We start from the raw sequence: 57,344 nt of genomic DNA on the forward strand, positions 1-57,344 counted from the left end.
CATGTCAGGGGATTGGGAAACCATGGCGCATTATCTGGGGTCTGTCGAAGCAAAATGAAAGAGGCACGCCACGTTCCGTCGCTGTCGGACGACGGCTGCGTAGTCCCATCCGGGCTACAGATCAGACTACTTCACCGCGTCAAAGCACCAGGCCAAAATGCCCTTCTGCGCATGCAGGCGGTTTTCGGCCTCGTCGAACACGACCGATTGCGGGCCGTCGATCACCTCATCCGTGACCTCCTCGCCGCGATGGGCGGGCAGGCAGTGCATGAACAGCGCGTCGGGCTTGGCGAGCGACATCAGCTTGGAATTGACCTGGTAGGGCTTGAGCACATTGTGACGGTGCTCGCCTTCCTTGTCGCCCATCGACACCCAGGTGTCGGTGACGACACAATCGGCGCCCTTCACGGCGGCCTCGGGATCGGTGCCGAGCACGATCGGCGCGCCCGTGGCCTTGATGAAGTCGCGCATCACCTTCTTCGGGGCAAGCTCCGGCGGGGTTGCGACATTGAGGTTGAACTTGAAGCGCTCGGCGGCATGGGCCCACGACGCCAGCACGTTATTGTCGTCGCCGGTCCAGGCCACGGTGCGACCTTCGATCGGGCCGCGATGCTCTTCGTAAGTCAGGAGATCGGCCATGACCTGGCACGGATGCGAGCGCCGCGTCAGGCCGTTGATCACGGGCACGGTCGCATTCGCCGCGAGCTCCAGCAGCGCCTCGTGATTGAGGATGCGGATCATGATGGCGTCGACATAGCGCGACAGCACGCGCGCGGTGTCGGCAATGGTCTCGCCGCGGCCGAGCTGCATCTCGGCGCCGGTGAGCATGATGGGCTCGCCGCCGAGCTGGCGCATGGCGACATCGAACGACACGCGCGTGCGGGTCGACGGACGCTCGAAGATCATCGCCAGCGTCTTGCCTTCGAGCGGCTTGACCGGCTGATGCGCCTTCTGCTTCGCCTTCATGGCGGAGGAGGCGGCGAGCATGCTCTTGAGCTCCGACAGCGGCAGCTCGTTGATGTCGAGGAAGTGCTTTGGCGTCTTGCTCATCAGCTTGCCGCCCGCTTGTTGCCGGACAGCGCAGTGCAGGCGCGTTCGAGCCGTCCGACGCTGTCCTCGATCTCGGCTTCGGCGACGATCAAGGGCGGCAGGAAGCGCACGACATTGTCGCCGGCGCCGACAGTGAGCAGTTTTTCATTGCGCAGCGCTGCGACCAGATCGCCGGAGGGCACCACGGCCTTGATGCCGATCAGGAGCCCCTCGCCGCGGACTTCGCTGACGACATCGGGGTGACGGTCGATCACCGAGGCGAGCTTTTGCTTGAGCAGCAGCGACATCTTCTGCACGTGGTCGAAGAAGCCGGGCTTGAGCATGACGTCGAGCACGGCGTTCGCGGCCGAGATCGCCAGCGGATTGCCGCCGAAGGTCGAGCCGTGCGAGCCGGGCCCCATGCCGGAGGCCGCATCCGCGGTCGCCAGCACCGCGCCGATCGGAAAGCCGCCGCCGAGCGCCTTGGCCAGCGACATCACGTCGGGCGTGACGCCGGTGCGGCGATGAGCGAAGAGATCGCCGGTGCGGCCCATGCCGGTCTGCACCTCGTCGAAGGCGAGCAGCAGGCCCTTCTCGTCGCAGAGCTGGCGCAACGCTCTCAGGAAAGAAGGCGCCGCCGAACGCACACCGCCCTCGCCCTGGATCGGCTCGATCAGGATGCCGGCGGTCTGCGGACCGATCGCTTTCTTCACCGCCTCGATGTCGCCATGCGGGACCTGGTCGAAGCCGTCCATCGGCGGACCGAAACCTTCGAGATATTTTGCCGAGCCGGTCGCAGCCAGCGTCGCCAGCGTGCGGCCGTGGAAGGCGCCCTCGAAGGTGATGATGCGGTAGCGCTCCGGATGTCCATTGGAGAAGTGATGATGGCGGACCAGCTTGATCAGACCCTCCAGCGCTTCGGCGCCGGAATTGCAGAAGAACACGAAGTCCGCAAAACTCTCGTTGCAGAGACGCGCGGCGAGCTTCTCGCCGTCCGGGCTCTGAAACAGGTTCGACATGTGCCAGAGCTTTGTGGCCTGCTCCTGCAGCGCCTTGACCAGCGCGGGATGGGCATGGCCGAGCGCATTCACCGCCACGCCCGAGGTGAAGTCGAGATAGCGATCGCCATTGGTTGCGATCAACCAGACGCCTTCACCGCGCTCAAAACCGATGTCGGTCCTGGCGAAAACGGGGAGCAAGTGCGGCGCTGCGCTGTTAGCCATGATGGTCTCTTTGGATGTTTCGGACGGCCTGAACGTGCGTTGCGCAGCGCATCATTGGTCCGGAAAACGAAACGTGCCGCCTTTTAAGGGCGGCACGCGTCACTATCTTATGCTTGGCACCATTGGTGTCAATGCCGACCGGAAAGCCCCACGAAATCCTGATTCCGTAGTCTTGCGGTGCCGAATTTGCGGGATTTTGGCCACGGAACATGTGGAAGCGAGTCGGCGGACTCTTGCGCGTGAGTCACGCCATATTGTAGCGTCTGGCTTGTCAGATACGACATCTCGTGCAGCGGTTCTGATCCCAAAAGTCCTCATGTACCGGCGTAAACGTTCGGGCGTCTCATTGCGCCCGGCGAGCCTTAAGGGATTCTGGCGGCACGGGTTTTTCGAGGCTTAGGCATTCGTTGTGCGGTCCCAGTATGGCGGGCGCGCGGCGAAGGAAAGGGTGCAATGACGGTTTTGACCTGGTCCGACGATCGCGTCGAACAGCTGAAAAAGCTCTGGGAGGCCGGACTTTCGGCCAGCCAGATCGCCGCTGAGCTTGGGAATGTCACCCGCAACGCCGTGATCGGCAAGGTTCACCGGCTCGGCCTGTCGGGCCGCGCCAAGAGCCCGTCTTCGGCAGCTCCGCGGCCGCGCAAGGCGCGTCCAGCGCAGCACATGATGCGGGCGAGCAGGCCGATCGCGCGCGGCAATACCGCGCTGGCGCAGGCCTTCGAGGTCGAAGTCGAGGCTGAACCGGTCACCTACGACAACGTGGTACCGATGAGCCAGCGGCTGTCGCTGCTCGAATTGAACGAGGCGACCTGCCACTGGCCGGTCGGCGATCCCTCGAGCGCGGACTTCTTCTTCTGCGGCGGCAAGGCGCTCTCCGGCCTGCCCTATTGCGCCCAGCACTCGCGGGTCGCGTATCAGCCGGCAGCGGATCGCCGGCGGGCGCCGGCGAAGCCGCCGCGGTAAGTATTGTCTCAGTCAAATTTAGGAGCCGTCGCAATGACGGCTCAACAAACTCCGTTGTCGCCGGGACGACAGTTACAATTGTTGACGCAGCTGTGGCTTACGCCTGCTCGGCCTTCGCGAACCGGTCGTCGAGCGCATAGCCCGCGCCGCGCACGGTACGGATCGGGTCCTGCTCGCGACCGAGATTGAGCAACTTGCGCAGGCGGCCGATATGCACGTCGACGGTACGCTCATCGATGTAGATGTCGCGACCCCAGACGCTGTCGAGCAGCTGCTCGCGCGAGAATACGCGGCCGGGATGCTCCAGGAAGAACTCCAGCAGGCGATACTCGGTCGGACCGAGGTCGATCGGCCGGCCCGAGCGCGCCACGCGGCGCTTGTCGCGGTCGAGCTCGATGTCGCCGAATGCCAGCACGGTGGCGAGCCGCTCCGGACTTGCGCGCCGGAGCAGACCTTTGACGCGCGCCAGGAGCTCAGGCACCGAGAACGGCTTGACGATGTAATCGTCGGCGCCGGTCGCAAGGCCCCGGACCCGCTCGCTCTCCTCGCCACGCGCGGTGAGCATGATGATCGGCAGCTGCTTGGTGTCGGACCGCGCGCGCAACCGCCGGCACAGCTCGATGCCTGATAGCCCCGGCAGCATCCAGTCGAGCACGATCAGATCGGGGATGTGCTCCTTGAGACGGGTGTCGGCGTCGTCGCCGCGCATCACCGTCTCGACGTCATAGCCGTCGCCTTCGAGGTTGTAGCGGAGCAGCTCGGTCAGAGCTTCCTCGTCCTCAACCACCATAATGCGTGCGCCCATCGCTCGTCGCTCCTTGCGTAATCAGGCGTTCGGGACCGTGGTGGCGAAAGTCGTCATATCGCCCTTCGGCCGCTTGTCGGTGATCGCCTGGCCCTCGATCATGTAGAACACGGTCTCGGCGATGTTGGTGGCGTGGTCGCCGATCCGCTCGATGTTCTTCGCGCAGAACATCAGATGGATGCAGAACGAGATGTTGCGCGGATCCTCCATCATGTAGGTGAGGAGCTCGCGGAACAACGAGGTGCAGATGGCGTCGACTTCCTCGTCGCCCTTCCACACGGCCATCGCCGCCGGCAGATCGTGCGCGGCATAGGCGTCCAGCACCGACTTGACCTGCTGCTGCACGAGATCGGTCATGTGCTCGAGGCCGCGGAACAGCTTGAGCGGATGGAAATCCGTCTCCAGCGCGGCCACGCGCTTGCCCATGTTCTTGGCGAGGTCGCCGATACGCTCGAGATCGGTTGCAACGCGCATGGCGCCGACGATCTCGCGCAGATCGACCGCCATCGGCTGGCGGCGCGCGATCGTGAGCACGGCGCGCTCCTCGATCTTCCTCTGCAGCGTGTCGAGCTCGGCATCGATGGTGACGACGCGCTGGCCGAGCGCGACGTCGCGTCGGATCAGCGCGTCGACAGAATCGACGATCATGCGCTCGGCGATGCCGCCCATCTCGGCGACCAGGCGCGTGAGCTCCTGGAGGTCGGTGTCGAAGGCCTTTGCGGTATGTTCGGAACCCATGTGCCGTCTCCTCAGCCGAACCGGCCGGTGATGTAATCCTGCGTGCGCCGGTCGGTCGGCGACGTGAAGATCTTGCTGGTGTCGTCGAACTCGATCAGCTCGCCGAGATACATGAAGGCGGTCTTGTCGGAAACGCGGGCCGCTTGCTGCATGTTGTGGGTCACGATCGCGATCGTATAGCTTTCGGACAGCTCCTGGATCAGCTCCTCGACCTTGGCGGTCGAGATCGGGTCGAGTGCCGAGCAGGGCTCGTCGAACAGGATCACCTCGGGCCGTACCGCAACCGTGCGGGCGATGCAGAGGCGCTGCTGCTGGCCGCCGGAGAGCGACAGGCCGGAGGCGTTGAGCTTGTCCTTGACCTCGTTCCACAGCGCGCCGCCGCGCAGCGCCTTCTCGACGCGGTCGTCCATCTCGGATTTCGAGATCTTCTCATAGAGACGGATGCCGAAGGCGATGTTCTCATAGATCGTCATCGGGAACGGCGTCGGCTTCTGGAACACCATGCCGACGCGGGCGCGCAGCAGATTGAGGTCGAGCCTGGGGTCGAGGATGTTGGTCTGGTCGAGCATCAGCTGACCGGTGACGCGCTGGCCCGGATAGAGGTCGTACATCCTGTTGAAGATACGCAGCAGGGTCGACTTGCCGCAGCCGGACGGGCCGATGAAGGCCGTGACGCGGTTGGTGCCGAGCGCCAGATTGATGTTCTTCAGCGCGTGATGCTCGCCATAATAGAAGTTGAGGTTGCGCACCGTCACCTTGGCCGGTGCTTCGGGCAGCATCGGCGCCTGGGGCAGGCCGCCGGCCGCGCTCATCGATACGGAAAGATCGGTCATTTCGCGGTCCTCTCGGCGCCAAGAATGCGCGCGCCAATATTCAGGGCAAGAACGGTCAGGGTAATGAGCAGTGCGCCGCTCCAGGCGAGCTGCTTCCAATAGGCGTAGGGGCTCTGGACGAAATTGTTGATGGTGACTGGCAGGTTCGCCATCGTCTTGTTCAAGCCGAGGCTGAAGAACTGGTTCGACAGCGCGGTGAACAGCAGCGGCGCGGTTTCGCCGGCAACGCGGGCGGTGGCGAGCAGCACGCCGGTGATGAGACCCGAGCGGGCAGCACGATAGGCGATCCGCTTGATCACCAGCGAGCGCGGCAGGCCAAGCGCAGAGGCCGCCTCGCGCAGCGCGTTCGGCACCAGGAGCAGCATGTCCTCGGTCGTGCGAAGCACCACCGGGATCACGATGACGGCGAGCGCGAGCGAGCCTGCGATCGCCGAGAAGCCGCGCATCGGCACCACTACGGCGCCGTAGATGAACAGGCCGATGATGATCGAGGGCGCCGAGAGCAGGATGTCATTGATGAAGCGGATCACGGAGGTCAGCTTGTCGTTGCGGCCGTACTCGGCGAGATAGGTGCCGGCAAACAGGCCGAGCGGCGCGCCGATGCCGACGCCGATCACGGTCATGATCAGGGAGCCGACGATGGCGTTGCGCAGCCCGCCTTCGTTCGAGCCCGGAGGCGGCGTGTCCGAGACGAACAGATCGAGGTTGAGGCCGGCCACACCGTTATAGAGCAGCGTGATCAGGATCAGCGCGAGCCAGGTGACGCCGAAGGCGGCAGCGGCAATGCAGAGGCCGCGGATCACCATGTCCTTGCGGCGGCGGCGTGAATAGATCGGGTTCATGTTAGTTCCCCGCCTTCTTTTCCAGCCGCATCAGCATCAGCCGCGCCGCTGCGAGCACGAAGAACGTCAGCACGAACAGCAGCAAGCCGAGCAGGATCAGGCCGGATTGGTGCAGGCCGTCGCTTTCGGCGAATTCGGATGCGATCGCCGCCGAGATCGTGGTGCCCGGTGCGAAGATCGATGACGAGATGCGGAACGAGTTGCCGATGATGAAGGTCACCGCCATGGTCTCGCCGAGCGCGCGTCCGAGCGCCAGCATGACGCCGCCGATGACGCCGACGCGGGTATAGGGAATCACCACGCTGCGCACGACTTCCCAGGTGGTGCAGCCGACGCCGTAAGCAGCCTCCTTCAGCACCGGGGGCACCGTCTTGAACACGTCGACCGAGATCGAGGTGATGAAGGGCAGCACCATGATAGCGAGGATCAGCGCGGCGTTGAACAGGCTGAGATAGGACGGGGGGCCCGCGAAGATCGCCCCCAGCACGGGGACGCCGTCAAAGATCCTGATCATGAAGGGCTGAAACGTGTTGGCCAGGAACGGACCCAACACGAAGAAGCCCCACATGCCGTAGATGATCGAGGGGATGCCGGCGAGCAATTCGATGGCCATGCCGATCGGGCGGCGCAGCCATTGCGGGCAAAGCTCGGTCAAGAAGATCGCGATGCCGAGACCGACCGGAATGGCGATCAGCATCGCGATGAACGAGGTGACGAGCGTGCCATACATCGGTCCGAGCGCGCCGAGCACAGGCGGATCGGCCGACGGCGCCCAACGCTGGGTCCACAGGAACGCGAAGCCGTATTCCTTCATCGCCGGGAAGGCGCCGACGATGAGCGACAGGATGATGCCGCCGAGAATGAGAAGCACCGAGATCGCGCTGAGCCGCGTGATCCAGTAGAAGGTGACGTCGCCGAGCTTGAACGCGCTCAAGGCCTTGGCGCGATCATATGGTCCGGCGTCGTCGATTACATCGCTCTGAACGGCCATTTCTGCCACGCCGATCCCCTGTACCAAGAATATACGCTTTTTGTTGGTCTCGAACCCCGGATGCGGCGCTCGCTGCGAAGCGTTGCGACGCTGATCCGGGGCCTCGTTCTTGTGGGTCCCGGCTCAGCGCAGCAGCGTTCCACGCTGCCGCGCGTCCGGGACACGAGAGAGAGAGCTTAGCTCTTGATCTCGGCAGCCCAGGTCTTCTCGATCAGCTGGACGACGCTGTCGGGCATCGGGATGTAGTCGAGCTCTTCAGCCGCCTTGCCGCCGTTCTTGAACGCCCAGCGGAAGAACTTGATGGCTTCCTGTGAGGCCGCCTTATCGGTGGCGTCCTTGTGCATGAGGATGAAGGTCGCAGCCGTGATCGGCCAGGACTTGTCGCCGGGCTGGTCTGTCAGGATGACGTAGTAGCCGGGAGCCTTGGCCCAGTCGGCGTTGGAGGCGGCCGCCTGGAAGGCTTCGACGGTCGGCTGCACCGGCTTGCCAGCCTTGTTGACGAGGCCGGTGTAGGTCAGCTTGTTCTGCTTGGCATAGGCGTACTCGACATAGCCGATCGAGTTCTTGGTCTGGCTGATGTTGCCCGACACGCCTTCATTGCCCTTGGCGCCGACGCCAACCGGCCACTCGACGGCGGTGCCTTCACCGACCTTGCTCTTCCACTCGGCGCTGGCCTTGGAGAGATAGTTGGTGAAGTTGAAGGTGGTGCCCGAACCGTCGGAGCGGCGGACCACGGTGATCGCGTCCGACGGCAGCTTCACGTTCGGATTGAGCTTCTTGATCGCGGCATCGTCCCACTTGGTAATCTTGCCGAGATAGATATTGGCGAGGGTCTCGCCGTCGAACACCAGCTCGCCGGGCTTGACGCCCTCGAGGTTGACGACGGGAACGATGGCACCCATCACCATCGGCCACTGGGCAAGGCCGTCCTTCTCAAGCTGCTCGGCTTTGAGCGGCGCGTCGCTCGCGCCGAAGGTCACGGTCTTGGCCTGGATCTGCTTGATGCCGCCGCCGGAGCCAATCGACTGGTAATTCAGGCCGTTGCCGGTCTCCTTCTTGTAGGCATCAGCCCACTTCGAATAGATCGGGAACGGGAACGTCGCGCCTGCGCCGGTGATATCGGCAGCGAAAGCCGCCGTCGTCGTTGCGGCGACCAAGCCGGCGGCGACGATCGTTTTGATGAAATTCATGCTGGTCTCCATACAGGGGAACGAAGCGCCATCCGCGCCCGATCGCGCTCCCCGCGCCGCCCCTTTAAGAGCGGTCGGCTGTGCTTTTACGAAGGTTTGGTGACAGTCGGATGACACCTCAAGCACTTGAAATCGCTTGAGTTCAGCTCGCAGCCGGAGTCTTGGCCTGGGGAAAACAGGCGGTGAACGTGGCGCCCTGCTTGGGCACGCTTTCGATCAAAAGACGGCCGCGGTGGCGGTTAAGGATATGTTTCACCAGCGATAATCCGAGCCCAGTCCCGCCCTGCGAGCGGCTGTCGCCGACGTCCACCCGGTAGAATCGCTCGGTCAGCCGCGGCAGATGCTCGGGCGCGATGCCGGGGCCGAAATCGCGCACCATGACCCGGATTTCCTGAGCTCCTTCAGTCGCCGGGGTCGCGGTCAGCGACACGATGACGCGTCCGCCGGAGGCGCCGTATTTGAGCGCATTCTCGATCAGATTCTCGAACAGGCGCAGCAGCTCCTCGCGATCGCCCGCGATCACGGCCGGGGTCTCCGGCAGATGCGTCTCGACCTCGACCTGGCGTTCGCGGGCCAGCGGTTCGAGCCCGTCGGCGACCTGGAAGATGATCGGCAGCAGGTCAACCAGCGTATCCGGCCGCACATGCGCCGACAGTTCCACCCGCGACAGCGACAGCAGATCGTCGATCAGGCGCGCCATCCGCGTGGCCTGATTGTGCATGATGCCGAGGAAGCGCTCGCGTGCCTTGGGATCATCCTTGGCCTGGCCCTGCAGCGTGTCGATGAAGCCGGAGAGTGCGGCCAGGGGCGTGCGCAATTCGTGGCTGGCATTGGCGACAAAGTCGGCGCGCATCTCCTCGACCCGGCGCAGTGGCGTCTGGTCGTGGAAGGTCATCAGCATGCATTTGTCGGCGCCGCCGAAATTGGTCGGCACCGGTACCGGAGTGATGGTCAGCTCCATCCAGCGATCGACCGGGACATGGTCGAGATAGGTCGCGCGCCGCGGCTCGGTGGTCGCAATGGACTCGCGCAGCGCCGTGATGATCTCCGGCGAGCGCAGCGCGAAGTGGGCGAGTTCGTTTTTGCGCAGCGCCGGCGCGAGCTGGGCGGCGGCGCTATTGAGATGGATGACGCGGCCGGCGCGGTCGAGCAGCACGGCGGGATCCGGCATGCCGGCGACGACGGCGGCCACCGCCGCGCTCTCGACCGGATTGACGCGGCGGGTATCTTCGCGCGACGCTGCGGTATCATGCAGCCGCCAGGGGATCAGCGCGGCGGCGGCGATGCAGAGGAACACCGTCGCCGCCCGCACCACCGACAATTCGCCGAGCGAGACCACGACCGATAGCGCCAGCGCGGCGGCGATCAGGATGATGGTCGAGTGCCGCAGCCGGTCGGACCAGGGCTGCACCGCGGGAGACGAGGGAGCGTCGATCGCCATCGGGGCGGGCTTCTCCTTGTTGCCTTTTGTGCCGGTCAGGCGCCGCTGTCGCTGCGCTTTCTCACATAAGCGGCTTCAGGTGGTGGGCCTGGATCGAGCTTGAGCGCCGCCTGTTGCAGCCGCTTGGATCGGGCGCCGATGATAACCTCGCGAAACGTCAGCACGATTACAGAGATGACGAAGGGCGACAGATAATAGAGGACCCGGAACAGCAGCATGCCGCCGAGCAGCTCCTCGCGGTCCATCTGCCAGAGGCCGACCAGCATGGCGGCGTCGAACACCCCGAGCCCGCCGGGCGAATGGCTCGCAAAGCCGAGCAGCGTCGCCGAGACGAAGATGACAGCGACAACGACGAAGCCGAGATTGGGCTCGTCGGGGACCAGCACGTACATCGCGAGCGCGCAGAAGCCGAGATCGATGATGCCGATGGCGATCTGCAGCAGCGTCAGCGGACCGCCCGGCAGCACCACGGTCCAGGGGCCGCGTCCGACCACCCGCGGCTGGGTCCAGACCCAGACCACATATCCGACCAGCGCTGCGAGGATCATCATCGCAAACGTCCGGTTCAGCCACGGCGGCAGCTGGTCGATCGCGGCGGCGGCCTCCGGATGATAGGAGATACCGAGACCGAGCACGGCGGCATTGCCGAGCCAGAAGGTGAGGCCGGCGAGAAAGCAGATTTTTGCGACGTCGATCGCGTTGAGACCGTAGGCCGAATAGATGCGGTAGCGCACCGCGCCGCCGGTGAAGACGCTGGCGCCGACATTGTGGCCGATCGAATAGCTGGTGAAGGCCGCGAGCGCGTTGATGCGATAGGGCACGTGGGCATGGCCGATCGCGCGCACCGCGAACATGTCGTAGAAGGTCAGCGTGAAATAGCCCGCGGCAACGAACAGCGCCGCCATCGCAATCTGGCGCGGCTCGGTGCTCTTGATCGCCTCGATCACCTCGTTGGTGTCGATGCCGCGCAGCATGTGGTAGAGCACATAGCAAGCGATGCCGATGACCGCGACGCTGATCACAACTCCAAGCTTATGCAGGACTTGCTTCTGGCGCAGAAACGTCATCGCCCTGCGTATGGCTTCCAGCATCTAGACCTCGAATAACGCTTCAGCGGCCAGGGTGGCCGGAGAACAGGCGGACGACGCGCAGGCACTCAACGAACAAGCACTCGACAAACCCTTGCTGCCGGCTCCGGCCTCGCGCATGCCCCCCGCCCCTCCACTAGCGCGTTTCGAGGCGGAGTGGAATTCGCCAATGTGAACAAAATCACGTGGCTTCAATATTTTAGGCAGGTTTGCGGGCTCAAGGTGCACGGTTTGGCGCTTTCGGCGGCAGGTTCGACGGCGGGGCTGACGCGAATCTCCATGGCAATCCTGCGCAGGGGCCGTGAAGTTTTGATGATTCCGACCGGACAATGTTCCGTCACGCCTTAAGTCGAAATCAATCTATGGGCCGCATCCGCCTGTTGAAAGAGGGGGCGACCCGCGCCCGCCAGCTGCAGCGCAAATAACCGCGCGACGGATCGCGCGGCTGAGACCTGGTCCTGACAATCGGTTGCACCGCGACATCACGCAAGCAGGCGCTGTCGCGGCGGTCCGCCCGAACGGGGCCGGAAAGCACGCTATTCGGAGGAGCTGCCTGCTTAGGCTGCGAGTTGCGGACGCACCGCTTCGATGCCGGCGATCCAGCCGGTGACGGAGCGGCCGATCGCCTCGGGGTGGTCCTCCTGAAGGAAGTGCAATCCGGCACCGAGGCGAACATGAGCGCAATGCTTCAACGACGCCGCAAACCTCTGCGAATTCCGGCGCCACGAGCGCGCCGGGTTCGCCCGAGAACAGCAGCTTTGGATAGGTCGATGCGGCCAGTGCAGCATGCGCTGATTGGAGCGCCTCATAGACATCGGCGGGCTCGCCTGCGATCGGCAATTCGCGCGGAAAGGTGAGAACGGGACGGCGGCTCTCCGGTGTCGGGAACGGCGCGCGATAGGGCGCCATCTCGTCGTCGCTGAGCTTGCGGACGATGCCGCCCGGCAGCACGCGTTCGACGAACGCATTCGCCTCGAGGATCATGGCTTCGCCCTCACCCGGCGTCCTGAATTTTCGAAATGCCGCTCTCGCCGCCTCGGCATGACCCTGCTCCTCCGCGACATCGGTGTGGTGGAAATCCTGCCAGGTCGGCATCGGCCGGATGAACTCCATGAAGGCAAGACCGCGCACGAGATCCGGCCGGCGCGCGGCGAGATGAAATGCGAGCGCCGTGCCCCAGTCCTGCGCGACGAGATAGGCCGACTTGATGCCGCGCCGCTCGATGAAGGCATCGAGATAGCGCACGTGGTCGAAGAAGCGATAGGCGATATCAGGCTTGTCGGATTGGCCGAAGCCGATGAGGTCGGGCGCGATGCAATGCGCGACCGGCGACACCAGCGGCAAAATATTGCGCCAGATGTGTGAAGAGGTCGGATTGCCATGCAGGAACAGCGCGACCGGCGCACCTTCCGCGCCTGTTTCGCAATAGGCCATGCTGCTTCCGAGGACGGACGCTTTACGAATCTCGATTTCGTTTCGCTGGGTCATGACGTCTCCTTGAACACGGTTTGGAATGCGATGGTCTTGAAACGCTCGAGCGCCTTGGGATTGCGGTCGACCTTCATGCGCAGGATTGCGCCTTGCCAAGACGCGAGCAGGAAGTCGGCAAGCTCGTCAGGCTCGAAATCGGATTTGATCTCGCCGCTGGTCTGGGCATCCCTGATGCAGGCCGCGAACGGTGCGCGCCATTCGGCGAAGATTGCCGCGAGGCGCGCGCGCAACAACTCGCTGCTGCCAGATGCCTCCAGGCTGAGGTCGCCGATCAGGCAGCCGCGAGCGTAGCCATCGGCCTCGAGTCGGCCGGTGATGATGTCGAGATAGCTCCTGAGCCGCGCCCGCGGCGTTAGCGAGACGTCATCGAGAGCCTCGGCGACCAACCCCTGGTGACCTCGAAATATCGATCGAGCACCTCTGAGGCGAAAGCCTCCTTGGAGCGGAAATGGTTGGTGAAGGACCCTTGGGGCGCGCCAGCCGCGGCGGTGACGTCGCGCACGCTGGTGCCGTGATAGCCGGTCCGGAACATGACCTTCAGGCCGGCGTCGAGGATGGCGTCTTTGAGCGAGGGCTTTGGCATGGGGGTATAATACGCACGTACGTATTATTGTCAAGCGTCGACTTGCACCCGCGGCGATCTTCTTGCCGATTGATCAGATATCCGGATTTGAGACGATCGATCGCCCGGCAGCGGATCGTGGTTCAGGCCGCAGGCTGGCTCCGCGAGACCACCCAATAGCGCAGCCACGCGCCTATTGTGCAGCCGACCAGATAGCAGGCGAACAGGACCAGACCGAGGTCGAGCCAGTAGCCGAAGCGGCCCGGCACCACATGTGCGAACGAGGCCGCGACCAGTCCCGCGACCAGTGCGGCGAGCCAGCGCGCAGTCACTTTGGATGTACCGTTGCCGCGCTGGACCACCGAGATCCAGCCCATGCAGAAGCCCAGCAGCACCGAACCGATCAGCCAGCCCATATGGAACGAGACGAGATAGGGCATCGTCACCTCACCAGAAATTCGATGCGGCGGTTTTGCGCCTTGCCGTCGTCGCTGTCGTTGCCGGCGACCGGCTGCGTGCTGCCGTAACCAATCGCGGTGAAGCGGTCCGCCGGCAGGCCGGCTTTGACCAGATAGTCGATCACCGCCTGTGCGCGTTTCTCGGAGAGCGCCTGGTTGAAGGCGTCCTCGCCGTCCGAATCGGTGTGGCCCGCGACCTCGATATTCGTGGTCGGGCAGCGCAGCGCCGTCTCGATCAGATGATCGAGAATGCCGGCGGAGTCAGGATCGATGTCGGCACGCTTGGCTGCAAAGCGGATCTTGCCCTTGGCCAGCAGTTCCGAGAACAATTGCTGGCAGACGGTGCCGTCGACCGGCCCCGCCGCGGGCTTCACCGTGATTTCAGGCTTGTATTGCCAGGTTTTTGGAAAGTCCTTGCCGAGGCCGGCGCGGATGTCGTTGGCCGCACCTTCATACAGCGCATCGCCCGACAGCTTCACCTCGCGATCCGACACCACCAGCGTGCCGGTCGACAGCCGCGACAGCGCGCCGAGCGCTGCCACCACCGCGGTGTTGAAGGAGGCGGGCGCACCGACGCTGGCCTTGAGATTGTCGACGACCTTCTCGGCGAAAAACTTTCGCGACGCGCCGGTCGCGACGGCGGCGTGCACATTGTTGTCGGGCACGTAGCCGGTCAGCGTCAGGGTGGCGGCGACCGGGTCCTTGTAGGCCTGGAAGATATAAGGCGGTGCCTTGATCTCGTTGGCGGCGATCGAAAAACCTTCGGGCAGGTTCTTCAGTGCTGCCGCGATCGCTTCGCGGCCGCCGAGGTCGCGCGCCATGCCCGACAAATTGACCTTGGTGTCGGAGATCGTGATCTTGCCGTCCTTCAGCTTCCCGATCTGGTCGAGCAGCAGCATCGCGGCCGCTTCGAACCGCGCCGGCGCGCCGCGGGCCAGGCCCATCTGATCGGCGACCTCGGTCCCATTGACCTCCTTGCGGGCGGCTTCCGTCAGGCGCGCCTTCATCGACGGCAGCGGCGCGGAGCCCGACAGCGTCACCCGCACCACGTCACGCTCGGCACTCCAGACGAAAGGCTTTGCTTCGGCAACAAGGCGGGTCTGATCATCGACCAGCCGCACGCCGGGAACCATCTCGACCGTCGTCACCGCGTCACGGCGCCCCTCCTCGGAGAAGGCATCCGCGGCCAGACTGACGTCACGGCCGTCCACCGCGATGCGGGTCTTGTCCAGGACGGTGTCCTTGAGCGCGGCCGAACTGCGGGCCGAGAGGTCGGCCTCGACCGGCAAGGTGTTATTCCAGGCCGCAAATCCCCACATGACGGCCAGGGGAATCAGCCCCGGCCACCATTTGCTGGCCCACCTGAAAAGCATTTGCATTCGACGACCCGAACTCTGGAACCGGAGACAAAACAAACCCTTGGCAGGCTGTCAAACCGGAATGGGGCCCTTTCCGGGGCTGCGCGTGGACAATTGGAATAACTTTTTCTTCAATGGTCCCACCCTAAGTTGCGGGCGGAATGCCCAGGGGCGGCCAGCCGGTCATGAAACAACTCCGTAACAACGTCATTCGCGCCGGGCTGGGAGCACTCTATTTCAGCGGGGCGCACCATCTGCTGCGCCCGCTGCTGTCGGGCGTCGGGGCCATTTTCATGCTGCACCATGTGCGGCCGGCCCGTGAGCGCGCGTTCCAGCCGAACCGGCATCTCGAGGTCACCCCCGACTTCCTGCGTGCGACGCTGCGCCATTTGCGCGCGCGCGAGATCGAGATCGTCAGCATGGACGAGTTGCATGAACGGCTGGTGCAAGGCCGCTTCGACCGCCGCATCGCCGCCTTCACGCTCGACGACGGCTATCGCGACAATTGGGAGCACGCCCTTCCGGTGCTGCGCGAATTTGACGCGCCGGCGACGATCTATGTTGCAAGCGACTTCGCCGAGGGCACCGGACGGCTGTGGTGGGCCGCGCTCGAAGCCGTCATCGCCAAGGCCGAGCAGGTCGACGTGCAGATCGGCCATTCGGCGTTGCGGCTCGATGCGCGCACGCCTGCCGCGAAGCAGGCGGCCTTCGACCGCCTGCATGACTGGCTCCGCACTCTTCCGGGCGAGCACGATCTCAAGCGCGAGATCGAGGCGCTGTGCGCGGCGCATGCTGTCGACATCGAAGCGCTGTGCCGCAGCCTCTGCTTGTCTTGGGACGAGGTGAGACGGCTCGCGGCCGATCCGCTGGTCACGATAGGCGCCCACACCATCAGCCATTGCAATCTCGCCAAGCAGAGCGAGGAGATCGCCGCGCAGGAGATGGCCGTCAGCCGGATGCGGATCGAGACCACGCTGGAGCGTCCGGTGCAGCATCTCGCCTATCCCTATGGCGACCGCGAGGCAGCTGGGATGCGCGAATTCGCGCTGGCCGCCTCCGCCGGCTTCAAGACCGCGGTGACGACACGGCCCGGCATGCTGTTCGCAGAGAATGCCGGCCAAATGACCGCACTGCCGCGCGTTTCGCTCAACGGCAACTACCAGGACGCACGCATTCTGCCGGTGCTGACCTCGGGCGCCGCGACCGCGATGTGGAACGGGTTTCGCCGGTTTGCTGCGGCGTGACTGTTATCCCCGCCTTCGCCGGGACAACAGCGAGTTGACTCCCCTCCCCGCGGCGCTCAAAACGGCGCCAACCCAAGGGAGGCACCATGTCCAACGATCTGTTTTCGCTCAAAGGCCGCATCGCACTCGTGACCGGCGGCTCGCGCGGCATCGGCAAGATGATCGCGGCCGGATTCCTCGGCGCAGGAGCGGCGAAGGTCTACATCACCGCGCGCAAGGCCGGTCCGTGCGAAGCCACCGCGAAAGAGCTCTCTGCGCAACATGACGGCGAGTGCATCGCGCTGCCGATCGACATCTCGACTGTCGAAGGCTGCAACAAGCTGGCCAGCGAAATCATCAAGCTCGAGCCGAAGCTCGACATCCTCGTCAACAACGCCGGTGCGGCCTGGGGCGCGGAATTCGACGAATTCCCGGAAAACGGCTGGGACAAGGTGATGGACCTCAACGTCAAATCGCTGTTCTTCCTGACGAAGGCCTTGGCAAAGCCGCTGCGCGCGGCGGCATCGCACGAGCGGCCCGCCAAGGTCATCAACATCGCCTCCGTCGACGGCATCTTCGTCAATCCGGGCGAGACCTATTCCTACGCCGCGAGCAAGGCTGCCGTAATCCATCTGACGCGGCGCATGGCGACGAAACTGATCAAGGACAACATCAACGTCACCGCGATCGCGCCGGGCGCCTTCAAGTCCGACATGAACCGCGCCGCGCGCGACCATTCGGACGACGTCGCCAAGCGCATCCCGGCCCGGCGCATCGGCACCGACGAGGACATGGCCGGCGTTGCGATCTATCTCGCCTCGCGCGCGGGCGACTACGTCGTCGGCAACACCATCGCGGTCGATGGCGGCGTGGTGTACGCGAATGCGGGGCTGGAGATCGCGGGGTAGGCGGTGGCTTAGGGAGAAGCCGCACCCCACACTCCGCTGTCATGCTCCGCGAAGGCGGGGAATCCAGTACGCTGCGGCTTCTCGGCTGAAGCACAGCCGTCTCTGGAATAATGGATCACCCGCTCCAGTGCGCAAGTGCGCACAAGGCGGGTGATGACACCATTTGCGTGACGCGAGCGTACGCCCCTAACGCTTATGACTCGATCTTCACGTACTCGAAATCACCCGGCTTGTTGTCGATGCCGACCTTCGGCGGCGAAATCCACGACGCGAACACGCCGGTCTCGGTGACGGGCTTCATCAGTGAGGTGATGAAATCGCCGTCGGCGGTCGAGGGCAGCCACTCATCCTTGCGCTTCGCCCAGGTGGCGTCGTCGATCAAGAGACCATCCGGCGTGGCGTGCACGTCCTTGAACTCACCGATATGGCGATGGAAGGCGACATTGGGCAGCGTCAGCTTGAAGTCGTAGCCCGCGGTCGAGATCACCTTGTTCCAGCGCAGCATGCCCTTGACGCAATCCTGGCTGTAATCGTCGCGCAGCCGCATATTGAGTGCGGTCAGCGCCGGCTCGTCGACCAGCTTGATCTCGCCGTTGATGAACTTGAGCACCGGATAAGTGGCGTTCTTGAGCTGGTGATCGTCATCGATCTGGGTCTCGTGATAGCGGCCCTTGATGCCGGTGTTGAAGGCGTTGGCCGCGTTGGTCGAGACTTCCGAGCCGAACAGATCGAGCGACAGCGTGTAGTGCAGGTTCAGCTTCTTCTGGATGGTCGGAAGATCGATCACGCCGAGCGCGCGGACCTTTGCGATGTCAGTGGATTCGGTGATGCCGGCTTCGCGCATCGCATCGCAGGTGCGCTGCACGACGCGGGTGATGCCGGTCTCGCCGACGAACATGTGATGCGCTTCCTCGGTCAGCATGAAGCGGCAAGTGCGCGACAAGGGATCGAAGCCCGACTGCGCGAGCGAGTGCAGCTGCATCTTGCCGTCGCGATCAGTGAAGTAGGTGAACATGAAGAAGGACAGCCAGTCCGGCGTCGCCTCGTTGAAGGCGCCGAGCATGCGCGGCGCGTCGGCATCGCCGGAGCGACGGCGCAGCAAATCATCGGCTTCCTCGCGGCCGTCGCGGCCGAAATATTTCTGCAGCAGGTAGACCATCGCCCAGAGGTGGCGGCCTTCCTCGACGTTGACCTGGAACAGATTGCGCATGTCGTAGAGCGAGGGCGCGGTCTTGCCGAGATGGCGTTGCTGCTCGACCGAGGCCGGCTCGGTGTCGCCCTGGATCACGATGAGCCGACGCAGCATGGCGCGATATTCGCCCGGCACTTCCTGCCAGGCCGGTTCGCCAAAATGCTCGCCGAAGGGTACGACGCGGTTCTCTTCCTGCGGCGCAAGCAGGATCCCCCAGCGATAGTCGGGCATGCGGACATAGTCGAACTTGGCCCAGCCACGCGGATCGACCGAATACGCCGTGCGCAAATACACCAGCGATTCCTGGAAGCCTTCCGGCCCCATGTCGCTCCACCAGTCCATGTAGCCGGGATGCCAGCCTTCGAGCGCCTTCAGCACCTGGCGGTCTTCGGCGAGGTTCACGTTGTTCGGAATCTTGGTCGAGTAATCGACGTTCATGATGTTCATGCTCATGGCCGTGCTCCTTTGTCTGTCCCGTGTCCCGGACGCTGCGCAGCGCGAAGCGGTGCGCTGCTCAGCCGGGACCCATTGCTCGGTCCGCCTGGGTCCCGGTTCTGTGCGGCGTCACTTCGTGCCGCAGCGCGCCCGGGACAGGAAATCGCTACACTCTCGTCATATCGAATTTCGGTTTCTGGCCGCTGCCGTAGCGGCGCAGCGCGCCTTCCTCGCCGACCGCGTTGGGACGCTGGAAGATCCAGTTCTGCCAGGCGGTCAGCCGTGAAAAGATCTTTGATTCCATCGTCTCGGGGCCGACGAAGCGCAGGCTCGCTTCCATGCCGGTGAGACTGTCCGGCGAGAAGCTCGCGCGTTCCTCGAGAAACACGCGGACCTCGTCATCCCAATCGATGTCGTCGAGCGCGAAGGTGACGAGGCCGAGTTCTTCCGCCTGCTCGGCGTCGAGCGCCGTGCCGAGCGTGGCTTCGGCGCGCTCCACGTCGGCCGGATCGGCCTGGAAGCGCGACTCCAGCCGCGTCAGGCCATGGCTCATCGGATACGGCCCGAAATTCATCGCCGACAATTCGATCGAGGGCGGCGGCTGGTTGTCACCCTGCCGCGTGCCGATCAGCATGTAGGAACGGTCGGCGGCGAAGACGAGTTCGGCCAAGCTGCCGGCAAAGCACGAGCCGGGCTCGACCAGCGCCACCAGCGTGCGCGAGGTGACGTCGATGCGCTTCAAGACGCGCTTCCAGTAGTGGCGGATTTCGTTGACCAGCCAGTGCGCCTTATTGGCTTCGAGGAAGGCGTCGGATGCGAGCACATGGGCGCGGTCACCATGGCTCTTGAACACCAGCATGGCGATCGCGAGCTCGTTGATGCGCAGATGCAGGATGGCATCGTCGAGCTCGCGCGCCACTTGCAGCGGCCAGAACGCAGCGCCCTGCGTCATCATGCCGTCGATGTCGGCGGGCGGCGCCGCCTCCGGCGCCTTGATCGAGATGGTGGCGATGCGTGCAGAGCGGTCGATGTCGACCGTGACGAATCCGTAGCGGATGCTGGTCCCGTCGATGACGCGCTTGAGCGGGGTCAGCGCAATCCCCTTGCCGCTGCCGTTACGCTTCGACGCAGCCGCGAACTCCTTGGCACGTTCGAGAACCTTGCCTTCGAGCTTTGAGTTCGGCGCGATCTCGTCGACGAGGCGCCATTGCACGGCGCGCTTGCCCTTGACGCCTTCCTCGATGGTGCAGAAGAAATCGGCGTGGTCGCGGCGCACTTTTCGCTTGTCGACGACGCGGGTGAGGCCGCCGGTCCCCGGCAGCACCGCGAGCAGCGGCACTTCCGGCAGCGCGACAGCCGAAGCACCGTCGTCGGCGAGGATGATGTGGTCGGTCGCAAGCGCGAGCTCATAGCCGCCGCCGGCGGCCGAGCCGTTCACGACGGTGATGAAGCGCTGGCCGGAATTCTCGGACGAGTCTTCCATGCCGTTGCGGGTCTCGTTGGTGAATTTGCAGAAGTTCACCTTGTGAGCATGGGTCGAGCCCGCGAGCATGCGGATGTTGGCGCCGGCGCAGAACACGCGGTTCTTGGCCGAACGCATCACCACGACCTTCACCTCCGGGTGCTCGAAGCGCAGCCGCTGCACGACGTCGGCAAGCTCGATGTCGACGCCGAGATCATAGGAGTTGAGCTTGAGCAGATAGCCTTCGAAGAGACCGCCATTCTCGTCGACGTCCATGGTCAGCGTCGCGATGTCACCGTCGACCGCCAGCTTCCAGTGCTTGTATCGGGACGGTTCGGTCTGGAAATCGATGAATGTCGCGCCGCCTGCGAGACGCCGTTCTTCCCCGGCCATGGGCCATCCTTGAGCTTGTTTTCGCTGTAGCGTTAGATGCACAATAATGCACATTTCAAAAGGCGTCTAGCCCGAATCTGGACCAGACATGCACTTTGCTTCATCTGAGTGACACCGGGGTCGCAGGCGGGCGGCCCGATAAGCCTCACGCAGCTTGGAGGCCTCGGTCGTCCCGCAACGCGGCTTTTGCAAATTGCTCGATCGCGTCAAGCGTCGACGCCGGCGCTTCACGGTGAGGAGAATGCCCCGCGCCTGGAATGATCGTCAGATCGACCGGGCAATAACATTCCTCCTGCGCAATTTCGGCCTGCCGCAGTGTCCCATATTGGTCGTCCTCGCCTTGCACGACCAGGATGGGAACGCGGATGTAGGCCAGATATTCCGAGATGTCCCAGTCGCGGAATTTTGGATCGAGCCAGGCGCCGTTCCAGCCGTAGAAAGCGTTGTCGACGTCCTTGTGCCAGCGCGCGAGCTTTGCCTTGAGGTCGGTGCTCTCATACGTGGTCTTGATCGCGGCGATCGACTTCACCGAGATGTCCTCGACGATGAAGTGCGGCGCGATCAGCGCGATGCCCTGCAGGCGATGGTCCTGATGCGCGCCGGCATAGATCGCCGCAATCGAGCCGCCGTCGGAATGGCCGAGCAGGAGGCCGCGCTTGAACGGGATGGCGTCCAGCACTTTCGGCAGCACGTCGAGCGCCTCGCGCTGCATATAGTCGAGCGGCCGCGGCAGCGCGACCTTACTCGACTGGCCATAGCCCGCGCGTGAATAGGCGAAGATGCCGGCCCCGGTGGCTTGCCGGAGCTTTTCCGGAAAGTCATTCCACAGGCCGACCGAGCCGAGGCCTTCGTGCAGCATCACGATGGTCGGTGCATCGGCGCCTTGCGGCGCAAGCCATTTGTACTCGAGGCGGGCCGTGCCGATGCTGAGGAAGCCGGTGGGGGTAAGGTTCGTCATTTTGTCACTCAATTCGCGCCCTCGCGCAGCTTGAACCGCTGGATCTTTCCCGTCGCCGTCTTCGGCAGGGACTCCACCACGTCAATCCAGCGCGGATATTTCCACGGGCCGATCTTCTGCTTGACGTGATCCTTCAGCATCTCCTGCAGTTCCGCCGTCTTCGCACCGGGACGCAGCACGACGAAGGCTTTCGGCTTCAGCAAGCCTTCCGGATCGGCCTCGGGCACGACGGCGGCTTCCAGCACGGCCGGATGCGTGATCAGCGCGCTCTCGACCTCGAAGGGCGAGACCCAGATGCCGGAGACCTTGAACATGTCGTCGGCACGGCCGCAGAAGGTGTAGCGCCCCTCGGCGTCACGGACATATTTGTCGCCGGTGCGGGTCCATGGGCCTTCAAAGGTGCGGCGGCTCTTGTGGCGCTGATTCCAGTAACCCTCGCCGGCCGAGGGCGCATCGACCAGGAGCTCGCCGACTTCGCCGTCGGCGACGTCCTGCCCGGCCTCGTTGACGAGCCGCACCGCATAGCCCGGTACGGGTTTGCCGGACGAGCCGTATTTGATGTCGCCCGGCGCGTTCGAAAGAAAAATGTGCAACAGCTCGGTCGAGCCGACGCCGTCGAGAATGTCGACACCGAAGCGCGACTTCCAACTGTTTCCAACGGATTCCGGCAGCGCCTCGCCGGCCGAGGTGCAGATGCGCAGAGCCTTGCCGCCGCGCTCGCCCTTCATCGTCTCGTCATTGAGCATGGCCGCGAACAGCGTCGGCACGCCGTAGAAGATCGACGGATTGTAACGGTTCATCAGAGCGAACATCCGCGCGGGTGTCGGCCGCTCGCTGTTCAGGATCGTTGTGGCGCCGACCGACATCGGGAAGGTCAGCGCATTGCCGAGGCCATAGGCAAAGAACAGCTTTGCGGCGGAGAGACCGACATCGTTCTCGCGAATGCCGAGCACCTTGCTCGCGTAAGTGTCGGCGGTCGCCTGCAAGTTCGAATGCAGATGCCGCACGCCCTTGGGCATGCCGGTCGAGCCCGATGAATAGAGCCAGAAGGCGGGCTCGTCGGGATGCGTCGCGGCCGTGGTAAACTGATCGCTCTCATCCGCGATCTCTTCGGCGAGCTGCTTGTGGCCATTCTGTTTGGCGCCGGAGACCACGACATGCTCGAGATCCGGCATGCGGCCGACCACGTCCTTGATCACGGGATAGAGCGCCTCGGAGACGTACAGCACGCGGGCGCGGCAGTCGGCGAGGATGTAGGCATATTGGTCCGCGGTCAGCAGCGTGTTGAGCGGCACCGGTACGATGCCGGCGCGGATCGCGCCCAGGAACACGATCGGGAAATCGACCGTATCCAGCATGATCATCGCCACGCGCTCTTCGCGGCGGACGCCGAGCCGGCGCAGCATGTTGGCGGCGCGGCGTGTCTCGCGCTGGAGCTCGCCATAGGTCAGCCGCGAGACGGTATCGTCGAACACGAGCTTGTTGCTCCGGCCTCCCTCGACGTTACGGTCGAGCAGCCAGGTCACCGCGTTGTAGGATCCCTCGCTCACGGTCGTCTCCCCCGAATTTAGAATTATAATTCATAGAAAGACACTGTGACAGCTTGCTGTCAATGCCAGCAGGCATTATGTTTCATTAAAGTGCGCCGCAGGACCTGCTTTAAGAAGGCATCCGCTAAAGAAGACTCATGACCGACAGTCCCGACGCCGAACCCCGCTTTCTCGAACAGCTCGGCCAGCGCGTGCGCACCATGCGCGCGCTGCGCGGCATGTCACGCAAAGTGCTCGCCAAGGTATCAGGAATTTCGGAGCGCTACATCGCACAGCTCGAGAGCGGCAAGGGCAATGTCTCGATCGTGCTGCTGCGCCGCGTCTCCGACGCGATGGGCGCACATCTGGAAGATCTGCTTCCCTCAACCGATCCGACGCCGGATTGGCAGATGTTTCGCGATCTCTTGCGCAAGGCAACGCCGGCGCAGATCGCGCAAGCCAAAGATCTGCTCGCCGGCGGCAGTGCGTCCGCGCCGCGGCGCGCCCCGTTCTGCGGCATCGCGCTGATCGGCCTGCGCGGCGCCGGCAAGTCGACGCTCGGACGGATGCTGGCGAAGAAGATCGGCTGGAGCTTTGTCGAGCTCAACAAGGAGGTCGAGCAGCAGAATGGCCTCTCGGTGGCCGAGATCATCGCGCTCTACGGCCAGGAAGGCTTTCGCCGTATGGAGCAGGCCGCGCTGCAACAGCTGCTCGCGCGCAACGAGCTGATGGTGCTGGCAACCGGCGGCGGCATCGTCTCCGAGCCGCTGACGTTCGATCAGATCCTGCAGTCGTTCTACACGATTTGGCTGAAAGCCGAGCCCGAAGAGCACATGGCCCGCGTCCGCCGCCAGGGCGATCTGCGCCCGATGGCGGATGATCGCTCTGCGATGGCCGAACTGCGCAACATCCTGCTCAGCCGCGAGCCGCTCTACGCGCGCGCGACGGCGGTGGTGGATACGGCGGGACTGAGTGTCGATGCCGCGGCTGCAAGGCTGATCGATGCGGTGCGGCCGGTGCTGCAAAACGAAGCGCGGAGCTTCGGGCTGCGCAGCGTGGCGCTGTAGGCCGAGACTTCGGGGATGACCGACAGCGACATCACCACCTCCATGTTCGAGCGGATCGGCGGCCGTGCCATGATCGACCGTCTGGTCGACCGCTTCTACGATCGCATGGATACGCTGCCGGAAGCGAAAATCATCCGCGCGATGCATGCGGACGATCTCGGCCTGATCAGGACGTGCTGAAGCGCTACCTTACCGAATGGACCGGCGGCCCAAGGCTCTATTCTCCCGAGAAAGGCCATCCGCGGCTGCGGCAACGGCACATCGGCTTTGCCATCGGCGACGCCGAGCGCGATGCCTGGCTGCTGTGCATGCGCGGCGCGATGGAGGAGACGATCACTGACGCTGCCGCGCGGCAGGACCTCGATCGGGCGCTGTCCGGCCTCGCCGACTGGATGCGCAACCTCTAGCGCGGTTACAGGAGTTGCGACCGTACCGACTCCGCTGCCTCGCGCAGTAGCGGCAGGAAGCGTTCGATCAATTCCTGCGCCGGCACGCGGTCGACGTGCGCACCCATGTTGATGGCCGCGACGATCACATTGTCGTAACGACGCACCGGGACCGAGATCGAGCGGAAATGCGGCTCAGCCTCGCGATCGACCAGCGAGTAGCCCTGCGCACGATCGGCGGCGATGCGCGCGAGCAAGGTCTTGGGATCGGTCACCGTCTGCGGCGTCAGCGCCTCGCGCTTCGCTGCCTTCAGGCCCGCGAGACAATCTGCGTCGTCGAGCTGGCCCAGCATGGCGCGGCCGACCGAGGTGCAAAACGCCGGCAAGCGATAGCCGATCTCCAATCCGCCGGAGAACATCCGCGCCGGGCTGCTGCGCGCGATGAACACGACGTCGTCACCATCGAGCACTGCGAGCGAGGAGATTTCGTTCGCCGCGCTCGCGACGCGATCGAGCACCGGCTGCAGCACCGTGACGAGTTGGTTGGAGCGCAGATAGGATGCCGCCAGTGTCAGCACATGCGGCGTCAGCGAGAACAGTTTTCCGTCGCCAGAGACGAAGCCGCCACGCTGGAGCGTGAACAGCATGCGCCGCGCCGTGGCACGCGGCAGTTCGGCGGCGCGGGCGAGATCGCTCAGCGTCATCGGGCCGGAGTTGGCGCCAAAGCATTGCAACAGGCGCAGGCCGCGATCGAGAGCTTCGACGAAATCCGTCGCGCGCTCGCCGGTCTCGCTTCGTTTCAGCTTGGGCATGGTAAAGTCCTGCAAAATAGTGCTTGCCGCCGATCCAAGGCATGCCATAATTCGCCCATTCGTTCAATAGGCGAACAGACGCCACCAAGGACGCGACCGCCATGATGAGCCAGGAGCAGAACGACCTGATCACCCGCACCGGGCCGAAAGACCCGTGCGGCAAGCTAATGCGGAGCTACTGGCAGCCGGCAGCGCTGGTCGATGAGTTGGAGGGTGCGCGGCCGATCCGGCCCGTCAAATTGCTCGGCGAAAACCTGGTGTTGTTTCGCGACGAGACGGGTCGCTATGGACTGATCGATCGTCATTGCGCCCATCGCGGCGCCGACCTTGCCTTCGGGCGGCTCGAGCATGGCGGCCTGCGCTGCGCGTTCCATGGCTGGCTGTTCGACGCGACCGGCCAGTGCATCGAGACCCCGGCCGAGCCGAAGGATTCAAAGCTCTGCCAGAACATCCGCCAGCGCTCTTATCCGGTGGTGGAGAAGAGCGGCATCCTCTGGGCTTATCTCGGCGAGGGTGAACCGCCGGCATTTCCGGAGATCGACTGTTTCGTCGCACCCGATACGCACACGTTTGCATTCAAGGGCCACATGGCCTGCAACTGGCTGCAGGCGCTCGAAGTCGGCATCGATCCCGCGCACGCCTCTTATCTGCACCGCTTCTTCGAGGACGAGGACACCTCCACCGCCTACGGCAAGCAGTTCCGCGGCGCTTCGGCCGGCTCGGATTTGCCGATGACAAAAATCCTTCGCGAATACGACCGCCCGATCATCAATGTCGAGCATACCGAATATGGACTCCGGCTGATCGCGCTACGCGAGATCGACGAGGAGCGCACGCATGTGCGCGTCACCAACCAGCTCTTCCCGCATGGCTTCGTCATCCCCATGAGCACGGAGATGACGATCACGCAGTGGCACGTGCCGGTCGACGACGAGAATTGCTACTGGTACGCGATCTTCACCAGCTACTCGAACCCGGTCGACAAGAGGAAAATGCGCGAACAGCGGCTCCAGCTCTACGAACTGCCGGACTACAAGTCGCGCAAGAACCGCAGCAACGATTACGGCTTCGATCCGCACGAGCAGCAGACCGCGACGTATACCGGCATGGGCAACGACATCAATGTCCACGACCAGTGGGCGGTGGAATCGATGGGGGCGATTCAGGACCGCACCAACGAGCATCTCGGCTCGAGTGACAAGGCGATCGTGCAATATCGCCGCCTGCTGCGGCAGGAGATCGAGAAGGTCGGTGGCGGCGAGAAGCCGATGCTGTTCCTGGACGAGGCCAATGCGCGTTCGATCCAGGGACCTGCGACCATGGACGGCATCGGGCCGACGCGGGGTTGGGAAACCTATTGGATGGAAGTCGACGTCAAGCGCCGCCGCGGCGCACCGTGGGCCGCGCCGGTGCCGAAGGAGATCGCCGACAGCGTGCATCGGCTGACGGCGGCGGAGTGAGGTTCGTGCAAATCTCTCCTTCGTCATTGCGAGCGAAGCGAAGCAATCCAGACTGTCTCCGCGGACACATTTCTGGATTGCTTCGCTGCGCTCGCAATGACGGAGAATGTGGCGCATGCTTTGCGTCTCACGACTAGAGGAGTAGCAACGTGACCTTCGTCGTGCGTCATGCGTTGTGGTCGGATGAGCAGACAGACGCCGCAGCGCGCATGCGCCGTGTTGTCGAGGAAAAAAGCCTTGAGGTCATCCGCCTCGCCTTCCCCGACCAGCACGGCATCTTGCGCGGCAAGACCATCATTGCGTCCGAGGCGATTGCATCGCTGGAGAGCGGCTGCTCCATCACCACCACCATGCTCGCCAAGGATACCTCGCACCGCACAGTGTTTCCGGTGTTCACATCGGGCGGCGGTTTCGGCATGAAGGAGATGGAGGGCGCGGCCGACGTGCTGATGGTCGCCGATCCCACCACGTTTCGCGTGCTGCCATGGGCGCCGGCGACGGGGTGGGTGCTCTGCGACCTCTATTTCAATGACGGCCGCCCGGTGCCGTTCGCGACGCGCGGACTTTATCGCAAGGCGCTCGACGAGCTCGGCCGCCGGGGTCACGATTTCGTCGCCGGCCTCGAGGTCGAATTCCACATCTTCAGGCTCGACGACCCGCACATGCGCCCGGAGGACGCGGGACAACCCGGCACGCCGCCGTCGGTGAGCCTGCTCTCTCACGGCTATCAATATCTCACCGAACAGCGTTTCGATCAGATGGAGCCGGTACTGGAAATCCTGCGGCGTGATATCGTTGCGCTCGGACTGCCGTTGCGCTCCGTCGAGGTCGAGTTCGGGCCGAGCCAGTGCGAATTCACCTTTGCGCCGAAGAAGGGCCTGGAATCTGCCGACAACATGGTGCTGTTTCGCAGCGCCGTGAAGCAGATCGCGCGCCGGCACGGCTATCACGCCACCTTCATGTGCCGCCCGAAACTGCCGAATCTGTTTGCGAGCGGCTGGCACCTGCATCAGTCGATCGTTTCGCGCACGAACGGCGAGAACATTTTCATGGCCAAGGACGGCACCGAGCCGCTCAGCGCTTTTGGCCGTGCCTATCTCGCCGGGCTGCTCGATCACGCCCGTGCGGCCACTGTATTCACCACGCCGACCATCAACGGCTATAAGCGCTACCGCTCCTATTCGCTGGCGCCCGACCGCGCCATCTGGGGCCGCGACAATCGCGGCGTGATGATCCGCGTACTCGGCGGCGCGGGCGATGCCGCCACGCGCCTGGAGAATCGCGTCGGCGAGCCCGCCGCCAATCCCTATCTCTATATGGCTGCCCAGATCCTTTCGGGTCTCGACGGCGTCGACCGCAAGCTCGATCCCGGCGGTTCGGCCGACACGCCCTACGAGACCAAAGCGCCGCTCCTGCCGAAGAGCCTGCGCGATGCCGTCTCTGCGCTAAAGGACGATCCGTTCTTCCGCGAAAAATTCGGCGCCGAGTTCGTCGACTACTACACCCACATCAAGAACGCCGAGATCGACCGCTTCCTGGCGGAGGTGACCGACTGGGAGCATCGCGAATATTTCGAGATGTTTTGATTTCGGCGATGGTGAGGGCGCTGCCCTCTCCTTCGTCATTGCGGGCGTAGCGAAGCAATCCAGGATCTTTCCGCGGAGACAGTCTGGATAGCTTCGCTACGCTCGCAATGACGGCGCGAGAGCGCGGCTCAAATCCCCAGATACTTATGCTGCAGATCCGGGTCGGCGATCAGCTCGTCCGATGTGCCGCTCCACACGGTTTTGCCGCGCTCGATGATGAAGTGGCGGTCGCAGATGCGGGCGAGGTGGTCGACGTTCTTGTCGACGACCAGGATCGACTGGCCGCGGCTCTTCAGGAGCGACAGGCAGCTCCAGATCTCTTCGCGGATCAGCGGCGCCAGCCCCTCGGTTGCTTCATCCAGGATCAGGAGCTTTGGGTTGGTCATCAGCGCGCGGCCGATGGCGAGCATCTGCTGCTCGCCGCCGGAGAGCTGATTGCCCATGTTGGCGGCGCGCTCGGCGAGCCGGGGGAACAGCACGTAGATCGCAGCGAGCGTCCAGGGATTGGCGCTGTTGAAGCGATCGGCGGCCGCAGCAACCAGGTTTTCGCGTACGGTGAGGTTCGGAAAAATCTGGCGGCCCTCGGGCACCAACCCGATGCCGAGCTTGGCGATCCGGTACGACGGAAGCTGCCGGACCTCCGTGCCTGCAAAGCGGATGCTGCCGGCGCGTGCCGGCGTCAGGCCCATGATCGAGCGGATCGTCGTGGTCTTGCCCATGCCGTTGCGGCCCATCAGCGAGACCATCTCGCCCGGCCTGATCGACAGGGACAGGCCGAACAGCACCTGGCTGAGGCCATAGCAGGTCTCGATGCCGTCGACGTCGAGCAGCGCGTCAGCCATGGTGCATCACCACATGCTGGTCGCCGAGATAGGCGCGCTTGACGTCCTCGTTGGCGCGGATCGCGGCGGGATCGCCGGAGGCAATGACGCGGCCATAGACCAGCACCGAGATGCGGTCGGCCAGCGCGAACACCGCGGGCATGTCGTGCTCGACCAGCACGATCGAGACCTCTTTCCGCAGCTCCTGGAGCAGCTTCACCATGCGTTGGGATTCGGTGACGCCGAGGCCTGCCATCGGCTCGTCGAGCAGCAACAGTTTCGGTTTGCTCGCGAGTGCGACCGCAAGCTCGAGCTCGCGGCGCTCGCCGTGGCTGAGGCTGGACACCACGACGTCGGCGCGATGCAGCAGGCCGACGCGGTCGAGCGCGGCGTGGGCGGCATCGCGCAGGCCCTTCTCCTTGCGGGCATTGGCGAAGAAACGGAACGAGTGGCCGGCATGCGCCTGCGCCGCCAGTGCGACATTGTCGGCGGCGGTGAAGTCGGGCAGCAGGGAGGTGATCTGAAACGAACGTGCGAGACCCAGCGCGCAGCGGCGATAGGCCTGCAGATAGGTGATGTCGCGGCCGCCCAACGAGACGCTGCCGGAATGCGGCTCGAGATGCCCGGTGAGCTGGCTGATCAGCGTGGTTTTGCCGGCGCCGTTCGGGCCGATGATGGCGTGCAGCTCGCCGCTTGCAACATCGAGCGAGACGTTGTCCGTCGCGGTGATGCCGCCGAAACGGCGCACCAGCTTTTCGACGCGAAGCAGCGGTTCAGCCACGATTGAGCCTCCCGAGCAGGCCCATGATCCCGCCGCGGCCGAACAACACGATCAGCAGCAGCAGCGGGCCCATGATCAGCGCCCAATATTCCGTGATCTGCGACAGAAACTCTTCCAGCAGCAGATAGACGACTGCGCCCATGACAGGCCCGAACAGCGTGCCCATGCCGCCCAGGATCACCATCACCATGAGATCGCCGGAGCGGGTCCAGTACATCACGGCCGGGCTGACGAAATCGGTGTTGTTGGCGAGCAGCGCGCCGGCGAGCCCGCACATGGTGCCGGAGATGACGAAGCAGACCAGCTGGTAGCGCTTGGCCGGGAATCCGATCGCCTGCATGCGCTGCTCGTTGGAGCGCAGGCCCTGCACGACGAGGCCGAAGCGCGAATTGACGATGCGCCAGATCAGGAAGATCACCGCGAACAGGCAGGCCAGGCAGAGATAATAGAACTGCGTCCGATTCGAGAGGTTGATCAGCCTGGAGAAGTCGCTGCGCTTGTAGACGGTCAGGCCGTCATCGCCGCCATAACGTGCGAGGCCCGAGGCGACGTAATAGGCCATCTGCGCGAAAGCGAGCGTGATCATGATGAAATAGACGCCGCGGGTGCGCAGAGAGAGCGCGCCGATCACCAGCGCGTAGATCGCAGACGCCGCGAGCGCGACCGGAAACTGGACGAAGCCGGAGCCTATGCCTTCCTGCGCCAGCATGCCGACGGCGTAGCCGCCGATGCCGAGATAGGCGGCGTGGCCAAAACTCATCATGCCGCCAAATCCCATGATGAGATTGAGGCTCGCCGCCGCCAGCGCCAGGATGACGATGCGGGTGAACAGCGTCATGATGAAGATGTTGCCGGACAGATACGAATAGAGCGGCAGCAGCACGAGGCCCGCCAGCATCAGGGCCGTGACGGCCTTGCTCACCGAGAAAGTCTTCATCGACGGTTGGCCGGAAACAGCCCCTCCGGCCGCACCACCAGCACGATCGCCATCAGCAGATAGATCAGCATGGACGACAGCGCGGGCGCGGCGGTGGAGGCAGCGGCGCCACTCAGCACCTGCCGCAACAGATTGGGCAGGAAGGCGCGGCCGAGCGTGTCGATCATGCCGACGAAGATCGCGGCGAGGAACGCGCCGCGGATCGAGCCGATGCCACCGATCACGATGATGACGAAGGCGAGGATGAGGATGTTCTCACCCATGCCGATCTGCACGGTTAGAATCGGCGCCTGCATCATGCCGGCTAGGCCTGCGAGCGCGGCACCGAGCCCGAACACCAGCGTGTAGAGCAGCTTGATGTTGATACCGAGCGCGCCGATCATCTCGCGGTTGGAGGCGCCGGCGCGGATCAACATGCCGACGCGGGTGCGCATCACGCCGAGATAGAGCAACAGCGCCACCAGCAGCGCGACGACAATGATGGCGAGGCGGTACGCCGGATAGTGAATGCCGGGCAGGATCGGCACCGGCACCGTGAGCCAGGCCGGCAGCGGCAGCGCGAGGCCCGCCGGGCCCCAGATCAACCGCACGGCTTCATTGAAGAACAGGATCAGACCGAACGTCGCGAGCACGTGGTCGAGGTGATCGCGCCCGTAGAGATGTCGCAGCGCACTCATTTCGAGCACGATGCCGAGCACAAGAGTGGCACCTAATGCCAGCAGCGCGCCCAGCAGAAAGCTGCCGGTCCACGCCGCGAAGGTCGCGGCGAAATAGGCGCCCATCATGTAGAGCGAGCCGTGCGCGAGGTTGACGAGATCCATGATCCCGAACACCAGCGTCAGGCCGGCGGCGAGCAGGAACAGGAGCAGCCCGAACTGCAATCCGTTCAAGAACTGTTCGACGACGAGCAGCATCAAAACTCTTTCAGGCGCATACGGACGCGCGCCGATGTTCGAACACAGTCGCCATCAGTGAAAGAGCTCCCCCTGCCTCTACAAGGCCGAAAAATGGGTAATGGCAGTATCGTTCCGAGGCAAGAGCGATTCCGCGCCAGACATGCACTTTGTTGCATGCCGGTGCATGCGATCAAGATCAGACCGTGCAAAGCCGCTCCTGCAAGAAGACTGCCGCGCAGGGTGGGTCAGCCTGCCGCACCCAAGCGATCACCCTCCCGCCGTTGCCGGAGAGAGGGTGCGCCGCTTGTCGGAATGGAGATACGTCTAGTGCGACGTCATCTGGCGGGGGAGATCATCCGGCTCGTTGAGTTCGCTGTTGACCGTCGAGGCCTCCAGCGCCGCCATCCGGAATAAGTAGGCCAGCGTCGCCAATCCGCTGTCTTCGGCTATCCGCGCCAGCTCGATCGCCATGTCGGACATGTAGCCGAGATTCTCGTCCTTGGTTTGCTCCGTGATCTGGCTGTCTCGCATCATGTTCGACATCTCAGGCGCTCTTTCGTTGCGCGGCGGTGCGGCCGCAGAGGTTGGCACGGGCGATGCAATCGAGACGCGGTCCGTCCTGCTGGACGAGGCTCCTCATCCCGATCCGGTCGCGCACGACATCGAGTGATTCCTGGCGGACCTCGATGGTGGCGGCCATGGTCCAGGCGTCGTCGACCAGCGCCGGCAATCCCAGCGGCGTGACGACGAAGCCGATGTCGTGGAAGCGCGGCAGCCACCACGTCTCCATGACGAGGCAGACCCGCTCGATGCCCTGATCGAGACAGAACTCCTGCGCCGCAGCCATCAGTTGCAGATTGAACGCGCCGTCGCGTCGCTCGCGGGTCAGGAAGAAGCGCGACCACTCCCAGACCTGCGGGTCTGCCGGGCAACCGCCTGCTGCAGCGAGATGGGGAAGACCTCGCTCATCATGGTCGGCTTGGTGGTCGGATACAGGCGGGAGCCGCCGAGCACGCGGCGGTTCTCGAGAGCCAGCAAATAGATCGCGTCCTCGTTGTCGTAGACGTCGATCTCGCGGCCGTCGGGCTTGCGCAGCCCCTCCCATTTCCGCTCTTCGACGAAAATCTCGTGACGTACTCTGAAATGCTGCTCGAGCACGTCTTCGTAGAGGTGCCGGTTCTCGGCAGAAATTACATGAATCATGAACTCCCCACCGCTTGAAATGGGGGCAGCCTCAGCGAAAAAGGCCAAACCGACTATTGGGAAATCTCCCAGTAGGCGAAGATTTCAGGGATTAATGATTCTTTGGCGGATCGCGATCGCAACCGCATGCGTCCGGTTGACGGCACCGAGCTTGCGCGCGGCGGTTGCAAGATGCTCTTCCGCGGTACGCTGTGTAATGTTCAGGATCTCGCCGATCTCCCAGGCGGACTTGCCTTGCGAGGCCCAGACGATCACCTCCCGCTCGCGGGGCGTCAGCCGTGCCGACGGATGCGGCGATGGCGCGATCAGACGGCGAATGTGGTCGAAGCCGTACATCGCGATCAAATGCAGGGCCGGCTTGCTGCGGGCATTGAGATCGAGATCAACGCCGCCGAGCGACACGCCGGCCTCATAGCCGGTCAAGCCGTGGATCGGCACGACGAAACCGCGCGACATGCGGAAATCGACGGCGCGCCGCATCACCTCCGCCGCACCCGGCTCGAGCTCCGCGTCATAAGGCGCTTCCGACCATTCGAACGGATTGACCGCAAGGCGACACTTCCGGACTACGGGATCAACGCGATCGTAGCTCTTCTCGGTGTAGAGGCTGAACCATTCCGCGGGCCATTTCTTGGCCAGCACCATCTGGGAAAAGCGCTGATCGGGATTCGGCAATCCGGTGATGATGATGTGTTCGAAGCCATAGCGGCCGAACGCGAGCGCGAGTGCATCCATGGCGTCAGGAGCGTTGCGATAAGCTCCCAGCCCTTCGATGAAGTCCAGCGCTTCCCGGCCATAATCTATGGCGGACATCGGTGCGTTCCCTGCCCCTCGCCGATCGGTATAGCACGTCTATGGAGGCCGCCTCAATTCACCGAGTCCGTAAATTCCCGGTGTGGCACCGGCACCGAAGTTTTAATCTACTTGTGGAGGAAGTAACCTCAAGTTACACCTCCGCTGTCTAGAGCGGGAAAGCCACGATGGAAGACGAGAACATCGCCCTCAACAGCGTGCTCGGCCTGGAATTGAACCGCGTGTTTTTCGCCGTGCGCGATACGGCAAACAAGCAGAAGATCATCGAGTTTGCGCGCGACGTGCTGCAAAGCGAGCGCCCCAGGCTCGTCGACAGCGCCTCGCCGGAAAATCCTGCGAGATAGCACGCAGGTGCAGCAGACGGCGCCGATGCAAGCGGTCGCGCGACGATGCCTTTCGATTTAAGCGCGCTGCTTTTGGTCGAAACACCGTGGGTGCGACGTTACCCGCTCTCCTACGCCATCACTAAAATCGCACTTGCCGCTGGATGACATCACGGCTGTCGTGAGATGATCGCGGCAACGATCTCTTTCGGATGCCAAGGCCATGATGACGCTGCGCCAGGTTGAAGTGATCCGTGCCGTGATGGTGACGGGCACCATCGGCGGCGCGGCGAAGCTGTTGAACGTGTCGGCGCCGGGGATCAGCCGCTTGGTCAAATACACCGAGCGTTCGCTCGGCATCCGCTTCTTCCAGCGCCAGAACGGCCGCTACTTTCCGACGCCGGAAGCCGAGAATATCTTCGAGCAGATCAACGGCGTCTACAAGAAGGTCGACGACCTCTCCGAGATCATCTCCAAGATCGGCCGCGGCGGATTGTCGGAGCTGCGCATCGGCTCGGTGCCGAGCATCTCGCAGGTGATGGTGCCGCGCGCGATCGAGCGCGTCCGCCGTCGCTATCCCGATCTCGGCATCGACATCAATATCCTCAAGCTCGAGGAAGCAATCGACTATCTCATGCTCGGCCGCGGCGAGTGCGTGGCGATGAGCTATCGATTGGAGCATTCCGGCCTCGACTTCATGCCGCTCGCCTCGGGCGAGCTCTATTGCATCGTGCCGCCGGGCCACGAGCTTGCCGGCCGCAAGCAGGTCTCCGCCGCCGACATCACCCACTATCCGCTGATCGGCATCGATCCCAACGATCCCTACGGCCGGATCATGGCCGAGATTTTTGCGCGCAACCGGCTGGAGTACAACATCACCATCCGCGCGCGGTTCGGAACGACAGTCTGCGCACTGGTGAAGGCCGGGCTCGGTATTGCCATCATCGACCAGTTCACGGTGGCCCATGGCGGCTATCCCGGCATCGAGCTCTTGAAGATCACCGAGCCGACCCGGTTCGACACCTACATTGCGGTCAAGCGCGGCGCACCGCTGTCGCTCCATGTCGAACATTTTATCGAGTCCCTGCGCGCCGAGATGCGCGCGGTCGAGCCATCCCGCGGCAATGGCAAGGCCGCCTCAGGGCGCGGACGGAAGAAATAACATTATGTTAGGTTTGCTGGATAAATGGGTAATTGTGTTAGGCGGGGAAACGACTATCGTCCCTCTTGGAATTGCGCGAGTTTCTCCGCTAATGGCCGGACCTCAACGCGCGCCTCAAGAGACGATAGTGGATCATGTCTAGCCGCGGACCCATCGCCCAAAAACTCCTGACCGGCCTGATCGGCGCGCCGATCGCCCATTCCGCCTCCCCAGCCATGCATGAGCGCGCCGCCGAGGCGCTCGGTCTGCGCGGCCATTACCAGCTCATCGAGGTCGCCGGCGCCGACACGACCGGTCTCAGCATGATGCTCGAGGGCGTGCGGCGCCTCGGCTTTGCCGGTGTCAACGTCACTTTTCCGTACAAGGAGGCGGTGGTCCCGCTGCTCGACGAGCTGGCCACAACTGCCGCCACCATGGCCGCGGTTAACACCGTCGTTGTCAAGGACGGCCGCCTGATCGGCCACAATACCGACACCACCGGCTTTGCGCGCGCCGTCAAGCCGTTGCTGGCGCCCTCCGGAAATGCGGTGGCCGTGATTGGCACAGGCGGAGTCGGCAAGGCGATCGCCTTTGCGCTGGCGAGCCTCGACGTAGCCGACCTCCGTATCTTCGACAGCGAGCCGGCGCGGGCCGAAAAACTCGCCGCGCTGCTGAGCAAGCATGGTGGCGCGCGGGTAGCCAAGAGCGTCGAAGACGCACTCGACGGCGCAACCGGTCTTGTCAACGGCACGCCGGTCGGCATGCTGCCGAACCGGGACACACCGGTCGCGCCGGCGCTGCTGCGCCAGAGCCTGTGGGTCGCCGACGCCGTTTATTCGCCGCTGATCACGCCGCTCCTTGCCGCAGCGCAGGAGAAGGGCGCGCGGATCATGACCGGGCGCGAGCTTGCGATCTACCAGGCCGCCGATGCCTTCGAACTGTTCACAGGCCTTGCTCCGTCGACCGAAGTCATGGGAGAGGCTTTTGACGCCGTGATGGCCGCGCGCAGCGCCGCCTATCAGGCAGCTTGAGGCGAAGCGGCCGGGAACAAGGCCGCTTGCAAAATTGAACCGGGAGGAGAGGACGATGAAATCAACGCTACTGGTGGGCGCGCTGCTCACCGCAATCACGACATCGGGGGCCTTCGCTCAGGCGATCAAGCTTGCCGACGTCGCTGAGCTCTCGGGTGGCGGCGCCACGGTCGGCACCAACTGGAAGAATGGCATCGACCTCGCGATCGAGGAGATCAACGCCAAGGGCGGCGTGCTCGGCCGCAAGCTCGAGGTCACCCATGCCGATCTGCAGTCGAACCCCGGCGTGGCGCGCGCGCAGGTGCAGAAGGCGCTCGACGCCGAGCCCTATGTGCTGCTCGGACCCGGCTATTCCGGTTCGGTGAAGGTCACGGCCCCGCTCGCAGCCGAAGCCGGCATTGCGCAGATCATGGGCGGGGAAGCTGCCGAACTGACCCAGGCCGGCAACAAGTTCCTGTTCCGCACCTCATTCGGTCAGCAGTCGTCGATGCCGAAGGTCGCAAAGTACATCCATGACGACATGAAGGCGAAGTCGGTCGCGGTGGTCTGGGTCAACAATGACTTTGGCCGCGGCGGGCGCGACGTCGTGGTCAAGGAGCTGGAGCGGCTCGGATCTAAGGTCGTGGCCGATCTCTCCACGGAGGCGGGCCAGGCCGATTTCGCCGCCGACGTCGGCAAGATCAAGGCCGCCAATCCCGATGCCGTGTTCGTCTATCTGAACGAGGAAGAGAGCGCGCGTATTCTCAAGGAGCTGAAGCGCCAGGGCGTCACCGCGCCGCTGATGGGCGAGACCACGCTGATCGGCCAGAAAGTGATCGAACTCGCCGGCGATGCCGCAAAAGGCGCGCGCGGCCATGTCGGCCTCACCACGGATGCCCCGGTCGACCTGATCAAGGGATTCCGTGACCGCTTCTCGAAGAAGTACAATTACGTTCCCGATCACAACGGCCTGAAGGGCTACCTCGCCGTCTACATGGTGAAGGCCACCACGGAGAAGATGGGCAAGGTCGATTCCAAGGCCTTCGCCGACACGCTGCATGGCCTGACCATCAAGGCCGCGGACGAGCCGGGCATTTTGATGGATGTCACCTTCGATGCAAACGGCGATATCGACCGGCAGAGTTTTCTGGTCGAGGTAGTCGAAGGCAAGCAGGTCGTGAAGCAGGTGCTGCCGAAGATGAAGTGAGGCGTTCTGCCCTTCTCCCTCGCCCCGCTCTTCGCGGGGAGAGGGTCCGGGCGAGGGAGCGATAGAGCTGAATTCACGTCGACTTCACTCAGGCTCTAACGATCAAAGAGAACCCATGTCCAATCTGTTCGATCTTTTGGTCGCGGGACTGGCTACCGGCGCGATCTATGCGCTGGTCGCGGTTGGCTTCACGCTGCTGTGGCAGACCTCGCAGACCATCAATTTCGCACAAGGCGAGTTCGTGATGCTGCCTGCGTTCTTGATGCTGGCCGCGATGCATGCCGGCGCGCCGTTCTGGCTGGCGATCATCCTTGGCATCCTCCTGTCGATGATCCTGCTTGGGCTGGCCTTCAAGATGCTGCTGGTCGATCCGATGATGCGCCATGGCGTCCTGCCGCTCGCAATCGCGACCATGGCGCTGGCGATTGGGATCAAGGAGGCCGTCAAGCAGTTGTTCAGCGCGGAGGCTTCGCCCTTTCCGTCGATCGTTCCGACCGGCGACATCTCCATCTTTGGCCACGCGGTCTCGCTGCAAAGCATCGGCGTGCTCGTCGTCGCCGTCGTTGCCGTATTCGGCCTGACGACACTGCTCAATCGCACCTCGCTCGGCCACCAGATGCAGGCGGCAGCCCAAAACCCGACGGTGGCGCGCATCATCGGCGTGCCCGTCGAGCGCATGATCCTGCTGACTTTCCTGATCAACGCCTTCCTGGTCGCGTTGGCCTCGCTGCTGATCACGCCGATCTATCTCGCAAAGTTTTCGAGCGGTGAAGTGCTGGGCCAGGCTGCCTTCATTGCCGCGATCGTCGGCGGCTTCAACCAGGTGCGCGGCGCGATCGCCGGCGGCCTGTTGATCGGCGTGCTCGACAACCTCGCGGCATCCTATGTCTCGACGCAATATCGTGCCGCCGTGCCGCTGATCTTCCTCATCGTCGTCATCCTGTTCCGGCCGCAAGGGCTGCTTGGCCGCGCCGAGGAGCGCACGGTATGAGCGGCTTCGCCAAACCCTTGAAGATCGCGCTCGGCCTCATTGTCATTGCCGGCCTGATCGTCATCCCCATGAACTTCAACCGCTACGGCCTGTTCATCCTGAGCCAGTGGGCTGTGATGACCATCGCCGCGATGGGCCTCAACCTCACGCTCGGCTATGCCGGGCAAGTTTCGCTGGCGCAGGGCGCTTTCGTCGGCATCGGCGCCTATGCGGCCGCGATCATGACGACGCATGGCTGGCCGCTGCCGGCCGCGATCCCCGTTGCGATCGTGCTGAGCTTCGGCGTCGGCTGGGTGCTCGGCTATCCCGCGCTGCGCGTGCAGCACCACTACCTTGCCTTCGTCACACTCGCCTTCTCGACCCTGGCGTTCCTGGTGTTCCGCAACGAGAGCTGGCTCACGGGCGGCATCTACGGCATCTCCAACATTCCGCGACCGCACTTTTTTGGAATCGCGACCAACAAGCCGCTGCCGTTCTACTATGTCTGCCTCGGCTCACTCGCGATCGTGTCCGTCGCCGTGTGGTGGCTAATCCGTTCGCCCTGGGGCCGCGCCTTCATGGCGCTGCGCGAAAATCCGCTGCGCGCCCAGTCGCTCGGCATCGATACCCGCCGCTACACGCTGATGGCGTTTGCGATCGGCTCGGCGCTCGGCGGCGTCGCCGGCGCGCTTTATGCGCCGCTGACGCAATATATCGACCCGGTGCCGTTCAACCTGTCGCTCTCGCTCGATCTCCTGATGATGGTGATCGTCGGCGGCGCCGGCTTTTATTTCGGCCCGTTCCTCGGGGCAATGATCGCGGTGCTGCTGCCGGAATGGCTGCGCTTCACGGAAGGGTATTATCTGATGCTCTACGCGATCGCGGTGATGGGACTTCTGATCTGGTCGCCGACGGGCATCCTGGGAATCCTCGATCGCCATCTCGCCGAGCGCCGCACCAAGGCAGCCTCCGCGCTGCGCGCCGTCGCAAAATCCCGGCTGGAGACGGCGCAATGAGTGCGGTCCTCGAGGTCACCGACATCAAGAAGAGCTTTGGCGGCATCACAGCGGTCGATGGCGTCTCGTTCGATGTCCGCGAGGGCGAGATCCTGGGCCTGATCGGTCCGAACGGATGTGGCAAGTCGACCTTGTTCAACTGCATTCTCGGTCAGCTCACGCCATCAGGCGGCGAGGTCAAGCTCGACGGCAAGGTCGTCACGGGTTTGCGCCCCTCCGAGCTCAACAAGCTCGGCGTCAGCCGCACCTTCCAGCTCCTGCAAGTCTTTCCTAAGCTCTCGGTGCGCGAGAACCTGATCCTCGCCGGGCAAGAACACCAAGGCAGCATGGCCTCGCGTCTGGTCGGCCGCTCCGATGCCGGACTGACTGGTACCGCCGACCAGATGATCGGCTTCTTCAAGCTCGATCATCTCGCCGAGGAACCTGCCGGCGGCCTCTCCTACGGCCAGCAGAAACTGCTCGACGCCGCCATGGCCTTCATGGGCGGCCCGCGCCTGGTGTTGCTCGACGAGCCCGCCGGCGGCGTCAATCCGACGATGCTGTCGGACCTGAAGGAACGCCTGGTCGCGATCAACCGCGAGAGGAACGCGACCTTCGTCGTGATCGAGCACAACATGGAGTTCGTGATGTCGCTGTGCTCGCGGGTGATGGTGATGGCGGAAGGCAAGGTGCTGGCGATGGGGCGGCCGGACGAGGTCCGGAAAAACCCCGGCGTGATCGAAGCCTATCTCGGACATTAGGGAGAGCGAACCATGAGCGATCCGATCCTCTCGGTTCACAATCTCGTCGGCGGCTACGGCAAGATGACGATCCTGAACGGCACGACATTTTCGGTGCCGCCGGCGACGATCACCACGATCATCGGCCCCAACGGCGCCGGCAAATCCACTGTGTTCAAGGCGATCTTTGGCCTGCTGAGGCTGCGCGAGGGCAAGATCAATTTTGCCGGCCGCGACGTCACCAATTTGAGCCAGCGCGCACTGCTCAACGCCGGCATCTGCTACGTGCCGCAAGGCCGCAACATCTTTCCGGAACTGTCGGTCCGCCACAACATCGAGCTCGGCGGTGTCGCCGCAGGCAAGGGCATCGACCTGCCGACGCGCATCGCGGCCGCGCTCGACCTGTTCCCCGCGCTGCGCCGCAAGTCGGCGCAGCAGGCCTCGACGCTCTCCGGCGGCGAGCAGAAGCAGCTCGAGATCGCCCGCTCGCTGCTGCTCGAACCCAAGCTCGTGCTGGTCGACGAGCCCTCGATCGGCCTGTCGCCGCTGATGGTGCAACAGACCTTCGATATTCTGAAGAGCCTGCGTGACGGCGGCGTCACCATCCTGATGATCGAGCAGAACGCGCGCTCGGCGCTGGAGATCTCGGATATCGGCATTGTGCTCGAGCTCGGCCAGACCCGCATGGTCGATAAGGCTGAACGAATTTTAAACGATCCGCGCATTGGGCAATTGTTCCTGGGTGGCGCCATGGAGGAGAGTGCGGCATGAACAAGCGCTCCATTGCAACAGTCTCACTCAGTGGGGCCCTCGACGAAAAACTTCGCGCCATCGCATCCGCCGGCTTCGACGCGGTCGAGATTTTCGAGAACGACCTGCTGTCGTTCGGTTCCGGCCCGCGCGACATCGCAAATCTCTGCAGGGACCTTAACCTCGAGATCTGCGCATTCCAGCCTTTCCGCGATTTCGAGGGCATGCCGGAGCCGCAGCGCTCGCGCAATTTCGCCCGCGCCGAGCGGAAGTTCGACCTCATGCAGGAACTCGGGACCGAGCTGCTGCTGATTTGCTCCAATGTCTCCCCTAGCTCGCTCGGCGGCATCGACCGCGCCGCCGATGATTTTCGCGAGCTCGGTGATCGCGCCGCCAAGCGCGGTTTGCGCGTCGGCTACGAGGCGCTGGCCTGGGGCCGGCAAGTCAACGACTACCGCGATGCCTGGGAGATCGTGCGGCGCGCCGATCATCCCGCGATCGGCGTCATCCTCGACAGCTTTCACGCACTGGCGCCGGGTTTCCCGGTGCGGGCCATGGCCTCGATCCCCGGCGACAAGATCTTTCTGGTGCAGTTGGCCGACGCGCCAAAGCTCGAGCTCGACATCCTGTCGTGGAGCCGGCATTTCCGCTCCTTCCCCGGTCAGGGCGATCTGCCGGTCGGCGAGTTCATGCAGGGGATCGCAGCGACCGGCTATTCCGGACCGTGGTCGCTGGAGATCTTCAACGACCAGTTCCGCGCCCGTTCGGCGGCCCAGACCGCGGTGGACGGCCTGCGCTCGCTGATCCTGTTGCAGGACCAGCTCGCCCCGGATTGGCCAAAGCTCGTCGGCGAGTCCCTGGCGCCGAAGGCCAAGAGCAGCGGCACGGGCTTCATCGAGTTCGCGGTCAACGAGACCAAGGCCGGCGAGCTCGCGCATCTGTTCTCACAGCTCGGCTTCCGCAGAAGCGGCAAGCATCGGAGCAAGGCGGTGGAGCGCTGGTCGCAAGGCAAGATCGAGCTCGTGATCAATTGCGAGACCGACGGCTTTGCGCATTCGCATTACGTCACACACGGTCCCGGCGTTTGTGCCATCGCGCTCGACGTCGACAATGCGGGCCTTGCCATGCAGCGAGCGGAGACGCTCAGGGCGCGCACCTTCTACCAGCCGGTCGGACCGGGCGAGCTGGAGATCCCCGCGATCCACGGCGTCGGCGGCAGCCTGCTTTATTTCCTCGACCAGGCCGGCAAGAACTGGGACACGGATTTTGCGCCGGTTGCGAGCGATACAAGCGCGGACGCGCTGCTCGCCATCGACCACATCGCGCAGTCGATGCCTTATGACGAGATGCTGTCCTGGCTGCTGTTCTACACCGGCATCCTCGATCTCAAGCGCCTGCCGCAGATGGAAATTGCCGACCCCCGCGGCCTGGTGCAGAGCCAGGCCGTCATCAACGCGAACCAGAGCCTGCGCTTCGTGCTCAACGGCTCCTCCGCCAACCGCACGCTGCCGGCGCGTTTCATCTCGGAGTTTTTCGGCTCAGGCGTGCAGCACGTCGCGTTCGCGTGCGAGGACATCTTTGCCACCGTCGCCGCGATGCGCGCCCGCGGCGCGGACTTCCTGGATATTCCGGATAATTACTACGACGACATCGAAGCCAAATACGACCTCGCGCCCGAAATCATGGCAAAGCTTCGCGCCAACCACATCCTCTACGACCGCGAAGGCGACGGCGAATTCTTTCAGGTCTACACGCACATCTTCGATGAGCGGTTCTTCTTCGAGATCGTCGAGCGACGAAGCTATCAGGGCTTTGGTGCGGCAAATGCCGGGATCAGGCTTGCAGCGCAATCCCGCGAGGTGCGGCCGACGAGCATGCCACGGGTGTAGGCTCTATCCACGCCGTCATTGCGACCGCAGCGAAGCAATCCAGAATCCCTCCGCCGAAAGACTCCGGATTGCTTCGCTGCGCTCGCAATGACGATGAGGAGATAGTGCGGAATACAGCGGCAGGATCACCTGTCGAGGGAGCCCTCACCCCACCCTCTCTCCGTAAGAACGAAGAGAGGGAGAGGAAATTGTTCAGCTCACTTCATCGTGCACTTGTCGTGGAAGCGATCCTGATCGTTCTCGACGATGGTCGCCATCGTCTTCAGCGAGAGCTGGCCTTCGGCGTCCTTGACCACGTCCTGCAGGTAGAAGCTCTGCACCGGGATGTGGTTGTTGCCGAATTTGAACGGGCCGCGCAGCGACTTGATGTTGGCCTTCTCCATCTCGGCCTTCATCGCGTCCTTCTTGCTGGTGTCGCCCTTCACCGCGACCACCGCGCTATTGATGAGCTGGGCCGCGTCATAGGCTTGGGCGCCGTAATAGGTCGGACGGAGGCCGGTGTACTTCTTGCGGTAGTCGGCGACGAAACGCTTGTTCTGTTCGTTGGGAAGGTCATTGACCCATTCTTGCGCGCCGGGCACGCCGAGCGCGTTCTCCTTCTGCAGCGGCAGCGACAGCTCGTCGACCGTAAATGCCGTGTAGAGCGGCATCGTGCTCTTGAGGCCGGCCTGCGCATATTGGTTGAGGAACTGCACGCCGGCCGGACCGGGATAGAACACGAAGATCGACTCGGCGCCCGAGGCGCGTGCCTTGGAGAGTTCGGCGGAGAAGTCGAGCTGGCTCGGCCAGACCGTGTATTCCTCGCCCTTGACCTCACCCTTAAACGTGCTCTTCACGCCCGCGAGCATGTCCTTGCCGGCCGCGTAGTTGGGCCCGATCAGGAACACGCTCCTGACGCCCTTCTGGTTCATGTAAAGGCCCATGGCGGCGGGCGTCTGGTCGTTCTGCCAGGAGGTCGAAAACACGTAAGGGCTGCATAACTCGCCGGCGAGTTGCGACGGGCCGGCATTGGCGGAGATCAGGAAGGTCTGCGAATCCACCGCGGTCTTCAGCGAAGCCAGCAGCACGTTCGACCAGATGTAGCCGGCAAGGAAATCGACCTTGTCGGATTGCACCAGCTTCTCGGTCTTCTGCTTGCCGACGTCAGGCTTCTGCCCGTCATCCTCGTAGATCACCTCGACCGGCTTGCCGTCCATCTTGCGGCCCATGTGATCCAGCGCGAGCTCGAACGAGTTGCGCATGTCGTTGCCGATCACGGCGCCCGGGCCGCTAAAGGTCGAGACGAAACCGATCTTGATGGTGTCGCCGGCGAATGCCTGATTTGCCAGCACCAGCGCCGCTGCGCCCGCCAGCCAGAATGCCGTCCTCATAACTCACTCCCCTCCTTATTATTCATCCCGGAAACGGAGTGATCGCCGCCCCAGGCCTGTCTCTATTGAATGCAAAATCTGTCGGGCCACCAATGGCTCAGCGTCCGCCCCTGCACCATATTTCGCCCCAAACGGCGATAGCAAGAAATATAATGCTACTTACTTCGGCCAAGGCCGGTCCAAGGCTGCGGCGCATTTTCGCGGGGAAGGTCGATACGCCGAGCCTATTCCGCGATTGATGACAGCTATTGGACCACGGCACCCGATCCGCACTTAAATGAAGACAGAGAGCAGCGAGATTCGAGGGTACAGCATGACCACGACACCGCATCGCGTCGTCATCGTCGGCGCCGGCTTCGGCGGGCTGGAGACGACCTACCGGCTGGCGGGCGCGCCGGTCGAGATCACGCTGATTGACCGCCGCAATCATCATCTGTTTCAGCCGCTGCTCTACCAGGTCGCGACCGCTTCGCTCGCGACCAGCGAGATCGCCTGGCCGATCCGCCATCTCATGCGCGACCGGCGCGACGTGACGACGCTGTTTGCGACCGTCAGCGGCGTCGATGCCGCCAGACGCTGCGTGCTGATCGACGACGGCAGCGAGGTGCCTTACGACACGCTGGTGCTCGCGACCGGCGCGCGCCACGCCTATTTCGGTCACGACGAGTGGGAGACATGGGCGCCAGGGCTGAAGACGCTGGAAGACGCCACCACGCTGCGCCGTCACATCCTGGTGGCGTTCGAGCGCGCCGAGCGCGAAACCGATCCGGCAAAGCGCGCGGCGCGGCTGACCTTCGTGATCGTCGGCGCGGGTCCCACCGGCGTCGAGCTTGCCGGCACCATCGCCGAGATGGCGCACCACACGCTGCCAAACGATTTCCGCAACATCGATACCACCAAGGCCCGCGTCGTGCTGATCGAGGCCGGACCGCGCGTGCTGGCAGGCTTTCCGGACGACCTCTCGGCCTATGCGCAGGCCTCGCTGGAAAAGATCGGCGTCGAGGTCGTACTGGGGCAAGCCGTCACCGAGATCAATCGCGAGGGCGTGGTGTTCGGCGGCAAGCTGCTCGAGGCAAAGACACGAATCTGGGCCGCCGGCGTACGCGCGTCTCCGGCTGCCGAATGGCTGGGCGCACCGGCCGATCGCGCCGGCCGCGTGCAGGTCGAAGACGATCTCACGATCCCCGGTCATCCCGAGATCTTCGCGATCGGTGACACCATCACCATCAACGCCTGGGAGGGCAAGCCGGTGCCCGGCATCGCACCGGCCGCCAAGCAGCAGGGCCGTCACGTGGCCGAGACGATCAAGGCGCGGCTGCGCGGCGAGAGCAAGGGAGCGTTCCGTTACAAACATTCCGGCAGCCTCGCGCAGATCGGCAAGCGTCTCGCGGTGATCGACTTCGGCCGGATAAAACTGCGCGGCACGATCGCATGGTGGATCTGGGGCATCGCCCACATCTACTTCCTGATCGGCCTTCGCCACCGCCTGAGCGTGGCGCTGAGCTGGCTCTGGATCTACGCTCGCGACCAGCGCGCGGCGCGATTGATCACGCAGGGGAGCAGCAAAGTAGTGGGGTGATGCTCTCATGTACCGGGCGCGGCGCGGCATGAAATGACGCGACGCAGAGCCCGGACCCAGCGTTATGGGCCCCAGCTCTGCAGTGCAGCGCTACGCGCCGCACTGCGTCCGGGGCACGAGAGCTACTTCACCAGCTCGCACCCACCCTTCGCCATGGGGCGAAACGCCCGCTCCGCTGGGATCGTCGAGACCAGTTCGTAATAATCGTATGGATATTTCGACTCCTCCGGCTTCTTCACCTCGAACAGATACATCGGGTGCACGACGCGGCCGTCCTGGCGGATCGCGGTGTCGCCGAACAGTCTGTCCTTGCCTCTAAATTTCTTCATCTCGGGCACGACGTCCTTGGCATTGTCGCTGCCGGTCGCCGCGACCGCGTTGAGATAGGCGAGCGTGGAGGCATAGACGCCGGCCTGGTTGCCGCTCGGCATCTTGCCGTTCATGCCGGGCCGCGCAGCGAAGCGCTTGGCAAACGCACGGGTGTCATCGTTCATGTCCCAGTAAAAGGCTTCCATGAGCTGCAGGCCCTGCGCCACCTTGATGCCCATGCCGTGAACGTCGTTGATGAAGAGCAGGAAAGCGACGAGCTTCTGGCCACTCTGCTGGATACCGAACTCGGCGGCCTGCTTCACGGCGTTGATGGTGTCGCCGCCGGCATTGGCAAGGCCGATCACCTGCGCTTTCGAGCCCTGCGCCTGCAACAGGAACGAGGCGAAGTCGGAGGTGCCGAGCGGATGCTTCGAGGAGCCGAGCACCTTGCCGCCGTGGCCCTCGATGTATTTCTGCGCTTCCGCCTCGATGCCCTTGCCGAGCGCGTAGTCGACCGTCAGAAAATACCATTCCTTGCCGCCGCGCGACATCATCGCCGCTGCAGTGGTGTTGCCGGTCGCCCAGGTGTCGTTGACCCATTGGATGGTATTCGGCGAGCAGGCCTTGCCGGTGAGGTCCGCGCTCGCGGTCGACGACGCCAGGAAGGTCATGCGGCTATCGCGCAGCAGCGTGTTGATGGACAACCCGACCGCCGAATTCGGCACGTCGACGATAGCGTCGACGCCTTCGACGTCGAGCCATTTGCGCGCGATGGCGTTGCCGACATCGGCCTTGTTCTGGTGATCGGCATAGACGATCTCGACCTTGATGCCCTTAGCGCCGCCATTGAAATCCTCTGCCGCCATGCGCGCGGCCTCGACCGAGCCCATGCCATTGGTGTCCTGAAAAATGCCCGAGATGTCGTTGAGCACGCCGATCTCGAACGACGTTGTCAGAGATTTCGGCACTCGCCGCTCCGCTCACGAGGGTTGCCGCCAATGCGAGCGTCCACTTCAGATGTTTCATGATCTCCCCCTTAGGCCGGCGTGATGGCGACCGGCAGGCTGTCGAGCCCGCGCAGCGTGTTGTTGAAGCGGCGCTTCGGCTCACCCGTGATCTCGATCGTCGCGACACGACGCGCCAACGCCGTGAGCATGGTCTCACCCTCCAGCCGCGCCACGAGCTGGCCGACGCACATGTGGATGCCCGAGCCGTAGCCGACATGGCCGGAGGTTCGGCGAGTGATGTCGTAACTGTCGGGCTTGTCCCAACGGCGCGGATCACGGTTGGCGGCCGCGAGAAACATCAGCACTTTCTCGCCTTCGCCGATCTTCGCGCCTGACAATTCGACAGCGCGCGTGGTGGTGCGGAAGAAGGTCTGCACCGGGCTTTCGAAGCGCACGGCCTCTTCAAAGGCGTTGCGGGCGAGCGTTAGATCGCTACGCAGGCGCTGCCATTGATCGGGAAAGCGAGCCAGGCAATAAACGGCGGCACCGATCCCGTTGACCGTGGTGTCGAGGCCGGCCGACAGCAGCGAGCGCACCAGCAGCGGTGCCTCCGTCGCCGTGATGGCACCCTCGTCGACATGGGCATGGATGCAGGCGCCGATGCCGCCCGGCGTCAGGTTGTCGCGCTGGCACTGCGCGGTGACGTAGGCCTGGTGCGGCGCCGAGCGCGCGATGGCGTCCTGGCGCAACTGGTTCGGCGGTCCGAAGGCGTTGAACACCAGGCTCGCATAGGGAATGAGATGGTCCCGGCCTTCCGGCTTCAGGCCGAGCGCATCCGGGAAGATCGAGAGCGGGTAAGCTTCCGCAAGATCGGCGATGGCATCGAAACTGCGCTGCTCGATCAGCGCGTCGACCCGCAGCTCCGCCGCCGCCGCAAAACGGTCGCGCAGTCCCTTCATCACGGTCGGTGACAGCACCTTCGACAGAACGGCGCGGGTGCGGGTGTGCTCGGGAGGATCGGCCTCGAGGATCAGGCTCGGCGGCCGCCACGGCGCCTCCTTCTTGAAGTCGGACAGGCCGACGCCGCGGCTGGAGCAGAACGTCGCGGGATCGTTCAGGACCGCATGAACCTCGCCATAGCGCGCCACGCCATAAAGCTTCCACTTGTCGAGATAGACGACCGGCCCCGTCTCGCGCAGCAGCTCATGCGTGGGATAGGGGTCGGCAAAAAAATCATGTCGAAGGGATTGACGTCGAGATGCGGAACGCCGTTCGTGGTCGAGCCGGATGCACTCATGAGGGGCCTCCCTCATTTTGATCTTGTGAAAGGGCGGCGCTTGCCCTTAGGTCTGTGGGCACGCCGCGAGACAGATTTCCGATATGCCGCCTTCGACCAGATCCCGCCAAAAGCCTGCGCCCGCTGAATTCGGGCCGACGCTCGATCTCGATCGTTACGTCCCGGCGTTCATCACCTTTATTGCCAACAAGCTCTCGAACAGCGCGACCGCGTTCTATCAGCGGCAGTTCGGCGTCAACGTCACGGAGTGGCGGATCATGTCGCTGCTGGCGATCGAGCCCGGCATTCCCGCCTCGCGCATCTGCCACGTCATCGGCTTCGACAAGGGCCCGGTGAGCCGCACGCTTGCCGGCCTGGAGAAGCGCGGGCATGTGTCGATCCGCACCGATCCGAACGACGGCCGCACGCATTCGATCTCGCTGACGGCGAAGGGCCGCACCACCCACGACAAGGTGATCGTCGCGGCGTTCGAACGGGAGCGGCGTCTGCTGTCCTGTCTGAGCAAGGACGAGCGCGAGGTACTGATCGATCTGTTGCGCCGGTTGCACGAAAATCTGGGCGCAGTGACCGGCGGCAGCGAGGCCTGACGGACCACGCGCCGGACGCAACCCGGTCTCACCTTCAGGCATGCGCGGGTGTTTACCCGCGACACCCTCTCTGCCGAGCATCGTTTCCTCCGAGCCGACGCGGCGGTTCCTCCGCCGTCATCCTTGTCGGGAACAGGTCCCACAGTTTAGTTGCTTAGGCAACAAAAAAATCCTCCGGAATATACTGCAGATTGGCTGACGCATTGGGACTGCTCAGCTCTCGTGTCCCGGACGCGCTGCAGCGTGGAAGCGCTGCTGCGCAGAGCCGGGACCCATGCACTATGAGAGATGGGCCCCGGCTCTGCAGCGCATCACTGTGTGCTGCGCTGCGTCCGCGGCACGAGAGCCGCTATAGCTTCAGTCGCTACAGCCCCGATCCACTCACCCGATGCATCATCATTCAGCCGCGCCACGGCATCTGCACGCCGCGTCAGCACCGCGCGCTGATTGATGTAGCCCTTATCGGTGATCTCGCCGCCATCGACCGACGGCGGCTCGGCGAGCAGCAGCGCGCGGGTGGCGTGGCCGGAGGAATTGGCGCCCTGCTGCTTCAGTCTTGCGAGACCCTGCGCCAACGTGGTTCTGACCTTGTCGTGCGCCAGTACGTCATTCACATCTGCAGTCTCGGCCAGACCAGCATGAGCCCGGCAGACCGCGACGTTCGGGAACACCAGAAACCGCACCTCGTCGCCACCATGGCCGGTCACGACGATATCCTGCGCCAGCGGCGCGAGCGTGGCGATGCCGGCGACGCGCAGCGTACCGACGCTGACCCAGGTGCCGGAATTGAGCTTGAAATCTTCCGCAACACGGCCGTCGAAGAACAAGCCGCGCTCGGGACGTTCCGCATCGGCAAGCTTCACGGCATCGCCGATGAGATAAAAACCTTCCTCGTCAAAAGCCTGCCTGGTTAGCTCGGGCGCCTTCCAGTAGCCCGGCGTGACGTTGGAGCCGCGCACACGCACCTCCAGCTTATCGCCGGCAGTGACGAGCTTCAGCTCCGTTCGGAATCGGCACGCCGATATTGCCGGAACGCTCAGCCAGGAAATGGCAGTCGGTCGCCAGCGGCGACGTCTCGGTCGAGCCCCAGGCCGAGACCATCGGCATTGCACGGCCAACAGTCTTGATCGAAAGCTCTTCAAGCGCGTCCCACAGGTTTTGCGGCAATGCTGCGCCGGCATAGAAGGCGAACCTCACCTCGCGGAAGAAGCGGCGGCGCAGCTCCTCATCGCCGCGCAGCGCCGCGATCAGCATGTCGAAGCCGCGCGGCACATTGAAATAGACCGTCGGCGTCACGCTTTTGAGGTTCGCAAGCGAGGTCGCAAACAGTCCGGGCGCGGGCTTGCCGCCGTCGATATAGAGCGAGCCCCCATTGCGCAGCACGAGGTTGAAATTGTGGTTCGCGCCGAAGGTGTGGCTCCAGGGCAGCCAGTCAAGGATGACGAGATCACTGCTCTGCTCCAGAAAGGTCCAGGTCTGCGCCTTGGCCTGCTGGCTCGAGGTCAGCATGCGCTGGGTGTTGATGACCGCCTTGGGCGTGCCGGTCGAGCCCGAGGTGAACAGGAATTTTGCGATCGTGTCCGGCGTTACCGCAGCGAAGGCCTTTGCGACGCCCGGCGTCTCGCCCATTGCCGCGATGGTGCGGAAGGCAAGCGCATCGGCATCGCCAGCATTGCCGCTGATGATCTGCGCCTTGTGCAGCGGCTTGATCGCCGCGAGCGCTGCCGCAAACGGCTTTGTTGCGGAGACATAGATCGCGCCCGGCTCGAGCAGTGCGATCATGCTCCTGAGCTTTTCAAAGTCTTTCGACATCAGCGAGTAGGCCGGCGAGATTGCGGCCGAGGGCACACCGACATGCTGGGCGGCAAGCGCCAGCAACGCATGGTCGATGCTGTTGTCGGAGAGAATAACGACGGGACGCGCCGTGCTGAGCTCCTGCGCCAGGATCCAGGACGCCGCGGCGCGTACACGCCGCAGAGCACCCGCGTAAGTTACGGTGGCCCAGGGCGTATCGGCGCTGTCTCGCTCGGCGAGGAAGACCGCATCCGGCGTCTGCCGCGCAAAATGCTCCAGCCAGTCGCCGATGCAGCGCGCGCAGTCGCGCAAGGGCTCCAGCGACCGCAGCACGATGCTGCCATCGGCGCGATGCTCGGCGACAGTCTTTGGCGTTGCGAACAGGTTCGAAGCGTCACCGCGAGTGGCTGACGTCATGGTTTCCTCCCTCGCCCATATCCGGGACCGGCCGCAGCCTCGTTCTGGGCCGCTTTGGCCATAATCGTGGGCGGGACAATTGTTGTCGTCAACAACAATCTTCCGTTGGGTCCGTCGAGGCGCTAAGGTGACACGGCAGGAGACACGATGTGACAGCCGGCGCAGCCCAGACTTCCCCCGCAAACGCACCGGCAATGGCGCGGCGCGGCGGATCGACGCGGACGATATCGGGCTGGACACGCTGGTTGGCCACGCCGGCTATGCCGTGCGGCGCTTCCAGATCTGGGTCTTTCAAGACTTCATCAAGACTCTCGGCGACGTCGACATCCGGCCAACGCAATATTCGGTGCTGACCGTGATCGGCGCCAATCCCGGCTTGTCGCAGATGGCGGTGGCAAAACGCCTCGGCATCGAGCGTGCCAGGCTGGTGCACCTGCTCGACAGCCTCGAGCAGCGCAAGCTGGTGAGGCGGATCAAGTCGAAACAGGACCGGCGCTCGCATGCGCTGCATCTCACCGGCCAGGGACAGACGGCGCTGGCCAAATTCAAGCGGCTCGCCGCGGAGCACGAGCGGCATGTCGAGGAGAAGATCGGCAAGGCCAACCGGGAGCAGCTGCTTCAGATCCTCGCCGGCTTCACCTGATCCGGACTGCCCATGATTTGGGCAGTTGCCCGCAGCAGGGCCCTCGCCCGGCCGCCCAAATCGATAATCGAGGCGCCCCGCAAGCTCCTGATCTTTCGATGGTATCCGGAGCGGCCGCGTTGCCCGGATAATGTACACAATGGCACATCGCTTGCTTCATTCCGGGTGAAGACAAGTTGCCGGAGTTTTATCGCCATGAAGGCTGAAATGGGGACTGAGCAGCCTGAAACGGTCGCCGCGATTGTGGCCGCACATCGCGCGGGCACGATGACGCCGGCGCAGACGGTCGCGCGGACGTATCAGCGCATTCGCGACCACAATGATCCCGCGATCTTCATCAGCTTGCGCGACGAGAAGGATGCAATGGCGGAGGCCGAGAAGCTCGACGCGAACGATGCCGCCCGCCTGCCGCTCTATGGCGTGCCTGTTGCCGTGAAGGACAATATCGACGCGCTGGGCTTTCCGACCACGGCGGCCTGCCCGGCCTTCTCCTATGCGCCGGCGCACGACTCGACTGCGGTCGAGCGGCTGCGCGCGGCCGGCGCGATCATCATCGGCAAGACCAATCTCGACCAGTTCGCAACCGGTCTCGTCGGCGTGCGTTCGCCCTATGGCATTCCCACGAATTCGATCCGTGAGGATCTCATTCCAGGCGGATCGAGCTCGGGCTCCGCTGTGGCGGTCGGCGCAGGCCTGGTGCCGTTGTCACTCGGCACTGATACGGCCGGCAGCGGCCGCGTGCCGGCCATGCTCAACAACATCGTCGGGCTGAAGCCGAGCCTTGGCATGATCTCAGCCGCAGGTCTCGTGCCGGCGTGTCGCACGCTCGACTGCATCTCGGTGTTTGCGCTGACGGTGGACGACGCCGCGCTCGCGCTGTCGGCGATGGCGGGTCCCGATCAGGCCGATCCGTTCTCACGCGACCGGCCGCTGGGCCCGATCACGCCGTTCCCGACAAGTTTGCGCTTGGGCGTGCCGCGCAAGGGGCAGCTGATCTTCTTTGGCGACAGCAAGGCGGAGGCCGCTTACGGCGGAGCCCTGAAGCGCTGGGCCGCGCTCGGCGCCGAGCTGGTCGAGTTCGACCTTGAGCCGTTCTATGAGACGGCGCGGCTGCTCTATGAAGGGCCTTGGGTCGCGGAGCGCTATCTCGTGATCAAGAATCTGCTCGCCTCGGCCCCGGACTCGATTCATCCGGTGACGCGCGAGATCACCGCGGCCGGCGCTAGGCTGACGGCGGCGGAGACCTTCTCCGCGCTCTACCGCCTGCAGGGCCTGCGCAAGATCGCGGAGCGCACTTTTGCCAATATCGACGCGCTGGTGCTGCCGACGGCGCCGACTGCCTATACGACCGCGCAGGTGCTGGCCAATCCGATCGAGCTCAACAGCCGACTCGGTACCTACACCAATTTTGTGAATCTGCTCGACCTCTGCGGCCTCGCCGTGCCGGCGTCGATGCGTGCGGACGGCATTCCGTTCGGCATCACGCTGCTGGCGCCCCCGGTCGCGATGCGATGCTTGCGAGCATCGGGCGCGTGTTCCATGCCGATACGAAGTTGACGCTTGGTGCGATGGGCGTGGCGCAAGCGCCGCTTGCGGCGCTCGCCACAAGCAGCGGCGACGAGATCCCGATCGCGGTGGTCGGCGCGCATCTCTCCGGCATGGCGCTGAACGGCGAATTGAAGGCGCTGAATGCAAAGCTGATCGAGGCGACCAAGACCGCGCCGGACTACGCGCTCTATGCGCTGAAGACCACGCCGCCGAAGCCGGGCCTGCTCCGCGTCGAAACCGGCAAGGGCGGGTCGATCGAACTGGAGATCTGGTCGCTGTCGTCATCGGCGTTCGGCAAGTTCGTCAACGCGATCCCTGCGCCGATGGCAATCGGTACGGTCCGGCTCGCGGATGGCCGCAGCGTGAAGGGGTTTCTCGTCGAGCCGGAGGTGCTGGGCGAGGCGCGGGATATCACCGCGTATGCCGGTTGGCGGAAGTTTATGGCGGAAGCGGCCACGACGTAGGTGCTGCAGGGTAGGCAAAGCGAAGCGTGCCCACCAGCGTCATCGCGGACAGATGGTGGGCACGGTGCTTTGCGCCTTTGCCCACCCCACGAGATCACGACGAGATCACACCGATACCGCGTAGATCTCATACTCCCCGCGCACCAGCTCGATATGGGCGCGCATCGCGGCGGCGGCTCCCTGCTTGTCGCCGCGCATGATGGCGACGACGACGCGGTCATGCTCGGCTTGCGACTTTGCCAGGCGGCCGAGATTGCGGAACTGGGCGCGGCGGAACGGCTGCACGCGGACCCGCGTCGCCAGCGTGATCTCGGCGATGTAACCGTTTTGCGAGCCCGCATAGATCGCGTTATGAAAACGTTCGTTGACCTCGTGGAAGCGATCGGGATTGCCGGCGTAGCTGAGGACGCGGAGCTCCTCTGAATCGCTTCGAGACCGTGACGCTCGCCAGCCGACATGCGCTCGGCAGCGAGGCCGGCGCACAGCGCCTCCAGCTCCGCCATGGCTTCGAACATGCCCGTCAGGCGCTCGATCGACGGTTGCGCGACCACCGCACCGCGATGGGGCCGTGCCTCGACCAGGCCGCTCGCGACCAGTTGCCGCAGCGCTTCGCGCACCGGCGTACGCGAGACGCTGAAGCGCCGCGCGATGTCGGTCTCGTCGAGTGGCGCGCCGGGCGCGAGAGCTCCACGCACGATCTCGTCGGCAAGCTGGAGACGCAGTTCCTCGGCGCGCGTGACCTTCTGCACCGATGGCAAAGCACGGTCGACACGCGGCACCACCGGCAGCGTCCCGGGCGGAAAATCGTCAAGCATCATACGGTCAGGTCTCTTTCGACTCGTCGATGATGCTGACATGGGCGGCGACGACGCGCCAGCCCTCCGGGAAGCGAATCCAGGTCTGCATCTGTCGGCCGACCTTGCCGGGAGCCGTGTCGCGATAGAACAGGGTGGAGGCGACAGCCGTATCGCGGCCGTAGCTGGAGATCACCGTCCTGGCGGTGCGGCGCTTGAGGCCGACCGGCGAGCGGCCGGCCCGAAAGCCGGAGATCGCCTCATAGCCGTAGAGGTTTTCGCCGATGCCGTAGCGCAGCGTGCGGGGATCGTTGCGAAACAGCTCGCCGAGCACGGCGACGTCATTGGCGACGAGGGCCTGCTCATAGCGGTCGAACGCGGCCTTCACTTCCGCGATCACGTCAGGGAGATTGATCTCCATCTCAGAATCCTCTTGGTGACGGCGCGGCGGCCACGCCCATCTTCTCCAATGCGTGCGCGACGCGCAACGCGATGTCCTCGCGCCAGGGCGCAGCAATGATCTGCACGCCGATCGGCAGCGGCTCGAGCGGCACCGGCACTGCGACCACCGGCAAGCCGATGAACGAGATCGGCTGGGTGTGGATGCCGATATTGGCGCGCACCGGCAACTCGACGCCTTCGAGATTGAAATTCACCTGACCGAGCTTTGGCGCGGTGCAGGGCGTTGCCGGCGCGATCAGCACGTCGACCGATTTGAATATCTCGGCGAACTGCGCACGATACCAGCGGCGGAATTTTTGCGCGCGGTCGACCAGCGGCGCGGGCACCATGGCGCCGGCGATCAGCCGGTCGCGCACGGCGGGATCGAAATCATTCGGGCGCTTGCGCAGCCGATCGAGATGCAGCGAAGCACCTTCCGTGGTGGTGATGACATAAGCCGCCGCGCGGGCGCGCGAGGCTTCGGGCACCTCAACCACTCGCGTTGCACCAAGCGCCCTGGCGACACGGCTGACGGCTTCGACAGCTTCCGGAAACACGTTCTTCTGGAAGTAGCCGCCGGCGATCGCGATGCGCAGGTCCGAGACCGGATTGGCAAGCAGCGGCGTCGTCGGCTCCAGACCACGTGCGGTGGTGCAGGCGGCATCGTCGGCATCCGGGCCCTGCATTGCGTCATAGGCCAGCGCGAGATCCGTCACCGAGCGCGCGAAGGGCCCGAGATGATCGAGGCTCGCCACGAACGGAAATGAGCGTGCCCGCGACAGCCGTCCATAGGTCGGCTTCAGGCCAAAAATGCCGCAGAACGAGGACGGCACGCGAATCGAGCCGTTGGTGTCGGAGCCAAGGGCAATCGGCACCAGCGCGCCGCCGACGGCACTGCCGGAGCCACCTGATGAGCCGCCGGCCATCCGCGTGGTGTCATGCGGATTGCGCGAGGGACCGTCATGGACGTTCTCGCCGGTGAAGTCGTAGGCGTACTCGCCCATGTTGAGCGCACCGACCAGCACGGCGCCGGCCGCTTCCATCCGCTCGATCAAAGTCGCGTCGCGCTTGGCTGGTGCGAGGTCGCGGTTGATCTTCGAGCCGGCTCGCGTGGGCAGACCGGCGACGTCAAAGGTTCTTCACCGCGAAGGGCACCCCGGCGAGCGGGCCGGCGGTCTTGCCGGCCGCGATATCGGCATCGATGGCGCGTGCTTTCGCGCGGGCGCGATCGGCGGTGACGTCGGTAAAGGAATTGAGAACGCCGTCGCGCTGCTTGATGCGCGCGAGCGCCGCTTCGGTGGCATCGCGCGCGGACATCTTGCCGCGCGCAACCGCACTCGCGATTTCCGAGGCCGTCATCTCTGGCTTGGTGGTCATGAGAGCATCAGGCCGTGAAGATCGGCGCCGGCTCGGTCTCGTCCGGCAGCGCGAATTCATCGACGAGGCGGCCAAGCCGCAGCGAGACTTCCAGATTGGCGCGCACCGCGGGTCGCCAGGCCTCCTCGACCGGCAGCGCCAGCGCTTTCGATACGGCGTCGATACAATCGTCCAGCGGCTCGGCCATCACGCTCCCAAACAATCAGTGCAGTCTCAATGTACCTGCAACGGCGGATGCGGGATCGCCGTCAGCAGCTCCTTGGTGCAGTCGTCCTGCGGATCGCTCAGGACCTGCTCGGAAGAGCCCTCCTCGACGATCCGCCCCGTCCGCATCACAATGACACGATCGCACAACAAGCGCACTACATTCAAATCATGCGAGACGAACAGATAACTCATACCTAGCCGCGCTTTCAGGTCCTGAAGCAGGTTGAGCACCACCGCCTGCACGGAGACGTCGAGCGCCGCCGTCGGCTCGTCCAGGACGACGAGCTTTGGATGCAGCGCGATGGCGCGGGCGATGCCGACGCGGGCCTTCTGGCCGCCGGAGAGCTGGTGCGGAAAGCGATCGAGCAGATCGTGCGGCAGGCCGACCATGGTCGCCAGCTCCTCGCAGCGGGCGCGCAGCGCATCGCGGCCGCTGATGTCCCCGAGCTGCATGATCGGGTCGACGATGGCGCGCGCTGCGGTAAAACGCGGGTTGAGGCTGTCGGTCGGGTCCTGGAACACCATCTGGATGCGGCTGCGCTGCGGCAGGCGGGCAAACGATGCCGGCGCGATGGCGCCGATGTCCTCGCCATCGAACTGGATCAGGCCGGAGGTCTGGTCCAGCAGCCGCATCACCATCATCGAGGTGGTCGATTTTCCGCAGCCGGATC

46 protein-coding genes and 10 pseudogenes (2 of these 56 running past the window's edge) are annotated in these 57,344 nt (G+C 64.1%); 20 read left to right on the plus strand and 36 right to left on the minus strand.

The features are described from left to right. The 3 genes from ACTGJ9_RS03585 to ACTGJ9_RS03595 all read right to left on the minus strand — a co-directional run. Positions 1-24, minus strand: partial view of an Hsp33 family molecular chaperone gene (locus tag ACTGJ9_RS03585; RefSeq protein WP_456675954.1) — the 5' end (the start) only. 984 nt of this gene lie to the left of the window's left edge; 24 of the gene's 1,008 nt are visible here — the first part of the coding sequence; it begins with the start codon at positions 22-24; its stop codon lies beyond the left edge, outside the window. Between the two features lie 102 nt (positions 25-126). Next, entirely contained in the window at positions 127-1,050 is a 924-nt protein-coding gene (argF, locus tag ACTGJ9_RS03590; protein WP_456675955.1) for an ornithine carbamoyltransferase, read from the minus strand. Then, entirely contained in the window at positions 1,050-2,252 is a 1,203-nt protein-coding gene (locus ACTGJ9_RS03595; RefSeq protein ID WP_456675956.1) for an acetylornithine transaminase, read from the minus strand. Before ACTGJ9_RS03595 ends, argF begins: the two co-directional genes overlap by 1 nt. Before the next feature lie 453 nt (positions 2,253-2,705). On the opposite strand from ACTGJ9_RS03595, the gene ACTGJ9_RS03600 reads away from it, so the two are divergent. Further along, a complete protein-coding gene (locus ACTGJ9_RS03600) occupies positions 2,706-3,215 on the plus strand; it encodes a GcrA family cell cycle regulator (RefSeq protein ID WP_456675957.1) in 510 nt (169 codons plus the stop codon). Between the two features lie 97 nt (positions 3,216-3,312). Here ACTGJ9_RS03600 and phoB read toward each other — a convergent pair whose 3' ends face one another. The 12 genes and pseudogenes from phoB to ACTGJ9_RS03660 form a co-directional block, all read right to left on the minus strand. Continuing rightward, positions 3,313-4,020 carry a phosphate regulon transcriptional regulator PhoB gene (phoB, locus tag ACTGJ9_RS03605; RefSeq protein ID WP_426612024.1) on the minus strand — a complete coding sequence of 236 codons (708 nt, stop codon included), beginning with the start codon at positions 4,018-4,020 and terminating at the stop codon, positions 3,313-3,315. Between the two features lie 21 nt (positions 4,021-4,041). Then, the gene (gene phoU, locus ACTGJ9_RS03610) at positions 4,042-4,758 is read right to left on the minus strand and encodes a phosphate signaling complex protein PhoU (protein ID WP_456675958.1); all 717 of its coding nucleotides are present in this window, start codon (positions 4,756-4,758) and stop codon (positions 4,042-4,044) included. An 11-nt stretch (positions 4,759-4,769) separates the two neighbouring features. After that, positions 4,770-5,591: a phosphate ABC transporter ATP-binding protein PstB gene (gene pstB / locus ACTGJ9_RS03615; protein WP_456675959.1), complete on the minus strand. Its 822-nt coding sequence runs from the start codon at positions 5,589-5,591 to the stop codon at positions 4,770-4,772. Beyond that, entirely contained in the window at positions 5,588-6,433 is an 846-nt protein-coding gene (gene pstA, locus ACTGJ9_RS03620; protein WP_456675960.1) for a phosphate ABC transporter permease PstA, read from the minus strand. Before pstA ends, pstB begins: the two co-directional genes overlap by 4 nt. Position 6,434: 1 nt before the next feature. Beyond that, the gene (gene pstC, locus ACTGJ9_RS03625) at positions 6,435-7,424 is read right to left on the minus strand and encodes a phosphate ABC transporter permease subunit PstC (protein ID WP_456678434.1); all 990 of its coding nucleotides are present in this window, start codon (positions 7,422-7,424) and stop codon (positions 6,435-6,437) included. Between the two features lie 176 nt (positions 7,425-7,600). After that, entirely contained in the window at positions 7,601-8,614 is a 1,014-nt protein-coding gene (pstS, locus tag ACTGJ9_RS03630; protein WP_456675961.1) for a phosphate ABC transporter substrate-binding protein PstS, read from the minus strand. 142 nt (positions 8,615-8,756) lie between these two features. Then, the gene (locus ACTGJ9_RS03635; protein ID WP_456675962.1) at positions 8,757-10,055 is read right to left on the minus strand and encodes an ATP-binding protein; all 1,299 of its coding nucleotides are present in this window, start codon (positions 10,053-10,055) and stop codon (positions 8,757-8,759) included. Positions 10,056-10,090: 35 nt separating this feature from the next. After that, entirely contained in the window at positions 10,091-11,146 is a 1,056-nt protein-coding gene (locus ACTGJ9_RS03640) for a UPF0104 family protein (protein ID WP_456675963.1), read from the minus strand. A gap of 554 nt (positions 11,147-11,700) precedes the next feature. Beyond that, positions 11,701-12,631: pseudogene (locus tag ACTGJ9_RS03645) on the minus strand (haloalkane dehalogenase). Then, a pseudogene (locus ACTGJ9_RS03650) lies at positions 12,628-13,217 on the minus strand (TetR/AcrR family transcriptional regulator). The pseudogenes ACTGJ9_RS03645 and ACTGJ9_RS03650 overlap by 4 nt, the downstream one beginning before the upstream one ends. Positions 13,218-13,339: 122 nt before the next feature. Then, positions 13,340-13,636, minus strand: a complete 297-nt coding sequence (locus tag ACTGJ9_RS03655) for a hypothetical protein (RefSeq protein WP_456675964.1) — start codon at positions 13,634-13,636, stop codon at positions 13,340-13,342. Positions 13,637-13,638: 2 nt separating this feature from the next. Further along, positions 13,639-15,033, minus strand: coding sequence for an OmpA family protein (locus ACTGJ9_RS03660; protein WP_456675965.1), 1,395 nt, complete (start codon positions 15,031-15,033; stop codon positions 13,639-13,641). 164 nt (positions 15,034-15,197) lie between these two features. Between ACTGJ9_RS03660 and ACTGJ9_RS03665 the strand changes: the two genes are divergently transcribed. Then, entirely contained in the window at positions 15,198-16,256 is a 1,059-nt protein-coding gene (locus tag ACTGJ9_RS03665; RefSeq protein WP_456675966.1) for a polysaccharide deacetylase family protein, read from the plus strand. An 86-nt stretch (positions 16,257-16,342) separates the two neighbouring features. Beyond that, the gene (locus ACTGJ9_RS03670) at positions 16,343-17,143 is read left to right on the plus strand and encodes an SDR family oxidoreductase (protein ID WP_456675967.1); all 801 of its coding nucleotides are present in this window, start codon (positions 16,343-16,345) and stop codon (positions 17,141-17,143) included. Between the two features lie 193 nt (positions 17,144-17,336). On the opposite strand, the gene boxB is transcribed toward ACTGJ9_RS03670, so the two are convergent. The 4 genes from boxB to ACTGJ9_RS03690 all read right to left on the minus strand — a co-directional run bounded on the left by boxB (position 17,337) and on the right by ACTGJ9_RS03690 (position 23,133). Continuing rightward, a complete protein-coding gene (gene boxB / locus ACTGJ9_RS03675; protein WP_456675968.1) occupies positions 17,337-18,788 on the minus strand; it encodes a benzoyl-CoA 2,3-epoxidase subunit BoxB in 1,452 nt (483 codons plus the stop codon). A 148-nt stretch (positions 18,789-18,936) separates the two neighbouring features. After that, on the minus strand, positions 18,937-20,625 hold the full coding sequence (gene boxC / locus ACTGJ9_RS03680; protein ID WP_456675969.1) for a 2,3-epoxybenzoyl-CoA dihydrolase: 1,689 nt from the start codon (positions 20,623-20,625) through the stop codon (positions 18,937-18,939). Between the two features lie 145 nt (positions 20,626-20,770). Continuing rightward, the gene (locus ACTGJ9_RS03685; protein ID WP_456675970.1) at positions 20,771-21,583 is read right to left on the minus strand and encodes an alpha/beta fold hydrolase; all 813 of its coding nucleotides are present in this window, start codon (positions 21,581-21,583) and stop codon (positions 20,771-20,773) included. An 8-nt stretch (positions 21,584-21,591) separates the two neighbouring features. Further along, on the minus strand, positions 21,592-23,133 hold the full coding sequence (locus ACTGJ9_RS03690) for a benzoate-CoA ligase family protein (protein WP_456675971.1): 1,542 nt from the start codon (positions 23,131-23,133) through the stop codon (positions 21,592-21,594). A 137-nt stretch (positions 23,134-23,270) separates the two neighbouring features. Here ACTGJ9_RS03690 and ACTGJ9_RS03695 point away from each other — a divergent pair, with 137 nt between their 5' ends. Both ACTGJ9_RS03695 and ACTGJ9_RS03700 read left to right on the plus strand, forming a co-directional pair. Beyond that, on the plus strand, positions 23,271-24,179 hold the full coding sequence (locus ACTGJ9_RS03695) for a helix-turn-helix transcriptional regulator (protein ID WP_456675972.1): 909 nt from the start codon (positions 23,271-23,273) through the stop codon (positions 24,177-24,179). A 15-nt stretch (positions 24,180-24,194) separates the two neighbouring features. After that, positions 24,195-24,586 (plus strand): annotated as a pseudogene (locus tag ACTGJ9_RS03700) (group II truncated hemoglobin). A gap of 5 nt (positions 24,587-24,591) precedes the next feature. Here the strand turns inward: ACTGJ9_RS03700 and ACTGJ9_RS03705 are convergent. Next, complete coding sequence (locus tag ACTGJ9_RS03705) at positions 24,592-25,377, minus strand: IclR family transcriptional regulator domain-containing protein (RefSeq protein ID WP_456675973.1); 786 nt, start codon at positions 25,375-25,377, stop codon at positions 24,592-24,594. A gap of 101 nt (positions 25,378-25,478) precedes the next feature. On the opposite strand from ACTGJ9_RS03705, the gene ACTGJ9_RS03710 reads away from it, so the two are divergent. Next, positions 25,479-26,837, plus strand: a complete 1,359-nt coding sequence (locus ACTGJ9_RS03710) for an aromatic ring-hydroxylating dioxygenase subunit alpha (RefSeq protein WP_456675974.1) — start codon at positions 25,479-25,481, stop codon at positions 26,835-26,837. 149 nt (positions 26,838-26,986) lie between these two features. Beyond that, positions 26,987-28,423, plus strand: coding sequence for a glutamine synthetase family protein (locus ACTGJ9_RS03715; protein ID WP_456675975.1), 1,437 nt, complete (start codon positions 26,987-26,989; stop codon positions 28,421-28,423). Positions 28,424-28,551: 128 nt separating this feature from the next. Here the strand turns inward: ACTGJ9_RS03715 and ACTGJ9_RS03720 are convergent, their stop codons facing one another. The 7 genes and pseudogenes from ACTGJ9_RS03720 to ACTGJ9_RS03750 all read right to left on the minus strand — a co-directional run bounded on the left by ACTGJ9_RS03720 (position 28,552) and on the right by ACTGJ9_RS03750 (position 33,874). Then, complete coding sequence (locus ACTGJ9_RS03720; protein WP_456675976.1) at positions 28,552-29,265, minus strand: ABC transporter ATP-binding protein; 714 nt, start codon at positions 29,263-29,265, stop codon at positions 28,552-28,554. Continuing rightward, positions 29,258-30,025 (minus strand): ABC transporter ATP-binding protein, encoded by a 768-nt coding sequence (locus ACTGJ9_RS03725; protein WP_456675977.1) that lies wholly within the window; start codon positions 30,023-30,025, stop codon positions 29,258-29,260. The genes ACTGJ9_RS03720 and ACTGJ9_RS03725 overlap by 8 nt, the downstream gene beginning before the upstream one ends. After that, on the minus strand, positions 30,018-30,962 hold the full coding sequence (locus ACTGJ9_RS03730) for a branched-chain amino acid ABC transporter permease (protein ID WP_456675978.1): 945 nt from the start codon (positions 30,960-30,962) through the stop codon (positions 30,018-30,020). Before ACTGJ9_RS03730 ends, ACTGJ9_RS03725 begins: the two co-directional genes overlap by 8 nt. After that, a complete protein-coding gene (locus tag ACTGJ9_RS03735) occupies positions 30,959-31,876 on the minus strand; it encodes a branched-chain amino acid ABC transporter permease (protein ID WP_456675979.1) in 918 nt (305 codons plus the stop codon). The genes ACTGJ9_RS03730 and ACTGJ9_RS03735 overlap by 4 nt, the downstream gene beginning before the upstream one ends. A 306-nt stretch (positions 31,877-32,182) precedes the next feature. Further along, positions 32,183-32,401, minus strand: a complete 219-nt coding sequence (locus ACTGJ9_RS03740) for a hypothetical protein (RefSeq protein WP_456675980.1) — start codon at positions 32,399-32,401, stop codon at positions 32,183-32,185. Between the two features lies 1 nt (position 32,402). Beyond that, a pseudogene (locus ACTGJ9_RS03745) lies at positions 32,403-33,061 on the minus strand (acyl-homoserine-lactone synthase). 84 nt (positions 33,062-33,145) lie between these two features. After that, positions 33,146-33,874, minus strand: a complete 729-nt coding sequence (locus tag ACTGJ9_RS03750) for a LuxR family transcriptional regulator (protein ID WP_456675981.1) — start codon at positions 33,872-33,874, stop codon at positions 33,146-33,148. Between the two features lie 167 nt (positions 33,875-34,041). Between ACTGJ9_RS03750 and ACTGJ9_RS03755 the strand changes: the two genes are divergently transcribed. The 9 genes from ACTGJ9_RS03755 (at position 34,042) to ACTGJ9_RS03795 (ending at position 42,899) form a co-directional block, all read left to right on the plus strand. Further along, positions 34,042-34,218 (plus strand): hypothetical protein, encoded by a 177-nt coding sequence (locus ACTGJ9_RS03755; protein ID WP_456675982.1) that lies wholly within the window; start codon positions 34,042-34,044, stop codon positions 34,216-34,218. A gap of 202 nt (positions 34,219-34,420) precedes the next feature. Further along, positions 34,421-35,359: a LysR family transcriptional regulator gene (locus ACTGJ9_RS03760; RefSeq protein ID WP_456675983.1), complete on the plus strand. Its 939-nt coding sequence runs from the start codon at positions 34,421-34,423 to the stop codon at positions 35,357-35,359. 134 nt (positions 35,360-35,493) lie between these two features. Next, complete coding sequence (locus ACTGJ9_RS03765; protein WP_456675984.1) at positions 35,494-36,369, plus strand: shikimate dehydrogenase; 876 nt, start codon at positions 35,494-35,496, stop codon at positions 36,367-36,369. A gap of 55 nt (positions 36,370-36,424) precedes the next feature. Further along, positions 36,425-37,555, plus strand: coding sequence for an ABC transporter substrate-binding protein (locus tag ACTGJ9_RS03770; protein ID WP_456675985.1), 1,131 nt, complete (start codon positions 36,425-36,427; stop codon positions 37,553-37,555). 115 nt (positions 37,556-37,670) lie between these two features. Continuing rightward, a complete protein-coding gene (locus ACTGJ9_RS03775) occupies positions 37,671-38,546 on the plus strand; it encodes a branched-chain amino acid ABC transporter permease (protein WP_456675986.1) in 876 nt (291 codons plus the stop codon). Then, positions 38,543-39,541: a branched-chain amino acid ABC transporter permease gene (locus ACTGJ9_RS03780; protein ID WP_456675987.1), complete on the plus strand. Its 999-nt coding sequence runs from the start codon at positions 38,543-38,545 to the stop codon at positions 39,539-39,541. The genes ACTGJ9_RS03775 and ACTGJ9_RS03780 overlap by 4 nt, the downstream gene beginning before the upstream one ends. Then, positions 39,538-40,281 carry an ABC transporter ATP-binding protein gene (locus ACTGJ9_RS03785; RefSeq protein ID WP_456675988.1) on the plus strand — a complete coding sequence of 248 codons (744 nt, stop codon included), beginning with the start codon at positions 39,538-39,540 and terminating at the stop codon, positions 40,279-40,281. Before ACTGJ9_RS03780 ends, ACTGJ9_RS03785 begins: the two co-directional genes overlap by 4 nt. A gap of 12 nt (positions 40,282-40,293) precedes the next feature. Continuing rightward, a complete protein-coding gene (locus ACTGJ9_RS03790; protein WP_456675989.1) occupies positions 40,294-41,031 on the plus strand; it encodes an ABC transporter ATP-binding protein in 738 nt (245 codons plus the stop codon). Further along, positions 41,028-42,899 (plus strand): bifunctional sugar phosphate isomerase/epimerase/4-hydroxyphenylpyruvate dioxygenase family protein, encoded by a 1,872-nt coding sequence (locus tag ACTGJ9_RS03795; protein ID WP_456675990.1) that lies wholly within the window; start codon positions 41,028-41,030, stop codon positions 42,897-42,899. Before ACTGJ9_RS03790 ends, ACTGJ9_RS03795 begins: the two co-directional genes overlap by 4 nt. Before the next feature lie 197 nt (positions 42,900-43,096). Here the strand turns inward: ACTGJ9_RS03795 and ACTGJ9_RS03800 are convergent, their stop codons facing one another. Beyond that, complete coding sequence (locus tag ACTGJ9_RS03800; RefSeq protein ID WP_456675991.1) at positions 43,097-44,269, minus strand: ABC transporter substrate-binding protein; 1,173 nt, start codon at positions 44,267-44,269, stop codon at positions 43,097-43,099. A 313-nt stretch (positions 44,270-44,582) separates the two neighbouring features. On the opposite strand from ACTGJ9_RS03800, the gene ACTGJ9_RS03805 reads away from it, so the two are divergent. Continuing rightward, positions 44,583-45,848 (plus strand): NAD(P)/FAD-dependent oxidoreductase, encoded by a 1,266-nt coding sequence (locus ACTGJ9_RS03805; protein WP_456675992.1) that lies wholly within the window; start codon positions 44,583-44,585, stop codon positions 45,846-45,848. A 122-nt stretch (positions 45,849-45,970) separates the two neighbouring features. On the opposite strand, the gene ACTGJ9_RS03810 is transcribed toward ACTGJ9_RS03805, so the two are convergent. Continuing rightward, positions 45,971-47,125, minus strand: a complete 1,155-nt coding sequence (locus ACTGJ9_RS03810) for an ABC transporter substrate-binding protein (protein WP_456675993.1) — start codon at positions 47,123-47,125, stop codon at positions 45,971-45,973. A 68-nt stretch (positions 47,126-47,193) separates the two neighbouring features. Beyond that, a pseudogene (locus ACTGJ9_RS03815) lies at positions 47,194-48,401 on the minus strand (cytochrome P450). Between the two features lie 83 nt (positions 48,402-48,484). Here ACTGJ9_RS03815 and ACTGJ9_RS03820 point away from each other — a divergent pair. After that, positions 48,485-48,988 (plus strand): MarR family winged helix-turn-helix transcriptional regulator, encoded by a 504-nt coding sequence (locus ACTGJ9_RS03820; RefSeq protein ID WP_456675994.1) that lies wholly within the window; start codon positions 48,485-48,487, stop codon positions 48,986-48,988. Positions 48,989-49,299: 311 nt separating this feature from the next. On the opposite strand, the pseudogene ACTGJ9_RS03825 reads toward ACTGJ9_RS03820, so the two are convergent. Next, positions 49,300-51,199 (minus strand): annotated as a pseudogene (locus tag ACTGJ9_RS03825) (feruloyl-CoA synthase). A 127-nt stretch (positions 51,200-51,326) separates the two neighbouring features. On the opposite strand from ACTGJ9_RS03825, the gene ACTGJ9_RS03830 reads away from it, so the two are divergent. Together ACTGJ9_RS03830 and atzF are read left to right on the plus strand one after the other, a co-directional pair. Next, positions 51,327-51,842, plus strand: a complete 516-nt coding sequence (locus ACTGJ9_RS03830; RefSeq protein ID WP_456675995.1) for a MarR family winged helix-turn-helix transcriptional regulator — start codon at positions 51,327-51,329, stop codon at positions 51,840-51,842. A 207-nt stretch (positions 51,843-52,049) separates the two neighbouring features. Beyond that, positions 52,050-53,854, plus strand: a pseudogene (gene atzF / locus ACTGJ9_RS03835) (allophanate hydrolase). A gap of 105 nt (positions 53,855-53,959) precedes the next feature. On the opposite strand, the pseudogene ACTGJ9_RS03840 reads toward atzF, so the two are convergent. The 5 genes and pseudogenes from ACTGJ9_RS03840 to ACTGJ9_RS03860 all read right to left on the minus strand — a co-directional run. Further along, positions 53,960-54,672, minus strand: a pseudogene (locus ACTGJ9_RS03840) (GntR family transcriptional regulator). A 4-nt stretch (positions 54,673-54,676) separates the two neighbouring features. Then, positions 54,677-55,069 carry an oxalurate catabolism protein HpxZ gene (hpxZ, locus tag ACTGJ9_RS03845; protein ID WP_456675996.1) on the minus strand — a complete coding sequence of 131 codons (393 nt, stop codon included), beginning with the start codon at positions 55,067-55,069 and terminating at the stop codon, positions 54,677-54,679. Position 55,070: 1 nt separating this feature from the next. Then, a pseudogene (locus tag ACTGJ9_RS03850) lies at positions 55,071-56,466 on the minus strand (AtzE family amidohydrolase). Between the two features lie 7 nt (positions 56,467-56,473). Then, complete coding sequence (locus ACTGJ9_RS03855) at positions 56,474-56,653, minus strand: DUF4089 domain-containing protein (RefSeq protein ID WP_456675997.1); 180 nt, start codon at positions 56,651-56,653, stop codon at positions 56,474-56,476. A gap of 26 nt (positions 56,654-56,679) precedes the next feature. After that, a pseudogene (locus ACTGJ9_RS03860) lies at positions 56,680-57,344 on the minus strand (dipeptide ABC transporter ATP-binding protein); it runs 1,053 nt beyond the window's last position.

Origin of the sequence: Bradyrhizobium sp. RDM12, assembly GCF_051917485.1 — a bacterium.
Lineage (GTDB): Bacteria > Pseudomonadota > Alphaproteobacteria > Rhizobiales > Xanthobacteraceae > Bradyrhizobium.

Coding starts and splice junctions, on each gene's coding strand:
- argF (WP_456675955.1), bottom strand. CDS start 1,050: ATGAGCAAGACGCCAAAGCACTTCCTCGACATCAACGAGCTGCCGCTG.
- ACTGJ9_RS03595 (WP_456675956.1), bottom strand. CDS start 2,252: ATGGCTAACAGCGCAGCGCCGCACTTGCTCCCCGTTTTCGCCAGGACC.
- ACTGJ9_RS03600 (WP_456675957.1), top strand. CDS start 2,706: ATGACGGTTTTGACCTGGTCCGACGATCGCGTCGAACAGCTGAAAAAG.
- phoB (WP_426612024.1), bottom strand. CDS start 4,020: ATGGGCGCACGCATTATGGTGGTTGAGGACGAGGAAGCTCTGACCGAG.
- phoU (WP_456675958.1), bottom strand. CDS start 4,758: ATGGGTTCCGAACATACCGCAAAGGCCTTCGACACCGACCTCCAGGAG.
- pstB (WP_456675959.1), bottom strand. CDS start 5,591: ATGACCGATCTTTCCGTATCGATGAGCGCGGCCGGCGGCCTGCCCCAG.
- pstA (WP_456675960.1), bottom strand. CDS start 6,433: ATGAACCCGATCTATTCACGCCGCCGCCGCAAGGACATGGTGATCCGC.
- pstC (WP_456678434.1), bottom strand. CDS start 7,424: ATGGCCGTTCAGAGCGATGTAATCGACGACGCCGGACCATATGATCGC.
- pstS (WP_456675961.1), bottom strand. CDS start 8,614: ATGAATTTCATCAAAACGATCGTCGCCGCCGGCTTGGTCGCCGCAACG.
- ACTGJ9_RS03635 (WP_456675962.1), bottom strand. CDS start 10,055: ATGGCGATCGACGCTCCCTCGTCTCCCGCGGTGCAGCCCTGGTCCGAC.
- ACTGJ9_RS03640 (WP_456675963.1), bottom strand. CDS start 11,146: ATGCTGGAAGCCATACGCAGGGCGATGACGTTTCTGCGCCAGAAGCAA.
- ACTGJ9_RS03655 (WP_456675964.1), bottom strand. CDS start 13,636: ATGCCCTATCTCGTCTCGTTCCATATGGGCTGGCTGATCGGTTCGGTG.
- ACTGJ9_RS03660 (WP_456675965.1), bottom strand. CDS start 15,033: ATGCAAATGCTTTTCAGGTGGGCCAGCAAATGGTGGCCGGGGCTGATT.
- ACTGJ9_RS03665 (WP_456675966.1), top strand. CDS start 15,198: ATGAAACAACTCCGTAACAACGTCATTCGCGCCGGGCTGGGAGCACTC.
- ACTGJ9_RS03670 (WP_456675967.1), top strand. CDS start 16,343: ATGTCCAACGATCTGTTTTCGCTCAAAGGCCGCATCGCACTCGTGACC.
- boxB (WP_456675968.1), bottom strand. CDS start 18,788: ATGAGCATGAACATCATGAACGTCGATTACTCGACCAAGATTCCGAAC.
- boxC (WP_456675969.1), bottom strand. CDS start 20,625: ATGGCCGGGGAAGAACGGCGTCTCGCAGGCGGCGCGACATTCATCGAT.
- ACTGJ9_RS03685 (WP_456675970.1), bottom strand. CDS start 21,583: ATGACGAACCTTACCCCCACCGGCTTCCTCAGCATCGGCACGGCCCGC.
- ACTGJ9_RS03695 (WP_456675972.1), top strand. CDS start 23,271: ATGACCGACAGTCCCGACGCCGAACCCCGCTTTCTCGAACAGCTCGGC.
- ACTGJ9_RS03705 (WP_456675973.1), bottom strand. CDS start 25,377: ATGCCCAAGCTGAAACGAAGCGAGACCGGCGAGCGCGCGACGGATTTC.
- ACTGJ9_RS03710 (WP_456675974.1), top strand. CDS start 25,479: ATGATGAGCCAGGAGCAGAACGACCTGATCACCCGCACCGGGCCGAAA.
- ACTGJ9_RS03720 (WP_456675976.1), bottom strand. CDS start 29,265: ATGGCTGACGCGCTGCTCGACGTCGACGGCATCGAGACCTGCTATGGC.
- ACTGJ9_RS03730 (WP_456675978.1), bottom strand. CDS start 30,962: ATGAAGACTTTCTCGGTGAGCAAGGCCGTCACGGCCCTGATGCTGGCG.
- ACTGJ9_RS03735 (WP_456675979.1), bottom strand. CDS start 31,876: ATGCTGCTCGTCGTCGAACAGTTCTTGAACGGATTGCAGTTCGGGCTG.
- ACTGJ9_RS03740 (WP_456675980.1), bottom strand. CDS start 32,401: ATGTCGAACATGATGCGAGACAGCCAGATCACGGAGCAAACCAAGGAC.
- ACTGJ9_RS03750 (WP_456675981.1), bottom strand. CDS start 33,874: ATGTCCGCCATAGATTATGGCCGGGAAGCGCTGGACTTCATCGAAGGG.
- ACTGJ9_RS03755 (WP_456675982.1), top strand. CDS start 34,042: ATGGAAGACGAGAACATCGCCCTCAACAGCGTGCTCGGCCTGGAATTG.
- ACTGJ9_RS03760 (WP_456675983.1), top strand. CDS start 34,421: ATGATGACGCTGCGCCAGGTTGAAGTGATCCGTGCCGTGATGGTGACG.
- ACTGJ9_RS03765 (WP_456675984.1), top strand. CDS start 35,494: ATGTCTAGCCGCGGACCCATCGCCCAAAAACTCCTGACCGGCCTGATC.
- ACTGJ9_RS03770 (WP_456675985.1), top strand. CDS start 36,425: ATGAAATCAACGCTACTGGTGGGCGCGCTGCTCACCGCAATCACGACA.
- ACTGJ9_RS03775 (WP_456675986.1), top strand. CDS start 37,671: ATGTCCAATCTGTTCGATCTTTTGGTCGCGGGACTGGCTACCGGCGCG.
- ACTGJ9_RS03780 (WP_456675987.1), top strand. CDS start 38,543: ATGAGCGGCTTCGCCAAACCCTTGAAGATCGCGCTCGGCCTCATTGTC.
- ACTGJ9_RS03785 (WP_456675988.1), top strand. CDS start 39,538: ATGAGTGCGGTCCTCGAGGTCACCGACATCAAGAAGAGCTTTGGCGGC.
- ACTGJ9_RS03790 (WP_456675989.1), top strand. CDS start 40,294: ATGAGCGATCCGATCCTCTCGGTTCACAATCTCGTCGGCGGCTACGGC.
- ACTGJ9_RS03795 (WP_456675990.1), top strand. CDS start 41,028: ATGAACAAGCGCTCCATTGCAACAGTCTCACTCAGTGGGGCCCTCGAC.
- ACTGJ9_RS03800 (WP_456675991.1), bottom strand. CDS start 44,269: ATGAGGACGGCATTCTGGCTGGCGGGCGCAGCGGCGCTGGTGCTGGCA.
- ACTGJ9_RS03805 (WP_456675992.1), top strand. CDS start 44,583: ATGACCACGACACCGCATCGCGTCGTCATCGTCGGCGCCGGCTTCGGC.
- ACTGJ9_RS03820 (WP_456675994.1), top strand. CDS start 48,485: ATGCCGCCTTCGACCAGATCCCGCCAAAAGCCTGCGCCCGCTGAATTC.
- hpxZ (WP_456675996.1), bottom strand. CDS start 55,069: ATGGAGATCAATCTCCCTGACGTGATCGCGGAAGTGAAGGCCGCGTTC.
- ACTGJ9_RS03855 (WP_456675997.1), bottom strand. CDS start 56,653: ATGGCCGAGCCGCTGGACGATTGTATCGACGCCGTATCGAAAGCGCTG.